The organism is Kitasatospora sp. NPDC001225 (assembly GCF_053597855.1).
This window is the reverse complement of record NZ_JBSFJC010000038.1, coordinates 1-54,358: the sequence shown is the minus strand read 5'-3', so window position 1 is coordinate 54,358 and position 54,358 is coordinate 1. Positions and strand designations below refer to the sequence as shown.

Annotated in this window: 55 protein-coding genes, 1 tRNA gene and 1 pseudogene (1 of these 57 cut by a window edge); 31 read left to right on the top strand and 26 right to left on the bottom strand. The window is 74.3% G+C overall.

The features are described 5' to 3' along the window. The 3 genes from ACWDCZ_RS15995 to ACWDCZ_RS15985 all read right to left on the bottom strand — a co-directional run. Positions 1 to 1,273, bottom strand: partial view of a hypothetical protein gene (locus ACWDCZ_RS15995; RefSeq protein WP_234348701.1) — the 5' portion only. Its footprint begins 89 nt before the window's first position; only the first 1,273 of its 1,362 coding nucleotides appear in the window; its start codon is at positions 1,271 to 1,273; the stop codon falls past the left edge of the window. Positions 1,274 to 1,566: 293 nt separating this feature from the next. Next, positions 1,567 to 2,553, bottom strand: coding sequence for a glutamate ABC transporter substrate-binding protein (locus ACWDCZ_RS15990; protein ID WP_449816189.1), 987 nt, complete (start codon positions 2,551 to 2,553; stop codon positions 1,567 to 1,569). Between the two features lie 22 nt (positions 2,554 to 2,575). Continuing rightward, positions 2,576 to 4,117 carry a hypothetical protein gene (locus tag ACWDCZ_RS15985; protein WP_449816188.1) on the bottom strand — a complete coding sequence of 514 codons (1,542 nt, stop codon included), beginning with the start codon at positions 4,115 to 4,117 and terminating at the stop codon, positions 2,576 to 2,578. A gap of 378 nt (positions 4,118 to 4,495) precedes the next feature. Between ACWDCZ_RS15985 and ACWDCZ_RS15980 the strand changes: the two genes are divergently transcribed. Further along, positions 4,496 to 5,071, top strand: a complete 576-nt coding sequence (locus tag ACWDCZ_RS15980) for a nucleosidase (protein ID WP_049649370.1) — start codon at positions 4,496 to 4,498, stop codon at positions 5,069 to 5,071. A 106-nt stretch (positions 5,072 to 5,177) separates the two neighbouring features. On the opposite strand, the gene ACWDCZ_RS15975 is transcribed toward ACWDCZ_RS15980, so the two are convergent. Continuing rightward, complete coding sequence (locus tag ACWDCZ_RS15975; protein WP_388046108.1) at positions 5,178 to 6,110, bottom strand: sigma-70 family RNA polymerase sigma factor; 933 nt, start codon at positions 6,108 to 6,110, stop codon at positions 5,178 to 5,180. 103 nt (positions 6,111 to 6,213) lie between these two features. Between ACWDCZ_RS15975 and ACWDCZ_RS15970 the strand changes: the two genes are divergently transcribed. Further along, the gene (locus tag ACWDCZ_RS15970; RefSeq protein ID WP_449816187.1) at positions 6,214 to 6,996 is read left to right on the top strand and encodes an SDR family oxidoreductase; all 783 of its coding nucleotides are present in this window, start codon (positions 6,214 to 6,216) and stop codon (positions 6,994 to 6,996) included. 242 nt (positions 6,997 to 7,238) lie between these two features. Here the strand turns inward: ACWDCZ_RS15970 and ACWDCZ_RS15965 are convergent, their stop codons facing one another. Beyond that, complete coding sequence (locus ACWDCZ_RS15965; protein WP_338016376.1) at positions 7,239 to 7,889, bottom strand: cysteine hydrolase family protein; 651 nt, start codon at positions 7,887 to 7,889, stop codon at positions 7,239 to 7,241. Positions 7,890 to 7,904: 15 nt separating this feature from the next. On the opposite strand from ACWDCZ_RS15965, the gene ACWDCZ_RS15960 reads away from it, so the two are divergent. Next, positions 7,905 to 8,867, top strand: a complete 963-nt coding sequence (locus ACWDCZ_RS15960) for a GlxA family transcriptional regulator (RefSeq protein ID WP_449816186.1) — start codon at positions 7,905 to 7,907, stop codon at positions 8,865 to 8,867. Positions 8,868 to 8,896: 29 nt separating this feature from the next. On the opposite strand, the gene ACWDCZ_RS15955 is transcribed toward ACWDCZ_RS15960, so the two are convergent. Continuing rightward, on the bottom strand, positions 8,897 to 10,105 hold the full coding sequence (locus ACWDCZ_RS15955) for an MFS transporter (RefSeq protein ID WP_449816185.1): 1,209 nt from the start codon (positions 10,103 to 10,105) through the stop codon (positions 8,897 to 8,899). Positions 10,106 to 10,267: 162 nt separating this feature from the next. On the opposite strand from ACWDCZ_RS15955, the gene ACWDCZ_RS15950 reads away from it, so the two are divergent. Beyond that, a complete protein-coding gene (locus tag ACWDCZ_RS15950) occupies positions 10,268 to 11,119 on the top strand; it encodes a helix-turn-helix domain-containing protein (protein WP_449816184.1) in 852 nt (283 codons plus the stop codon). 243 nt (positions 11,120 to 11,362) lie between these two features. Here the strand turns inward: ACWDCZ_RS15950 and ACWDCZ_RS15945 are convergent, their stop codons facing one another. From ACWDCZ_RS15945 to ACWDCZ_RS15935, 3 genes are all read right to left on the bottom strand, one after another. Further along, a complete protein-coding gene (locus tag ACWDCZ_RS15945; RefSeq protein WP_449816183.1) occupies positions 11,363 to 12,913 on the bottom strand; it encodes an AMP-binding protein in 1,551 nt (516 codons plus the stop codon). Positions 12,914 to 13,085: 172 nt separating this feature from the next. Then, on the bottom strand, positions 13,086 to 13,613 hold the full coding sequence (locus ACWDCZ_RS15940) for a hypothetical protein (RefSeq protein WP_159028323.1): 528 nt from the start codon (positions 13,611 to 13,613) through the stop codon (positions 13,086 to 13,088). 304 nt (positions 13,614 to 13,917) lie between these two features. Continuing rightward, entirely contained in the window at positions 13,918 to 14,667 is a 750-nt protein-coding gene (locus tag ACWDCZ_RS15935) for an SDR family oxidoreductase (protein WP_074005568.1), read from the bottom strand. A 118-nt stretch (positions 14,668 to 14,785) separates the two neighbouring features. On the opposite strand from ACWDCZ_RS15935, the gene ACWDCZ_RS15930 reads away from it, so the two are divergent. After that, the gene (locus tag ACWDCZ_RS15930; RefSeq protein ID WP_449816182.1) at positions 14,786 to 16,171 is read left to right on the top strand and encodes an aspartate aminotransferase family protein; all 1,386 of its coding nucleotides are present in this window, start codon (positions 14,786 to 14,788) and stop codon (positions 16,169 to 16,171) included. Between the two features lie 175 nt (positions 16,172 to 16,346). Next, positions 16,347 to 17,051, top strand: coding sequence for an alpha/beta fold hydrolase (locus tag ACWDCZ_RS15925; protein WP_449816181.1), 705 nt, complete (start codon positions 16,347 to 16,349; stop codon positions 17,049 to 17,051). A 60-nt stretch (positions 17,052 to 17,111) separates the two neighbouring features. On the opposite strand, the gene ACWDCZ_RS15920 is transcribed toward ACWDCZ_RS15925, so the two are convergent. Continuing rightward, positions 17,112 to 18,311, bottom strand: coding sequence for a pentapeptide repeat-containing protein (locus ACWDCZ_RS15920; RefSeq protein ID WP_387974840.1), 1,200 nt, complete (start codon positions 18,309 to 18,311; stop codon positions 17,112 to 17,114). Positions 18,312 to 18,526: 215 nt separating this feature from the next. Between ACWDCZ_RS15920 and ACWDCZ_RS15915 the strand changes: the two genes are divergently transcribed. Beyond that, positions 18,527 to 18,706: a hypothetical protein gene (locus ACWDCZ_RS15915; protein WP_449816180.1), complete on the top strand. Its 180-nt coding sequence runs from the start codon at positions 18,527 to 18,529 to the stop codon at positions 18,704 to 18,706. 12 nt (positions 18,707 to 18,718) lie between these two features. Here the strand turns inward: ACWDCZ_RS15915 and ACWDCZ_RS15910 are convergent, their stop codons facing one another. From ACWDCZ_RS15910 to ACWDCZ_RS15895, 4 genes are all read right to left on the bottom strand, one after another. Further along, positions 18,719 to 19,921: an alpha/beta hydrolase family protein gene (locus tag ACWDCZ_RS15910; RefSeq protein ID WP_449816179.1), complete on the bottom strand. Its 1,203-nt coding sequence runs from the start codon at positions 19,919 to 19,921 to the stop codon at positions 18,719 to 18,721. A 105-nt stretch (positions 19,922 to 20,026) separates the two neighbouring features. Further along, positions 20,027 to 21,058 (bottom strand): S66 peptidase family protein, encoded by a 1,032-nt coding sequence (locus tag ACWDCZ_RS15905; protein WP_449816178.1) that lies wholly within the window; start codon positions 21,056 to 21,058, stop codon positions 20,027 to 20,029. A 59-nt stretch (positions 21,059 to 21,117) separates the two neighbouring features. Then, a complete protein-coding gene (locus ACWDCZ_RS15900; RefSeq protein WP_449816177.1) occupies positions 21,118 to 22,449 on the bottom strand; it encodes a tetratricopeptide repeat protein in 1,332 nt (443 codons plus the stop codon). Between the two features lie 157 nt (positions 22,450 to 22,606). Further along, complete coding sequence (locus ACWDCZ_RS15895) at positions 22,607 to 23,224, bottom strand: TetR-like C-terminal domain-containing protein (RefSeq protein WP_375873187.1); 618 nt, start codon at positions 23,222 to 23,224, stop codon at positions 22,607 to 22,609. A 68-nt stretch (positions 23,225 to 23,292) separates the two neighbouring features. Here ACWDCZ_RS15895 and ACWDCZ_RS15890 point away from each other — a divergent pair, with 68 nt between their 5' ends. Both ACWDCZ_RS15890 and ACWDCZ_RS15885 read left to right on the top strand, forming a co-directional pair. After that, on the top strand, positions 23,293 to 24,651 hold the full coding sequence (locus ACWDCZ_RS15890) for an alpha/beta hydrolase (protein WP_449816176.1): 1,359 nt from the start codon (positions 23,293 to 23,295) through the stop codon (positions 24,649 to 24,651). Positions 24,652 to 24,958: 307 nt separating this feature from the next. Next, complete coding sequence (locus ACWDCZ_RS15885; protein ID WP_449816175.1) at positions 24,959 to 25,525, top strand: LysM peptidoglycan-binding domain-containing protein; 567 nt, start codon at positions 24,959 to 24,961, stop codon at positions 25,523 to 25,525. A 117-nt stretch (positions 25,526 to 25,642) separates the two neighbouring features. On the opposite strand, the gene ACWDCZ_RS15880 is transcribed toward ACWDCZ_RS15885, so the two are convergent. Together ACWDCZ_RS15880 and ACWDCZ_RS15875 are read right to left on the bottom strand one after the other, a co-directional pair. Then, positions 25,643 to 26,194, bottom strand: coding sequence for a hypothetical protein (locus ACWDCZ_RS15880; protein WP_449816174.1), 552 nt, complete (start codon positions 26,192 to 26,194; stop codon positions 25,643 to 25,645). A gap of 14 nt (positions 26,195 to 26,208) precedes the next feature. Further along, positions 26,209 to 26,637 (bottom strand): ATP-binding protein, encoded by a 429-nt coding sequence (locus ACWDCZ_RS15875; RefSeq protein WP_449816173.1) that lies wholly within the window; start codon positions 26,635 to 26,637, stop codon positions 26,209 to 26,211. Positions 26,638 to 26,798: 161 nt separating this feature from the next. Here ACWDCZ_RS15875 and ACWDCZ_RS15870 point away from each other — a divergent pair, with 161 nt between their 5' ends. The 3 genes from ACWDCZ_RS15870 to ACWDCZ_RS15860 are packed head-to-tail and all read left to right on the top strand — an operon-like array spanning position 26,799 to position 28,121. Continuing rightward, positions 26,799 to 27,746 (top strand): helix-turn-helix domain-containing protein, encoded by a 948-nt coding sequence (locus ACWDCZ_RS15870; RefSeq protein WP_449816172.1) that lies wholly within the window; start codon positions 26,799 to 26,801, stop codon positions 27,744 to 27,746. After that, positions 27,703 to 27,840 carry a DUF397 domain-containing protein gene (locus tag ACWDCZ_RS15865; protein ID WP_449816193.1) on the top strand — a complete coding sequence of 46 codons (138 nt, stop codon included), beginning with the start codon at positions 27,703 to 27,705 and terminating at the stop codon, positions 27,838 to 27,840. Before ACWDCZ_RS15870 ends, ACWDCZ_RS15865 begins: the two co-directional genes overlap by 44 nt. 20 nt (positions 27,841 to 27,860) lie before the next feature. Next, entirely contained in the window at positions 27,861 to 28,121 is a 261-nt protein-coding gene (locus ACWDCZ_RS15860) for a DUF397 domain-containing protein (RefSeq protein ID WP_449816171.1), read from the top strand. A 74-nt stretch (positions 28,122 to 28,195) separates the two neighbouring features. On the opposite strand, the gene ACWDCZ_RS15855 is transcribed toward ACWDCZ_RS15860, so the two are convergent. After that, on the bottom strand, positions 28,196 to 28,789 hold the full coding sequence (locus tag ACWDCZ_RS15855; RefSeq protein ID WP_449816170.1) for a CGNR zinc finger domain-containing protein: 594 nt from the start codon (positions 28,787 to 28,789) through the stop codon (positions 28,196 to 28,198). Between the two features lie 97 nt (positions 28,790 to 28,886). Here ACWDCZ_RS15855 and ACWDCZ_RS15850 point away from each other — a divergent pair, with 97 nt between their 5' ends. The 8 genes from ACWDCZ_RS15850 to ACWDCZ_RS15815 all read left to right on the top strand — a co-directional run bounded on the left by ACWDCZ_RS15850 (position 28,887) and on the right by ACWDCZ_RS15815 (position 34,107). Further along, positions 28,887 to 29,954, top strand: a complete 1,068-nt coding sequence (locus ACWDCZ_RS15850) for an alcohol dehydrogenase catalytic domain-containing protein (RefSeq protein WP_380739181.1) — start codon at positions 28,887 to 28,889, stop codon at positions 29,952 to 29,954. 24 nt (positions 29,955 to 29,978) lie between these two features. Further along, complete coding sequence (locus ACWDCZ_RS15845; RefSeq protein ID WP_449816169.1) at positions 29,979 to 30,980, top strand: alpha/beta hydrolase; 1,002 nt, start codon at positions 29,979 to 29,981, stop codon at positions 30,978 to 30,980. Between the two features lie 303 nt (positions 30,981 to 31,283). Beyond that, positions 31,284 to 31,481, top strand: coding sequence for a hypothetical protein (locus ACWDCZ_RS15840; protein WP_049649391.1), 198 nt, complete (start codon positions 31,284 to 31,286; stop codon positions 31,479 to 31,481). 9 nt (positions 31,482 to 31,490) lie between these two features. Continuing rightward, a complete protein-coding gene (locus ACWDCZ_RS15835; protein ID WP_049649392.1) occupies positions 31,491 to 31,895 on the top strand; it encodes a type II toxin-antitoxin system VapC family toxin in 405 nt (134 codons plus the stop codon). Positions 31,896 to 31,968: 73 nt separating this feature from the next. Then, positions 31,969 to 32,052: transfer RNA gene (locus ACWDCZ_RS15830), tRNA-Leu, on the top strand. 247 nt (positions 32,053 to 32,299) lie between these two features. Beyond that, complete coding sequence (locus ACWDCZ_RS15825; RefSeq protein ID WP_159028326.1) at positions 32,300 to 32,830, top strand: hypothetical protein; 531 nt, start codon at positions 32,300 to 32,302, stop codon at positions 32,828 to 32,830. A 276-nt stretch (positions 32,831 to 33,106) separates the two neighbouring features. Continuing rightward, the gene (locus ACWDCZ_RS15820; RefSeq protein ID WP_117489846.1) at positions 33,107 to 33,496 is read left to right on the top strand and encodes a peptidoglycan-binding domain-containing protein; all 390 of its coding nucleotides are present in this window, start codon (positions 33,107 to 33,109) and stop codon (positions 33,494 to 33,496) included. A gap of 254 nt (positions 33,497 to 33,750) precedes the next feature. After that, on the top strand, positions 33,751 to 34,107 hold the full coding sequence (locus ACWDCZ_RS15815; RefSeq protein WP_449816168.1) for a peptidase inhibitor family I36 protein: 357 nt from the start codon (positions 33,751 to 33,753) through the stop codon (positions 34,105 to 34,107). A 16-nt stretch (positions 34,108 to 34,123) separates the two neighbouring features. Here ACWDCZ_RS15815 and ACWDCZ_RS15810 read toward each other — a convergent pair whose 3' ends face one another. The 5 genes from ACWDCZ_RS15810 to ACWDCZ_RS15790 all read right to left on the bottom strand — a co-directional run bounded on the left by ACWDCZ_RS15810 (position 34,124) and on the right by ACWDCZ_RS15790 (position 37,220). Continuing rightward, a complete protein-coding gene (locus ACWDCZ_RS15810; protein WP_449816167.1) occupies positions 34,124 to 34,513 on the bottom strand; it encodes a hypothetical protein in 390 nt (129 codons plus the stop codon). Positions 34,514 to 34,643: 130 nt separating this feature from the next. After that, positions 34,644 to 35,105, bottom strand: coding sequence for a hypothetical protein (locus tag ACWDCZ_RS15805; RefSeq protein ID WP_387974875.1), 462 nt, complete (start codon positions 35,103 to 35,105; stop codon positions 34,644 to 34,646). Positions 35,106 to 35,238: 133 nt separating this feature from the next. Further along, positions 35,239 to 36,195 carry a hypothetical protein gene (locus tag ACWDCZ_RS15800; protein ID WP_449816166.1) on the bottom strand — a complete coding sequence of 319 codons (957 nt, stop codon included), beginning with the start codon at positions 36,193 to 36,195 and terminating at the stop codon, positions 35,239 to 35,241. 133 nt (positions 36,196 to 36,328) lie between these two features. Beyond that, a complete protein-coding gene (locus ACWDCZ_RS15795; protein WP_049649399.1) occupies positions 36,329 to 36,598 on the bottom strand; it encodes a hypothetical protein in 270 nt (89 codons plus the stop codon). Between the two features lie 349 nt (positions 36,599 to 36,947). After that, positions 36,948 to 37,220 (bottom strand): hypothetical protein, encoded by a 273-nt coding sequence (locus tag ACWDCZ_RS15790; RefSeq protein ID WP_449816165.1) that lies wholly within the window; start codon positions 37,218 to 37,220, stop codon positions 36,948 to 36,950. Here ACWDCZ_RS15790 and ACWDCZ_RS15785 point away from each other — a divergent pair. Further along, positions 37,147 to 37,938 (top strand): annotated as a pseudogene (locus ACWDCZ_RS15785) (helix-turn-helix transcriptional regulator); the annotation flags it as partial. The gene ACWDCZ_RS15790 and the pseudogene ACWDCZ_RS15785 overlap by 74 nt on opposite strands. An 84-nt stretch (positions 37,939 to 38,022) precedes the next feature. Here ACWDCZ_RS15785 and ACWDCZ_RS15780 read toward each other — a convergent pair. From ACWDCZ_RS15780 to ACWDCZ_RS15770, 3 genes are all read right to left on the bottom strand, one after another. Beyond that, positions 38,023 to 39,240, bottom strand: a complete 1,218-nt coding sequence (locus ACWDCZ_RS15780) for a hypothetical protein (protein ID WP_449816164.1) — start codon at positions 39,238 to 39,240, stop codon at positions 38,023 to 38,025. A gap of 43 nt (positions 39,241 to 39,283) precedes the next feature. Next, a complete protein-coding gene (locus tag ACWDCZ_RS15775; RefSeq protein ID WP_449816163.1) occupies positions 39,284 to 40,510 on the bottom strand; it encodes a hypothetical protein in 1,227 nt (408 codons plus the stop codon). A gap of 278 nt (positions 40,511 to 40,788) precedes the next feature. Further along, complete coding sequence (locus ACWDCZ_RS15770; protein ID WP_449816162.1) at positions 40,789 to 41,121, bottom strand: hypothetical protein; 333 nt, start codon at positions 41,119 to 41,121, stop codon at positions 40,789 to 40,791. Positions 41,122 to 41,441: 320 nt separating this feature from the next. Here ACWDCZ_RS15770 and ACWDCZ_RS15765 point away from each other — a divergent pair, with 320 nt between their 5' ends. Together ACWDCZ_RS15765 and ACWDCZ_RS15760 are read left to right on the top strand one after the other, a co-directional pair. Next, complete coding sequence (locus tag ACWDCZ_RS15765) at positions 41,442 to 42,656, top strand: histidine kinase (protein ID WP_449816161.1); 1,215 nt, start codon at positions 41,442 to 41,444, stop codon at positions 42,654 to 42,656. A gap of 47 nt (positions 42,657 to 42,703) precedes the next feature. Beyond that, positions 42,704 to 43,411, top strand: coding sequence for a response regulator transcription factor (locus tag ACWDCZ_RS15760; RefSeq protein ID WP_049649405.1), 708 nt, complete (start codon positions 42,704 to 42,706; stop codon positions 43,409 to 43,411). A gap of 118 nt (positions 43,412 to 43,529) precedes the next feature. Here the strand turns inward: ACWDCZ_RS15760 and ACWDCZ_RS15755 are convergent, their stop codons facing one another. Then, positions 43,530 to 44,942 carry an amidase gene (locus ACWDCZ_RS15755; protein ID WP_449816160.1) on the bottom strand — a complete coding sequence of 471 codons (1,413 nt, stop codon included), beginning with the start codon at positions 44,940 to 44,942 and terminating at the stop codon, positions 43,530 to 43,532. A 134-nt stretch (positions 44,943 to 45,076) separates the two neighbouring features. On the opposite strand from ACWDCZ_RS15755, the gene ACWDCZ_RS15750 reads away from it, so the two are divergent. From ACWDCZ_RS15750 to ACWDCZ_RS15715, 8 genes are all read left to right on the top strand, one after another. Beyond that, the gene (locus ACWDCZ_RS15750; RefSeq protein ID WP_449816159.1) at positions 45,077 to 45,739 is read left to right on the top strand and encodes a TetR/AcrR family transcriptional regulator; all 663 of its coding nucleotides are present in this window, start codon (positions 45,077 to 45,079) and stop codon (positions 45,737 to 45,739) included. A 160-nt stretch (positions 45,740 to 45,899) separates the two neighbouring features. After that, positions 45,900 to 47,147, top strand: a complete 1,248-nt coding sequence (gene aroA, locus ACWDCZ_RS15745; protein WP_049656576.1) for a 3-phosphoshikimate 1-carboxyvinyltransferase — start codon at positions 45,900 to 45,902, stop codon at positions 47,145 to 47,147. Between the two features lie 102 nt (positions 47,148 to 47,249). Then, the gene (locus ACWDCZ_RS15740) at positions 47,250 to 48,275 is read left to right on the top strand and encodes an RNA ligase family protein (protein WP_449816158.1); all 1,026 of its coding nucleotides are present in this window, start codon (positions 47,250 to 47,252) and stop codon (positions 48,273 to 48,275) included. A gap of 167 nt (positions 48,276 to 48,442) precedes the next feature. Then, positions 48,443 to 48,820: a YciI family protein gene (locus ACWDCZ_RS15735; RefSeq protein WP_449816157.1), complete on the top strand. Its 378-nt coding sequence runs from the start codon at positions 48,443 to 48,445 to the stop codon at positions 48,818 to 48,820. After that, the gene (locus tag ACWDCZ_RS15730; protein ID WP_449816156.1) at positions 48,817 to 50,094 is read left to right on the top strand and encodes an RNA polymerase sigma factor; all 1,278 of its coding nucleotides are present in this window, start codon (positions 48,817 to 48,819) and stop codon (positions 50,092 to 50,094) included. Before ACWDCZ_RS15735 ends, ACWDCZ_RS15730 begins: the two co-directional genes overlap by 4 nt. A gap of 155 nt (positions 50,095 to 50,249) precedes the next feature. Next, positions 50,250 to 51,299, top strand: a complete 1,050-nt coding sequence (locus ACWDCZ_RS15725; protein ID WP_380778252.1) for an alpha/beta hydrolase — start codon at positions 50,250 to 50,252, stop codon at positions 51,297 to 51,299. Positions 51,300 to 51,609: 310 nt separating this feature from the next. Further along, positions 51,610 to 52,521, top strand: a complete 912-nt coding sequence (locus ACWDCZ_RS15720; protein ID WP_049656586.1) for an AurF N-oxygenase family protein — start codon at positions 51,610 to 51,612, stop codon at positions 52,519 to 52,521. A gap of 58 nt (positions 52,522 to 52,579) precedes the next feature. Further along, positions 52,580 to 54,265: a 4Fe-4S binding protein gene (locus ACWDCZ_RS15715; protein ID WP_449816155.1), complete on the top strand. Its 1,686-nt coding sequence runs from the start codon at positions 52,580 to 52,582 to the stop codon at positions 54,263 to 54,265. Positions 54,266 to 54,358: the final 93 nt, after the last annotated feature.

Sequence of the window (54,358 nt, the reverse complement as noted above, 5' to 3'; positions counted from 1 at the left end):
GCTGGAACCGGGCCACCGCGGCGGCCGCCGCCCGCAGGTCGCAGGGCGCGCTCCACAGCAGCCAGCGCGCCTTCTCGTACCGTTCGATCACTTCCGGGTCCTCGGAGACCCGCAGCCGGGCCGCCATCGCCTTGTAGGCGTCCAGCCGGCCGCGCAGCTCGGCCCGGACGGCCAGCGGCTGGGTCACCTCGGTGAGCGACTGCCGGGCCCGGCCCAGCTCCTTGGCGGCGGCGTCCTCCAGCGTGTCCAGCAGCGGCGCCAGCCGGCCCCACTGCCCGGCCTGGCGCAGGTCCAGGGCCGCGACGATCCGTTCGCGCAGCGCCGAGGCCGGTCCGGGCACCGCCGGGACGTCGCTGGACGCTATCTTCGCCAGCACCTCGCCGCGCGCCCGGCGGGCCTCGGCCAGGGTGGCGTCGGCCCGCTGGAGGAGGTCGCCGACGCCCTGGAGGCGCTCCTCGGCCTCGTCGCGCAGCCGCAGCAGGTCCTCCAGCTCCAGCCGGACGCCGTCCAGCGCCCGCCCGGCCCGGTCGAACCGCTCGGTGTCGACCACCCCGGCCGGGCCGGCGAAGGCCGAGCCCTCCGGGACGGTGCCGCGCTGGGCGGGCACCCGGGCCGGGCGCCACAGCGCCAGCGGGTCCCCGTGCACCTCGGCGCGCAGCCCGGTGAGGTCCTGCTCGATCCCGGCCAGGTCGTCGCCCAGCGGGTGGCTCCCGGTGCGCACGCCGAGCGAGGCGGCGAGGGTGCGCACCCGCTGGAGCTCGGCCAGCAGCAGGTCGATCCGGGCGGGCAGCGCCGACCAGACGGCGTCGGCGGCGCTGACCACCTCCAGCACGGTGGCGTACCAGGAGTTCATCCGGACCATCAGCGCGTCCAGGCTGATCCGCTCGACCAGCCTGGCCGGCGCGCCGAGCACCTGCGGGCCGTCCGGCACCACCCCGCCGGGGACGGTCACCGCGTCGCCGGTCAGCAGTTCGCTCAGCTCGGCCAGTTCGGGCGCGCCGGGCTTGGCCTTGCGGGCCCGGACGGCGCGCGCCGAGGCCAGCGCCTCGGAGTAGCGGTCGAACAGCGCCCAGAGCAGGGGCAGGCCCTTGCCGGCGACGGACCAGCGCTCCAGGGTGCGTCCGGACAGCTCGGCGCCGTCCAGCAGCCGCAGGCCCGAGTGGTCCTGGAGGGCGAGCAGCGCCGACTCGACCGCGTCCCGCTCCGCGCCGAGGCGGGCGAGCGCGCGGTCGACCTCCTCCCGGTTCAGTACCGGGCCAGCCGATGCCGCCACCGCGGTGTCCTTCCTTCCTCGCGTGCGATCCCGACGTGCCTGACGTTCCTGACGTGCCTGACGTGCTGGACGTACCGGACGTGCGGTCCCACGACAACCCCCGTGTCCACCACCGGTCTCCCCGTGGTGATCGTCCCGAACCCTAGCCGGTGGCCGTTCGGGCGGAGCGGGCGCGGGGCGTCAAGGCACCGTCAACGCCCCGCTGACGGCCCGCGCGCTACCTCCCCCGCGCCGTCCCCCGCGTCGCCCCCGGACCGGCCCGGGGCGGACCCCGGGGCGGCCCCGACGCCGGCTCAGCGGGTGCCCGGCCAGTAGCGGTCGGCCTCGTTGAGCATGTACGGCTTGAGCCAGTGCTCGTACGAACGGGCCCAGTCGCCGCGCGCGTAGTAGTCGGCCAGGACCTGGTTGACGCGGGCGGTCAGGTCGGTGCTGTCCTTCAGCATGGCGACGCCGACCACCTCCGGCTGGGCCTCGCCGTCCACGATCCGCACGGTCTGGTCCTGCGCGGCCTGACCGGCCGCCAGGCCGTTGTCGGTCATGGTCGCGTCGACCTTGCCGAGCTGCATCAGGACCAGGCAGTCCAGCTGGTTCTCCACCGTGACGACCTGCCGGGCGGTCTTCTTCTCCGTGACCACGGTCAGCGCGGTGGAGCCGGCGGCGGCGCAGACCCGCTGGTCCTTGACGGCGTCGTCGATGTTCTTCGCCGGCGAGGCCGTCGGCACCAGGACGCGCTGGGTGATGTTGAAGTACGGCTTGGAGAAGGCGACGTCCTCCATCCGCTTGCAGTTGATCGTCATGGTGCGGACGATCAGGTCGACCCGGCCCTTCTTGATGGCGTCGATCCGGTCGGCCGTGGCCACCGGCTTGAGCACCACCTTCTCCGGGTCGCCCATGACGGCCGCGCCGATCGCCCGGGCGAGGTCGATGTCGAAGCCCTCGATCTGGCCGGTGTTCGGGTTGCGGGCGCCCCAGCGGTAGCTGTTCTGGTCCACGCCGATCACCAGGCTGCGCCTGGCCTTGATGGCCTTCACGGCCGGGCCGTCGTCGGTGCTCGGCGGCACGCTCTTCGTGACGTCGCAGCCGTCGGCCTGCTCCTGCTGGTCCTGCTGGTCCTGCTTCGCCCGGTGCACGGCCGCCGGCGCGGCGCCGACCGGGCCGCCCCCGGCGAGCACGGCCGCGCCGGCCGCCAGCAGGGCCACCGCGACGGCGGGCCTGGTCCTCCTCCCGGAACCGCCGGAACCACTGGAACCTCTGAAGCTCCTGAAACCCCTGGTGCGCATCGGTCGCTCTCCCCCTTGCCCGTTACCGGTACTCGGCCAGTCGCCGGCCCAGGCCGCGCAGCGCGGCGGCCGCGGCCACCAGGCCGAGCAGCGCGGCGGCGACGGCGGCGGTGCGCAGGTCCCCGCCGGTGCCCTCGGCGGCCTGCTTGAAGCGGTCCTGCTCGATGTCGGCGGCCTGGGCGAGCGCCTTGTCGGTGGCGTTGAAGGAGGCGTCGGCGGTGGCCGCGTCGCCCTTGGCCGTCACGGTGGCCTCCAGTGCGCCCTGGTAGTCGGCCTCGAACACCTCCCGCTTCCGGGCCTCGTCGTGCCGTTTGCGCCACTCGTCGAACTGCTTGGCGGCCTCCCGGACGCCCGGCTGGGCGGCCGAGGGGGCCAGGCGGAGGGCCTCCGGCAGCGAGCCGGCGGACCGGTCCGCCGGGACGTCCGTGGTGCCGGCGAGGTCTCCGACGGCCTTCGTCCACTGGTCGGCGTACTTGGTGGTCGAGCCGCGGGCGACGAAGTGGAGGTTCTCCGCCAGCCGGGCGGTCAGCACGTCCGCCCGGGCGGTGTTGAGCGCCTTCAGCGGGGCCGCGCCCTCGTGGACGCTCCGCTTGAGCGCCGCGCTGGTGGTCAGACCGGTGACGGCCAGCCACAGCCCGCCGGCCAGGACGGCGGCGGTGGCGCCCAGCAGCCCGATGTTGAACACCCGGTTGGTGCGGCGGAACAGCGTGAGCTGCACCCAGGCCAGCGCGGCCAGGGTGACCAGCGCCAGGCCGTACGCCGCCCACGGCACCGCCTTGGCCTCGGCGTAGTCGTCGGCCAGCTCCTGGTTCTCGGCCGCGGCCAGTTCGGCGGCGGCCGGCAGCAGCACGGTCTGCATCTGCTCGGAGGCGTACCGCAGGTAGGCGCCGCCGAGCGGGATGCCCTGCCGGTTGTCGGCCCGCGCGGTCTCCACCAGGCCGGCGTAGGCGGGGAGTTGCTGGTTCAGCCGGGAGAGCGAGCCCTGGGCGGGCGAGGTCGCGGTGGTCCGGGCGGCGGCCTGGGCGATCAGCTTGGCGGCGGTGGCGATGTCCTGCTCGTAGCGGGTGCGGACCGCGTCGGGCTCGGCGCCGGCCAGCAGGAAGCCGCTCGCCGCGGTGGTGGCGGCGTCGGCCAGGCTGCGGTGGATCTCGGCGGCGTCCCGGCTGAGCGGCTGGCTGTACGAGACCACCCGGTCGGCGGCCTGCGCCCTGGTCTCCAGCTGCCAGGCGGTGAGCCCGCCGAAGGTGACGGTGAGCACCGCGAGCACCACGCCGGCCAGTCGCAGCCGCCCTGGGGGCGTGCGAGTGGCCTGTGCGAGCCGGGCGCGCACGCCGGTGGCGACGGCCGCCGGAGGGCGCTTCTCGGGCGCCCCACCGGGTCTGGCCGCCGGGGGCGCCCCGCCGGACTTCGCGAGCGGGGCCGATCCGGGGACGGCCGGTGCCCCCGGTGCGGCCGCCGCCACCGGCACGGCCGTCGCCACCGCGGCGCCCGGCGCCCCCGGCAGCTGGTTCGGCCGTGCCGGGAACGCGGCGCCGGACGCGCCGTTGCCTACTGGTGTTGCCACCCGCCTCATCCTCCCCTGGGGCCGGGCCCGTCCCCGGGGCCCGACCGATGGCAGCAGTATGGCCGTGACTCCCCCCGACCACACCTGACTTGCGCCGATCTTGAGCATGTCGTGCACGTCCCCCGGACGGCCCGTGGCACCGGCGCGGCCGGTGCCGTCGGCGCCGTCGGTGCGGCCCGTACGGTCCGTACGGTCCGTACGGCCCGTACGGTTCGTGCCGCTCCCGCCGGTCGTCTCCTGCCGGTCGTCCCGAGAGGTGGCGAACCGTCCGACGCGGGCCGCACCCTACGCGGTTCCCCCGGCCGGGCGGAGCGCGGGGGTCCGGTTGCGGGCGGGCTTTCCCGGGTGCGGCGACCCCTCGCTCCGTACGATGGAGGTATGCGCCTGCTTGGAACGATCTCGCCCGACCGTCCGCTGCTCGTCGTCGCCGTGCGCGAGGAGGCCGCCCACCTGGACGACCGCCTGCCCGTGCTGCTCACCGGGATAGGGAAGGTCAACGCCGCCGTCGCGCTGGCCACCGTCCTCGCGCAGGGCGAGAAGCCGTCCGAGGTGATCAACCTCGGTACGGCCGGCGCGCTGCGCCCCGGCTGGGAGGGCACCCACCACGTGGTCCAGGTGATCCAGCACGACCTCGACACCGCCGCCCTGCACGCGCTCACCGGGCGTGAGTACGGGGCCCCGCTGGTGATCGGCAAGGGCGACGGCCCGGTGCTGGCCACCGGCGACCTCTTCGTCTCCGACACGGACGCCCGCGACCGGCTCGCCGAGCACGCCGACCTGGTGGACATGGAGGGCTACGCCGTCGCCACCGTCGCCCACCGCGCCGGGCTGCCGGTGCGGCTGGTCAAGCACGTCAGCGACCAGGCCGGGGACGGTGCGGAGCACAGCTGGAAGGAGGCGGTGGACGACTGCGCCCGGAAGCTGGCCGACTGGGTGGTCGCGCAGGGCTGGTGACGTCCTCTCAGGGGCTGGTCAGGGTGGCGCGGTGACCGGGGGGACGCAGGGCCGACCGGGCTTGACCGGGGAGGGCGCGGCCGCCCTCCCCGCCCCGCCTCCCGGGTCAGCCGTTCCGGAAGTCGGTGAGGTCCAGGCCCGCCAGCCGCTCCGGGTCGGTGAGCACGTCGATCGCGACGATCGCGCCGTCCACCACGGTGAACGCCATGACCGACAGCGGCCGGCCGTTGTCGCCGATGACCACCGCGCCCGCGGTGCCGTTGACCAGCGCCGGGCGGGCGAACGGGGACAGCGTGCCCCACAGGACGGCCTGGCCGGCCACCGTGCCGGCGCCCGAGAGCACCACGGTGTGCCGGGCCAGCAGCGCGCCGCCGTCCGAGCGCAGCACCACGTCCGGGTCGAGCACGGCGAGCAGCGCGTCCAGGTCGCCGTTGCGGGCGGCGGCGAAGAACGCGTCCACGGCCGCCCGCTGCCGGCCGAGGTCCGGGTCGGGCGCGGGCGCCTGCCCCTGCACCTTGCGGCGGGCCCGGCTGGCCAGCTGGCGGGTGGCGGCGGCGGTCTTCTCGATCAGCGGGGCGATCTCCTCGAACGGCACCGCGAACAGGTCGTGCAGCACGAAGGCGACCCGCTCGGCCGGTGACAGCGACTCCATCACCACCATCAGCGCCAGCCCGACCGAGTCCGCGAGCATCACCTCCTGCTCCGGGTCCACCACGCCCTCGCGCCGCAGCAGCGGGTCCGGGATGCGCGGCGGGCCCGGCTCGCCGCCCGGCCCGGCGGGCTCCAGCGGCTCCTCGCGGCGCTGGGCGCGGGTGCGCAGCAGGTTCAGGCAGACCCGGGAGACCACCGTGGTCAGCCAGCCGCCGAGGTTGTCCACCCCGGCGGTGTCGGTGCGGTCGTAGCGGAGCCAGGCCTCCTGGAGGGCGTCCTCGGCCTCGCTGATCGAGCCGAGCATCCGGTACGCGACCGCGCGCAGGTGCGGGCGGTGCTCCTCGAAGAGCGCGGTCCGGGCGGATTCCCCGTCCACCTTCTCGTCCACGTGTCACATTCCTTCGTCGCCGGGGGTCAGGGCAGCAGGAGTCACCCAACAACGGCCGCGGCGGGGAGATCAACTCCCCTCCCGGGACGAATCGGAGACGGTCATGACGAAGAACACGGTGCTGGTCACCGGAGGTACCGGGACCCTGGGCCGGCAGGTGGTCCCGCTGCTGCGCGCGGCCGGCCTGCCGGTGCGGGTGCTCAGCCGGCGGGAGCGCCCGGACGCCGGTGGCGTCGCGTACGTGCGCGGCGACCTGCTCGGCGACCCGGCGACGGCGGCCGCCCGGCTGGACGAGGCGCTGGCGGGCGTGGGCACCGTGCTGCACCTCGCGGGCGGCCCCAAGGGCGACGACGTCGCCACCCGGCTGCTGGTCGCCGCCGCCCGGCGGGCCGGGGTGCGGCACCTGGTGTACATCTCGGTGATCGGCGCGGACCGGCTGCCGCTCGGCTACTTCCGGGCCAAGCACGCCGCCGAGCGGGCGGTGGCCGAATCGGGCCTGCCGTACACGGTCCTGCGGGCCGCGCAGTTCCACGACCTGGCGTTCACGGTGGCGGAGAAGACGGCCCGGCTGCCGCTCGTCCCGGCCCCCGGCGGGGTCCGCTGGCAGCCCGTGGACGTACGGGAAGTCGCCGCCCGGCTGGTGGAGTTGGCGCTGGGCGAGCCGGCCGGGGCGGTGCCCGACCTGGCCGGTCCGACGGTGTACGCGATGGAGGAGCTGACCCGCGGCTACCTCGCGGCGCGCGGCCGCAGCCGCCGGCGGCTGCCGCTCCGGGTGCCGGGCAAGGTCGGGCGGGCGTACCGGGCGGGGGAGAACCTGGCCCCGGCGGGCGCCGACCACGGGCGGCGGACCTGGGAGGAGTACCTGGCGGAGCGGCTGGCGGCCTGACGGCCGTCGGTGGCGGCCCGCTGTCGGTGACGGTCCGTAGGCTGGCCGCCGTGCCCCTCCTCGACGCCGTCCGCGCCGACTCCGCCGCCGCGCTCGGGCTCAGCGGCCCCCCGGCCGCCGCGCTCGGGCCCGACGTCCCCCGGCCTTCGGGGCCCTGGCGCGGCTGCGGGAGCTCGCGCTGGGCCCCGGGGCGTCGTACGTGCTGCTCAATGCCGAGGAGGGCGACGCCTACGAGCCGCTGTTCAGGCCCGGGCGGCTCCGGTGACGTCCTCGGTGGTCACCACCTTGGCGAAGCGCATCGCGTGCAGGGTGGCGGCCGTGGCGCGGGCGAGGTCGGCGGCCGGGATGGTGGTGCCGTCCGGGCCGGCCATGTCGAAGGAGTGCATGGCGTCGGTGGGGAAGATCGCGTCGTAGCCGAGGTTGCCGGCCATCCGGGCGGTGGTCTCGCAGCACACGTTGGTGATGATCCCGGTGACCACCACCTGCCGGGCGCCGCGCTCCTGCAGCCAGGCGTGCAGGTCGGGGGTGCCGTAGAAGGCGCTGTTGACGGTCTTGGTGACGTGCAGCGCCGGGGTGAGCCCGGCGACGAAGTCCTTCAGGTCGTGCCCCGGGGTGCCCCCGGCCAGCGGCGTGCCCGGGCCGTCGTGCTGCACGGTGACGATCGGGCGGTCGGTGTCCTGCCAGGCGGTGATCAGCTCGGCCATCCGCTGCTCGGCCTGCGGGTTGTCGCGGGGGCCGAAGGCGGGGGCCTCGAAGCCCTTCTGGACGTCGATGAGCAGCAGGACGGCGTCGGGGTCGAGGGCGAGGGGGGCGTCGAAGGCGTCGAGGTTCGTCATGCCGTCCATGGTGGTCGGCGGGGCCGGGGAGGCGTGATGGGCGGAGATGCCGACCATCGATAGATTCCTGCCATGCGTACGGTGGGTTGCCTGATCTTCGACGGTGTCCGGGCCTTCGACTACGCCGTGATCGGCGAGGTGTGGGCGAACCGGGCCATCCGGCCCGGCCAGCCCCTCTTCGACCTGCGGGTCTGCGGGCCGGAGGGCGCCCGGGTGCGGCTGGGCGGCGGGCTGGAGCGGCTCCCCGACCACGCCCTGGGCGCGCTCACCGACTGCGACCTGGTGGTGGTGCCGGGCGTCGAGGACCCGGGGGCCCGGCACGCCCCGGAGGTCCTGGGCGCCCTGCGGGCCGTCGCCGCGGCGGGCGTCCCGATCGCCTCGCTCTGCGCGGGCGCCTTCGTCCTCGCCGAGGCCGGCCTGCTGGACGGCCGCGAGGCCACCACCCACTGGGCGCTCGCCCCCGAACTCGCCCGCCGCTTCCCGGCGGTGACGGTCCGGCCCGAGGTGCTCTTCACCGGCGGCGACGGCCTGTGGACCTCGGCCGGCGTCGCGGCGGGCATCGACCTCTGCCTGCACCTCGTCCGCACCGCCCACGGCCAGCGGGCCGCCGCCACCATCGCCCGCGCCATGGTCACCGCGCCCTTCCGGGCGGGCGGCCAGAACCAGTTCCTGCCCTCCCCGGTCCCGGACGCCGCCGTCGGCGACGACCCGCTGGCCCGCCTCCGCGCCGAGGTCCTGGCCTCCCTCGACACCCCCTGGACGGTGCGCCGGATGGCCGCCGCCGCCCTGATGTCCGAACGCACCTTCGCCCGTCGTTTCACCGCCACCACCGGCACCACCCCGATGCGCTGGCTCCTCGACCAGCGCGTCCTCACCGCCCAGCGCCTCCTGGAGGAGACCGACCTGCCCGTCGACACCGTCGCCACCCACTGCGGCTTCGCCTCCGCGGTCTCCCTGCGGCCGGTCTTCGTGGACCGGGTCGGCGTCGCCCCCCGCGAGTACCGTCGGGCCTTCCGCGGCCGCGAGGACGGCTGAGCGGTTCGGACCGGCTGAACCGGTGGACGTCATCCGGGAGTTGATGGAGCGGCGGTGGCGGGGCGGCGGGGGCCGGTTGCTGCGGAGAGGGCGAAGACCAGCAGGCCGAGGGCCGTCATGGCGGCGCCGGCGAGGTTGGTGAGGGGGAGGGCGGTGCCGGGGTGGGGGCCGCCGTGTTCGATGACGGCGGCGCCGAGCAGGGAGCCGAGGGTGATGCCCACGCCGAAGGCGGCGGTGTTGGCGGTGCCGACCAGGGCGGAGTCGCGGCCCGCGACCCGCAGGACGTAGGCCTGGGTCGGGGTGAGCAGGCCGAAGCCGCAGAAGCCGAGCAGGAAGAGGGTGGCCACGGCCGCGCCCTTGTGGTGGACGGTGGCGGTGAAGAGGGCGAGCGTGAGGGCGAGGGCCGCGAACAGGGCCGCCGTCGTCGGGACGAGGGCGCGGTCGGCGGCCCGGCCGGCCAGCCAGTTGCCCGCGACCAGCCCGGCGCCGTAGACGGCCAGCAGCCAGACCACGTCGCCCGTTCCGAAGCCGGTGACGGCGGTCAGCATCGGCTGGACGAAGGTGAAGGAGGCGAACAGCCCGCCGAAGCCGACGGCCGTCGCGGCGAGGGCCAGCCAGAGGCGGAGGCCTGCGAAGACGGCCAGTTCGGCGCGGAGCGAGGGCGCGGCGGAGGCGGGGGCGTCGGTGGGGGCGGTGTCCGTGCGGGGGAGGAGCCGCAGCAGGCCGAGCAGTCCCGCCGCGCCGAACACGGCGACCAGCACGAACGCCCCGCGCCAGCCCCAGGCCTGCCCGGCCAGGGTGCCGATCGGCAGGCCGAGCACGTTGGCCAGGCTCAGCCCGGTGAACACCAGGGCGATCGCGGCTCCCCGCCGGGCCGTCGGGACGAGCCGGGAGGCCACGACGGAGGCGACGCCGAAGAAGGCGGTGTGGGTGCACCCGGTGAGGAAGCGGGTGGCCAGGAGCAGGCCGAAGGTCGGTGCGAGGGCCGAGGCGAGGTTGCCCGCCGTGAACAGCAGCATCAGCAGGACGAGCAGGCGCCGGCGGGGCATCCGCAGGGTGAGCAGGGCGAGCGCCGGACCGCAGGCCTGGCCGACGGCGTAGGCGGTGGTGACCAGCCCGGCGCGGGCGACGGTGACGTCGAAGTCGGTGGCGAGGGCGGTCAGCAGGCCGTTCGTGACGAACTCGGTGGTGCCGACGGCGAAGGCGCTGACGGCGAGCGCGAGCAGGGCGGGGGGCATGGCGGTGGAGGGTCCTTGGCTGGGGCGGGGCCGGGGCGCGGCCGGACGGGGCCATGCTCCGGCGCCCCGCGCGCCCCCGGCCAGCCACCTGTCGTTCCTACTCCTCGGAGGGTCACCCACGGCGCTGGCCTGCGGAAACCTTCCGCCGTAGCCTCGGTGGGCATGGGAGCCAACAGCGAGCTGGGCGAGTTCCTGCGCCTGTGCCGCGCCGCCGTCACCCCGGCCGAGCTGGGCCTGCGCGTGCCGGCCGAGCACCGGAGGGTGGCCGGGCTGCGCCGGGAGGAGCTGGCCGGGCTGGCGGGCATCAGCGTCGCCTACTACACCCGGCTGGAGCAGGGGCGCAGCACCAACGCCTCGGACCAGGTGCTCGACGCGATCGCCCGCGTCCTGCGCCTGGACGCCACCCAGCGCACCCACCTGGGCGACCTCGCCCGCCGCCCGCCCCGGGCCGTACGGAGCCGCCCTCCGGTCGAGCAGCCGGACCCGCGCTCGGTGCACCTCCTCGCCTCGCTGGACCAGGTGCCCGCCCTGCTGCTCGGCCGCCGCAACGACGTGCTCGCCTGGAACCGGCTCGGCCACGCGCTGCTCGCCGGACACCTCCCGTACGGGGCGCCGGACGATCCGGCCACCCGGCCGTCGATGAGCCGGCTGCTGTTCCTGGACCCGCGCACCCGCGCGCTCGAACGGGACTGGGAGCACTACGCCCGCACCCACGTCGGCTACCTGCGGCTGGTCGCCGGGCGGTACGGGGAGGACCGCGAGCTGGCCCGGCTGATCGGCGAACTCAGCATGAAGAGCCCGGAGTTCGCCGCCTGGTGGGCGGGCGGGAACGTGCGGGAGTGCACCTTCGGCAGCAGGACGCTGGACCATCCGGCGGTCGGGCCGCTGGAGGTGACGTACCAGGTGTGGCTCCAACCCGACCGGCCGGACCACCGGTTGGAGGTCTACACCCCCGGCCCGGACCCGGCCGCCGCCGCGGCGCTCGACGCGCTGGCGCGGTCGCGGCAGCCGTAGCGGGGGAGAAGGGGAGAAGCCGACGGGGTGGCGGCCCTCAGCGCCGCCACCCCGTTGGCTTCTCGGCACGGGGCCCGTGGCGTGTTGAGCCAAACCCCACCTTGGGGTGAAGCCGGGTGGGGATTCCCGTGGGGACCGGTGCCGGTTCGGTGTGCGGCCGCCACTCCGGCCGCGCACCCCGGCCGCCACCTGGTGGCCGCGCACGGCGCGGTCCGGCGGGTGCGGTCCGGCGGGTGCGGGCCTTCAGGCCGTGGCGGCCGCGCGCAGCCGCTTCTTGTCCGGCTTGCCGACGGGCGTCAGCGGGATCTCGTCGACGAGGTGCAGCACCTCGGGGGCGAAGATCCGCCCCTTGCGCTCGGTGACGAACGCGCGGAGGGTGTCCAGGTCGGGCCGCTGCCCCGGGGCGGGGACGACGGCGACGTGGACGTGCTCCGCCTCCTGGTCGTCGCGGACGCCGAAGACGGCGCAGCGGGCGACCGCCGGGTGGGTGAGCAGGAGGTCCTCCACCTCGGAGGGGTAGACGTGGCCGCCGACCACGATGATCAGGTCCTTGACCCGGTCGGAGAGGTAGAGGTAGCCGTCCTCGTCGAAGTAGCCGACGTCCCCGGTGTTCAGCCAGCCGTCCCGGAGCACCGCGGCGGTGAGGTCGGGCCGCTTCCAGTACCCGGCCATGACGGCGTCGGAGCGCAGGTGGATCCCGCCCTGTTCGCCGGTCGGCAGGTCGGTGCCGTCGTCGGAGCGGATCGCCACCTCGACGCCCGGGACGGGGCGGCCGACCGGGACCTGGCCGCCGGGGCCGATCCGGTCGTGCTCCTGCGGGGTGAGGAAGGAGATCAGCTGGGCCTCCGACATCCCGTAGAGGCCCACCAGGACCGGCCCGAAGACCTTGAGCGCCTCGCGGATCCGGGTCGGTGAGGCGGCGCTGCCCCCGTAGGAGAGGTACCGCAGGCTGGACAGGTCGGTGCGGCCGATCGCCGGGTGGTCGAGCAGCTGGTGGAGCAGCGGCGGCAGCACCCAGAGGTCGGTGATGTGCTCGCGCTCGATGGCGGCCAGGACCGCGCCGGGCTCGAAGGAGCGCTGGAGGACCACCGTGCCGCCGTGCTGGAGGGTCAGGTCGGCGAAGATGCCGGCCAGGTGGGCGAGCGGGGTGGCGGCGAGGAGGCGGGGCGCGCCGGCGGCGGGGTCGCTGCCGATCGGGGCGTCGAAGATGTGGCGGTACGGCCCGTGCAGGCTGAGGATGCCCTTGGGGATGCCGGTGGTGCCGCCGGTGTGGCGGATGCTGAGGTCGTCCTCCGGCCCGACCCGGACGTCCGGGGGTTCGGCGGGGCGGTGGGCGGAGGCGGCGATGACGTCCTCGCCGAGGGCGGCGGGGTCGCCGCCGGGTCCGGGGCCGAGGGTGAGGACGGTCGGCACGTCGATCAGCGGGAGCAACTCGGCGGCCTCGGCGTACCGTTCGGCGTCCACGAGCAGCACGGTGGTGTCGACGCTCGCCGTGATCTCGGCCAGGACCGGGGTGCTCATGCCGTCGTACAGGTTCACCACCCGGGCGCCGGCGAGGCCCGCCGCGTACCGGGCACTCAGGGCCTCGGGGGTGTTGCCGGTCAGCAGGGTCACGGTGGTGCCGCGGGCGGCGCCCCGGGCGATCAGCTCGTGGGCGAGGCGGTAGCCGGCGGCGGCGAATTCGCCGGCGGTGATCTCGGCGCCGTCGGCGGTGACGACGGCCTGCCGGTCGGGATCGGCGGCGAGGGTCTGGAGGATCAGAGCGGGACCGCTGACGAACTCCGCGTCGGGCATGGCTACTTCTTCCTTGTAGTTTGCAACCATGTCCACAGGCTAACCCCAACCTCCGCCCCTGGTCCGGGAACTGCCGAGGAGGGCCGAATGTGATCGTCCGTCACCCGGACAGGGGAATGATCGCGGGCGCGCGCCTGTTTCGGGGCGCACACCCGCTGAGGGGCCCGCGTGGTCAGAACGCCGCCGGGGGCCGGAGGGCGAGGTCGGTGGCGGTGGCCCAGTGCTCGGTCGCGGCGGTGACGATCGCGTAGCCGGGCTGGGAGGGGAGCCGGGAGATCAGGGCGCTGCGGCAGCCGTGGCTGCGGTGGACCTCGACGGGGACGGGGACGCCGTGGAGCCGGACCTCGCCGGGGGTGGGCGGGCCGTCCGGCGGGGCGAGGTGGATGCGGGGGTCGAGGCGGTCCGAATTCGCCAGGAAGGTGGAGAGTTGGGACCGTGGGGTGGTGAGGGAGCCCACCCGGTGGCCGGACGGGACGGGGCGCGAGGTCTGGACGACGGCGACGAGTTCGCCGTCCAGGTGGTAGTTGAGGTCGAGGTGGCAGAGGTAGCCGTCGGAGGACAGCCGCCCCAGCAGGAAGCGCCACCCGCGCGGGGCGTCGCGGAGCACGGCGATCTGCTCGCCCCACTCCTCGGCGGTCTCGCGGTGCGTCGGTATGCGGATGCCGTGCGGGCGGGTGTCGCGGAACAAGGGCTCCCCCAACGGGCTGGTGGTGACCGGGCGTCGGCACGATGATCGCGCCGCGAGGGGCACCGCGGGAGGGGGAGACGACTTTTCGGCCGTTCGCCGCGTCGGCGGATTGCTTCGGGCCGGGGTGGGACAGAAGCTTCGGGGCGTCGGCTTCGGCGGCGTCGCGGGGACATCCGGGCAACGGCCCGGTGAACCGCGGTCGACGCTGGTCGAACGGCAGCGGCAACCGGACGGGGGACGGAACATGGGTCAGGGCGGTGTCGCGACGTTCCGTGCGGGGGCGGCGCGGCGCCCGGTCGGCCTGGGAAGACGGGCGCTAGCCGCGGCCCACGTACGGCATGGCGCTGGGCATGACCAGGACGGACTGGATGTTCACCCCGAGCGGCAGTCCGGCCATGGTCCGCACCATGTCGACCACGTGCCGCACGTCCATGGTCGGTTCGACCCGCCGTGAGCCGTCGGCCTGGAGGACGGCCGGCTGGGGGTGGTCGGGCGGGGTCACGTTCCCGATGTCGATCTGGCCGCAGGAGATGTCGTGGCGGCGGCCGTCCAGGGACAGCGAGCGGGTCAGCCCAGCCACCGCGTGCTTGGCGGCGGTGAAGGCGGCGGAGTCCGGGCGGGGCGTCTGTGCGGAAGGCGCGCCGTTGTTGATGATCCGTCCGCCGCGCGGGGTCTGACGCTTCATGATCCGGAAGGCCGCGCGCGAGCAGAGGAAGGTGCCGGTGGCGATGGAGTCCATCACGCGGTGCCAGTCCTCGACGGCCACGTCCTCGGTCGGGGTGTACGGCATGACGTCGGCGGCGTTGTTGAACAGGAGGTCCAGCCGTCCGAACCGTTCCTCGACGAACTCGAACAGGCCGTCCACGGCCACCGGGTCGGTGATGTCGGCGGGGAAGGGGACGGCGCGGTCGCGGTCGGCGGGGGCGGCGAGCCCGGCCGTCTCCGCGAGCGGCTCCTTGCGGCGGCCGACCAGGACCACCGTCCAGCCGTCCGCCAGCAGGCCCAGCGCGCTCGCCCGCCCGATGCCGCGCCCCGCCCCGGTGACGACCGCCGTCCGCTCCGCCATGCCCCACGTCCCCTCTGCTCCGCTCTGCTCTGCTCGCGATGCCGTCCGGCAGGAACCCGTCCCGACGAAGGGCACCCCGAGCGTGCCCGGACAACCCTCGACCAAACAGGAGTCGCACATGAATGGCCGTAACCCGGCGGCGCAGTCGAACGGCCGCAGCCCGGCGCACGTGGATATCCCCGACCCGGTACCGGGCCGGACCGACGGCAGCCGGCAGTGGTTCGAGCGGGCCAAGGAGTCGCTGGCGGGCGGCGTCAGCTCCTCCGCCCGGCTGACCTCGACCGGCCCGGACCCCTACCCGCTCTACCTGGTGGGCGGTTCGGGCGCGCGGGTCCGGGACGTCGACGGCAACACGTACGTGGACTACCTCGCCGGCTACGGGAGCGCGGTGCTGGGCCACGCCGACCGGCAGCTCGCCGAGGCGCTCGGCGCCGTCCTGGGCGCCGGCACGATGTTCGGCACCTGCAACACGGTGGAGGTCGAACTCGCCGAGCTGATCAGGGAGATGGTGCCCTGCGCGGAGCTGGTCCGGTTCGCCAACTCGGGCAGCGAGGCGGTGCAGGGGGCGGTGCGGGCCGCCCGCGGGTACACCGGGCGGTCCAAGGTCCTCAAGTTCGAGGGCCACTACCACGGTTGGTCGGACACCCTGGCCGTCTCCAACCGGCCCGACCCCGCCGAGGCCGGGCCGTACGGCGCGCCGCGCTCCGTGCCCCACTCGGCCGGCATCCCGGCCGGTGTCGTCGGCGACGTCGTGGTCTGCCCGTGGAACGACCCCGGGGCGCTGCGCGCGGTCCTGGACGCCCACCGGGGCGAACTCGCCGCCGTCGTCTGCGAACCGATCGTCGCCAACAACGCCTGCACCATGCCCGCGCCGGGATACCTGGCGCTGCTGCGGGAGGAGTGCACGGCGCGCGGCATCGTGCTGGTCTTCGACGAGGTCTGCACCGGCTTCCGCACCGGCCCCGGCGGCGCCCAGGCGCTGTTCGGGGTCGTGCCGGACCTCGCCGTCTACGCCAAGGCGCTCGGCGGGGGCCTGCCGATCGCGGCCTTCGCGGGGCGGCGCGAGGTGATGGAGCCGGTGGCCGAGGGACGGGTGAAGCACGGCGGCACGTACAACGCCTCGCCGCTGTCCGCGACGGCCTCGCTGGTGACGCTGCGCAGGCTGAACCGGCCGGACACCGTGAAGCACATCGAGGAGAGCGGCCGACGGATCATGGAGGCCGTCCGGCGGGCCGCCCGGGACCGGGGCGTCCCCTGCGCGGTCCAGGGGGTGGGGGCGATGTTCCAGGTGGTGTTCACCGCCGACGGCGAGCCGACCCGGCACTACCGGGACCTGCTCCGCAGCGACCAGGCCCGCCACCACGCGTTCCGCCACGAGCTGCTCCGCCGGGGGATCCACGTCAACGCGTACGGGATGGCCTGCTGGTTCGTCTCGGCCGCCGTGACGGAGGACGACCTGGACGAGACCTGCGAGGCCGTGGAGGGCGCGTTCCGCACCCTGTGAGCCGGCGCTGTTGTGCGCGGGAAGTCGGCGGGGCCGACTTCCCGCGCGCGGCCGGGCGGAGGCGGGCAGGTCCACCGGTGACTGTCGGAGGCGGGTCGTACACTCGCGCGCGGCAAGGGAGTTCCGGCATACCGGAGTTGACCGGAGTTGACCGGCGTACGAGGGGGACTGTTCCATGGCGACGTTCGTGCTGATCCACGGCGCGGCTGCCGATTCCTGGTGCTGGGAGTCGCTGGCGACCGAGCTCCGGGGGCGGGGCCACGAGGTGGTCGCGCCGGACCTGCCGTGCGAGGACGACACGGCCGGGCTGGCCGAGTACGCGGACGCGGTGGTGGCGGCGGTGTCGTCGTCGGCTTCCGGCCGGGTCGGCCCGCTCGTGGTCGTCGCGCACTCCTTCGGCGGCTTCACCGGTCCACTGGTGTGCGCGCGACTGCCGGTGGACCTGCTGGTCATGCTCCAGGCCCAGGTGCCGGCGCCGGGGGAGACGCCGGGTGCGTGGTGGGAGAACACCGGCTATCCGGAGGCCCGCCGCGAGTCCGACCGCGGCAGGGGCGTGGCAGAGGGCGCGGAGGAGGACGAGCGCGCCCTCTTCCTGCACGACACCCCGCCCGCCCTGGCGGAGGAACTCCTCACCGAGCACGGGCGACGCCAGTCGGCCACGCCGTTCGGGACACCGTGGCCCCTGGAGGCCTGGCCGCAGGTGCCGACCAGGTTCCTGCTGGCCACCGGCGACCGCTTCTTCCCGCCCGCCTTCCTGCGCCGGCTCGTCCACGACCGGCTCGGCCTCCGGCCGGACGAGATGCCGGGCGACCACCTCCCGATGCTCGGCCACCCGGAAGAACTGGCCGAGCGCCTGGAGGCGTACCTGGCGGCGCTGTAGTCGGCCCGCATCGCGCGGAAGGTCGGCGGCGCGTGAACGCCGTCAGTCGGGGGCGTTCGGTCAGTCGGGGTTCTGTACGACCTTGATGGACTGCAGCTGGGCCGGCGTCAGTTGGGCCTCGGTGAGGCCGCGCTTGGTGAAGCGCGCGCGGGAGAGGTCGGCGCCGACGAAGGAACAGCCGCTCAGCACCGCGCCGGTGAGGTCCGCGCTGGCGAGCTTGGCGTGGTCGAAGTGGCAGTTCGTCAGGACGGCCCACTTGAAGCTGGTCTCGCTCAGGTCGGCGTGGCGGAAGTCGGCGCCCGAGGCCTTGCACCCCCGCAGCCTGGCCTGGGGGGCCGAGGCGCCCACCAGCTCCGTTCCCGTGAGGACGGCGCCGGACAGGTTCGCGTCCGGGATCCTGGTGTCCACCATGGTCGTGCCGGAGAGATCGCACCGGGTGAGGTCGGCCGAGGTGAGATCGGCGGAGTCCAGGTCGACACCGGTGAGGGTCGCCTCCACGAGTCGGGCGTCTCCCAGCTGCGCGTACTCCAGGGAACTGCCCGACAACAGGCTCGAACTCAGGTTGGCCCGCCACAACCGGGCCCCGTCCCAGACCAGGTTCCGGAGATCGAGCCGCGAAAGGTTGAAGTGGCCGCCGGAATACCGCTCGGGCAGACGGCCCAGGATCAGCACCGCCACCTGGACGTCCTCGGCCGGATCCGGCTCCGGGCTGGTGGAACCCCCGAGTGGGCGGGCCTCCCGGAGGAAGTCGCGCAGCATCGACGGCCAGGACGGCTCGGTGGCCTCCTGGTCCTGCGGCGGGGTGCGCCAGGCGAGCCGTTCCAGGCGGTAGAGGGCGGCGATGCGGCGCTCCGGGTCGGTGGACCGGAGCTCCTCCCGTAGCGCCGCATCCGTGGTGCCCGCCTTGGGGGGTGGCGCCGGAGCGTCCCGGTCCGCGTCGTCGGCGGCCAGCCAGAGCCGGTGGAAGCGTTCGACCTCGTCCTCCGGGTCCGGCTTCTGCCGCCCGACGGCGGTGCCGGCCAGGTACCGGACCATGGACTCCACCCGTGCCCAGGCGGGTACGGCCACGCCGTGCAGCAGTTGGCTCGCGGTGTCGTGGCTCACCGTCGTCGGCAGCTCGTCGCGCTGCTTGATGCCGAGGGAGATCTCGCGGAGGCTGGGCTTGCCCGCGCCCCGGTACAGCCCGTGCAGCGCTTCGACCAGGTCCCTGCGTGGCCCGGGCGGGAGCTTCTCACTGGTCGGAACGACGATTCCCGCCAAGGCCGCGCTACCCCTCGATGGACTGTCAGATTTCGTCCGTAACTGTCGGTCCATCATGAAGTGGCGGGGCGGTTCTGTCAGTTGAACACGGGTTCCTGGCGGCAGGCCTCCGGTTTCATCCGGTCTCATCGACCGGGCGCGGTGCTGCCTCCGTCCGCCGCCAGGGTTGATCCAGGCCGTGAGAGGCGGCCGTCCAAGGGATGAGGAGGAGCGCGATGTTCGAGCACGGTCGGCCCGGTGGGGCGGGACGGAGTGGCGAGGTGGCCGGACGGAGCCGTCGGTGGCGGGTCGTCCGGCGCACCGTCGCCCTGTACTTCGTCCGGGGCATGGCCACGGCGGCGGGCGGTGCCACCGTGACCGGCCTGCTCGCCTGGCTGGTCGCCCAGCGGGGCTAGTCCGGCGCCGCCCTAGCGCTGGAAGACCACTTCCGGATTGTCCGGCGAGGGGCCGTCCAGCAGCGGACCGTCGATCCCCTTCAGCGTCCGGTCGAAGAACGCCGTCACGTACTCGCGGGTGATCTCCACCCCGCGTGCCGGGGAGAGGGGCGGCGCTGGGAACCCGGCCTGCTCGTGCAGCAGGTCCAGGTCGCTGAAGCTGAAGTGGTCGGCGCCGGCGACCGTCAGCCACTTCTTGTAGCCGCCGAGGGCGTCCCAGGCCTGCCCCCACGTGGTGTCGCCGCCACCGGCCGGGTGGTTGTCGGGCGTACCCAGCATGAGGAACGGCCGGTTGATCTGGCCGGGCGTCGGGACCGGCTTGAAGGCGCCGTCCATGTTCACGCCGGCCCGTACGCGCGGGTCGGCGACCATCGCGGCGGAGGCCGCCGCTCCGCCGATGGAGTGTCCGGCCATGCCGATCTCGTGCTTGTCGATGAGGTGTGCCAGGCGCCACGCGGTATTGCCGTGCGTCAACTGGTCGATCAGGAAGGACACGTCCCGCGCGCGGTTGGTGGGGATGGAGTCGATCCGCGACGGGTCGCCGCAGATCGCGCACGGCGTCGTCTGGCCGTTCGCCAGCGTCTCGCCGCTGTCCTCGTAGGTGTCGCCGACGAGCGCGACGACGTAGCCGTGACTGGCGAGGTCGGTCGCGAGCGCGGTGAGCGTGACGCGCGGGTCCTCGTACGCGGGTGAGAGGACCACCAGCGGATACTTGCCGGGCTGCGGCCGCGCGCCGTCGAAGGCGTGCGTGGTGACGCCGGCGATGGTCTGTGGGGTGATGCCGGAGCTCGCCGGCAGGTTCTGCCGCTGGACGATTCCGGTTGCCTCGCCGAGGGACATGTAAGGGGCCGGGGTCCCGGTCCCGGGGACGGCCGGGTAGACCATCGTGACGGCCAGTTGGCGGGGGCCGGATGACGGCACCCACGGGTCGAGGCGGCTCGTGTCGGTGAGGTGGATGACGTCCTCGCCGGCGGCGTAGGGGCCGGTCGGCGCGGGGAGCGCGCCCTGGAAGGTCCGCGCGGGTGCGGCGGCCGCGGCCGGTGCGGTGTCGAACGCGCGCGTGGCCACCGGTGCGGCCGACGGTCCGGCCGTGGCGGCGAACCCGGCGCCGGTTCCGGTGGCGAGGGCGGCGAGCGTCAGCACCGCGACTGCGCTGATACGGCGATTGCGTTTCATGGGACAGACGCTAGGGTCCCGAGGCTCCGTGTCGGATCAACCCGTCGAGGTAACCGTCCTGTTGTCGTTCGTAGCCCCCACGGGGTACCGGGTCATACGCCGGGGCTACGTCGTGCGGCGCGGGGCTCCCTTGGTCGGCTCGTGGGGCCCCACCGCCGGTTCGAGCAGAGCGAGCGTCCGCTGCCGCGCGTCGAGGCCGACGCGGACGCCGACCGGCATCGGCAGGTTCGGGCCGGCGTGCCCGAGGTCGACGTTGCCCAGGACCGGGATGTCACGGTCCCCGAGGACGTCGAGGACGATCTCGCGCAGGGTCGGGGACGCGCCGGGTTCGAGGCCGTCGATCTCGCGCGGGACGCCCACGACCATGCCGGCGATCCGGTCGAGGATGCCGCTGTGCCGCATCACGTGCAGGTAGCTCCACACGTACGAGGCCAGGCCGCCCATCTCCTCCCAGAACAGCACCGCACCGTCGAACCGTTCGAGCGGCAGCGCGAAGGGCGTCGCCTGCGCCAGCACGATCCGGTTGATCAACCCGCCGATCAGCGGCCCTTCGACACGGCCGGGACGCCAGCACTCCCATGACGGGCTCGCGGGCAGTGCGCCGATCGCCTCGGTGCCGGTCAGCAACCTGGCGTAGAGCGCCTCGAGTTCAGCCTGGCGCGCCGCGGGCGCGGACCGCCAGTGTCCGCCGAAGCCGGGGACGGCCATGTCGGCGTGGAACCCGACCAGGCCCGTGCGCGAGTGGAGCACCAGGTGCAGCAGGGAGATGTCGCTGTAGCCGAGGATCGGCTTGGGGTCGGCCCTGATCGCCTCGACGTCGATCAGGTCGAGGTAGCCGAGCGCCGTCTGACCGCCGTCACTGGCGACGATCGCGCGCACCTCGGGATCGCGCAGGAGGGCGTTGAGCTCCCCGGCGATCTCCGCCGGGGTGGCCGCGCTCCACCAGTGGCGGCGGCCCGCTTCGAGGAGCGGAGCCCGGCGCACGCGGAATCCCATCCGCTCCAGCACGGCCACCGTCCGCTGGACGTTGGGCTCGTACGCGGGCGGCAGCGGACCGGACAGCGCGGCGATGACGACGAGGTCTCCGGGCGCCAGGGCACGCGGTCGAAGCAGTCGAGGCGGTGCGGAACCAGTCATGGCGCCAGTGTCGCCGCCGCCGTCGGCGGGGTCACCCGACTTTCGCCGGAAGGGTTCTGTCACCACCCCCGCCGTTCGGCGGCCGCGCGTTCCTCGGCGATGGTGGGGATGGCGGCGAGGGCCTCGGCGGGGCGGCCGTTCCGGAGCAGCATGTCGGCCAGGTCGAGGGTGGCCCGGTAGTGGGTGGACGCGCGGAGGAGCGCGACGGCCTCCTCCAGTCGGCCGTCCAGCTCCAGCAGCCGTGCCAGCGAGGTGTCCCACGCGCCGGGCTGCCGTTCGTTGAGGGCGGTGGCCTCCGCGATGCCCTGCGGGCAGCGGCCGGCCTCGCCGAGCAGCCGGAGCCGCAGCTGGAGGACGTCGTCCGGGTGCCCTTCGGCGTACGGGCCGGTGAGCCCTTCCACGAGTTCGAGCGCGCGGTCGGGGCGGCCGTCGTCGACGAGCAGGTCCAGTGTCCGGTGGAGGAGGTTCCCGCAGTCGTAGTAGTCGAAGGTGGGCCGGCCGGTCTCGACGGCTTCGTCGATCCTGCCCTGGCGGACGAGGAGGTCCATCAGCGCCGCGCGGTCGTTCGAGAGGTCGTGGGCCTCGATGCGTTCGCGCAGCAGGGTCTCGGCCTCGGGTGCGCGCCCCGCGTCCTCCAGTGCCTTCGCGTACGCGTCGAAGGCGGCGTAGGGCTGGTCGGCGGCGAGGGATGCCAGCTCCTCGATCAGGCCCTGCCGGGCGAGGAGTTCCGCGTGGTACTCGGGGAAGTTGACGGGGTGGTGCCGGCCGGCGGCCGCTTCGGTGCGCAGGGTCTGGACGGCCTCGTCGGTTCGCCCGGCGCGTTCCAGGACCCGGGCGGTCAGGAGCAGCACCTGCCACCGCTCCAGCGAGTCCGTGGGCTCGGTCCCCGCGCGCTCCGCGGCCTGGGCGAGCACGTCGAGGACCTGGTCGTCCGCTCCCTGGCCCTCGGTCGCCTCGACCAGGCACGACAGCGGCCAGGACGCCCCGAGGTGGGGCGTGAGCACCTCGATGGCCTCGTCGATCCGCCCGGCCTTCGCCGACAACTCGGCGTAGCGCACGCACACGTGGGCGTCGTCCAGCTCGGCCGCGTCCGGGCGCACCATCGCGAGGGCCTCGTCGGCCTCGCCCTGCCGGATCATGACCTCGGCGGTGGCCCACTCGGCGGCCCGCCAGCCGATGTCCGTGAACGGGTCCAGGAGTGCCAGCGCCCGATCGAACTCCCCGGCCGTGCCCAGCTCCAGTGCCGCCGCCTTCGCGCAGTTCCAGTCCCCGCGCTCCTGCGCCGCCCGGGCGAGCAGCTCCACCTGGCCCAGGTCGAGGAGGGTCTGCGCCATGCGCGGGTGGACGCCGCCGAGGTTGTGCGCTTGCCAGGAGAGGTCGTCGATGTTCACGCGGGGAGCGTACGAACCGCTACTGACAGCGGCCCTGGGCTCGCCCCTGCCCAGGGGCGGACCAGGGCCGGACCGTACGGGCAAGCCCTCGGCGTCCACCGCCCGCGTGCACGAGAAGTCGGCCGGTCCGACTTCTCGCGCGCGCGGGGCGGGCCCGTCAGGGGGTGGGTTCGGCTTCGCGGAGTCCGCGGAACACCGCGGGGGTCGTCCAGCCGCGCAGTGCGGCGTGGATCGTCGACTTGAACGCGGCCCGCGCGGTGGGGGCGTCGAGGGCTCCGGCGAGTTCGAGGGTGACGAGCCCGTGCAGGGTCACCCAGAGCGAGAGGGCGATCGAGGGTGCCGGGCCGTCGAGGACGGACTCCGCGACGGCCCGGTCGATCGCGGCGGTGAGCGGTCGGACGGGGTCACTGGTGCCGACCGTGTCCGACGGTTTGAAGGACTGCACCCCGCCGAACAGCACCGTGTACAGGTGGCGGTGTTCGAGCCCCCAGTGCCGGTAGGCCGTGGCGAGGGCGTAGATGTCGGCGAGGGGGTCCGCGGAGGTGGGTACGTCCGCGACGGCGCGGAACAGGCCGGCGACGGCCTGGTCGCGGACGGCCGAGATCAGTCCGTCCTTGCCGCCGAAGAGGGAGTACACCGCCGTCGTCGAGGTCCCGGCGGCCGCGGCGACGGCCCGGACGGTGACGGTCTCCTGCGGGCGGGTGGCGAGCCATTCGGTCGCGCATGCCACGAGGCGCTCTCCGACGGTCTCGTCGTTCGTCTTCGGCCTTCCCATGACGGGGAGCCTACCGCCTTTGATAACGTCGTTTTGAAACAGCGTTACGAAACAAGGAGGGCTCCACCTTGTCCCCGTTCGCCCTGCCCGCGACCCTCTTACGCCGCGCGGCCCGTTCGCTGTCGGCCCTGGCCGCCGTCGTGGCGTCGGTCCTCGCCTTCCTCGCCCTGGTCGTCCTCACGGACGGCGCGGGCTCGGGGCTCGCCGCCTGGCTGCCGGTCCTCGCGGCCGGGACCGCCCTCGCACGGTGCCGGAGCCGGAGCCGGAGCCGGAGCCGAGGCCGCGCCCGGGCGGCCCGGCTCGTGCCGTTCCTGCCGGTGGTCGTCGCGGCGGCGCTGGCGGCGCCGGTCTGCGTCCCGACCGTGCCCACGGCCCGGCAGTACCCGCCGGACCTGCCGTTCGTGGCCACGGAGCACTGGAGCCTGGACACCGGCAGCAGCGTCGCGGTGTACCACTACCCGCCCGCCGGGCCCGGCCCCCGGCACCCCGTCCCGCTCGTGTACCTCAACGGCGGTCCGGTGCGCGGCATTTCGCTGCTCGACCACCGGTTCCTGCAACTCCTGGCGGGGCAGGGCTACGACGTCTACGCCTACGAGCAGCCCGGTGGCGGACGCAGCGGCCTGCTCCCCATGGACCAGTACACGGCCGACCGGTCGGTCCGCGACCTCGGCGCCTTCGTCGACCGCCTGGGCGCGGGCGCGGTCGACGTCCTCGGGTTCTCGTCGGGCGCGGTCGTGCTCACCCGGGCCCTGGCCGACCCCGGAACCGCCGCGCGCGTGCACCGGGCGGTCATCGCCGAACCCGGCCCGATGGACGGCCCCACCGCGCGGATCGCCGGGCACCGGGGCCGCGAATCCGCGCGCGGCCTCGCCCTGGACCCGACCGGGCCGCGGTCGACGCACGTCCCCCGCTACGCGGTGGCGTTCGGCCTGCTGCGACTCGGACTCCTCAGCCCCGGCACCGGGCTGATCGGACAGGCCGAGGGCGACAACGCCTTCACCGCCGCCGACCTGGGCGGCGACACCGCATCCGCCTACTGCGCGCGCGACGCGCACCGCATCCCCGCCGAGGACAGCGCGCGGAACTTCTCCTTCAGCCCCGCCGCCAGCCTCCGCGTCCAGCGGACGGTCAGGGACTCGGCGTCCATCGCACCGCAGTTGGGGCGGTCCGGGACCCCCGCGATGCTGATGATCGCCGAGTGCTCCTCGCAGGTCCGCCAATGGGCGACCGCCGTCCTCGCCGCCGACCCCGCGATCCAGCGCACCCAGTTCATGCCGGGGGTCGGGCACCACATGTGGAACGGCCTCGACGGCAACAACGACCGGGCCGCGGCCGTGATCGGCGCGTTCCTCCAGGACCAGCCGGCGCCCCTGCCGAACTCCCCGACCCGCGAGGGGATTCCGGCCTTCCTGCGCGACCACGAGTGAAGGCCCGGCAGCCGCGTACGGGGTGGACCGCCGGCGGCCGGGCCGGGGGAGACCGTGCCGCACAGGAAGTCGGCGGGGCCGACTTCTCGTGCGGGGCGGGGTGATCGGGGGGCAGTCGCGGGCGGCCGCAGGGGCGCGGCCGCCGTGCCGGGGATGTCACCCGATGCGGTGAATTGTGTGCAAACCCCGATGGCACCTAGAGTCCAAGGACTGGTGTTCGTGCGCCGGCGGCGGTGAGGCTGCCTCTCTCTGACGTGCCGCTAGCCGGGCGCGAAGACGCCAAGTCCCTTATCCGAAAGGAATATCCATGAGTGACACTCTGTACGCTGGCAATGAACTCGGTCTCGGCCAGTCCCTGACCGGCGGTGCCTACACGCTGACCCTCCAGGGGGACGGGAACCTGGTGCTCTCCGAGCCGGGCGCCGTCGTGTGGGCGACCGAGACCCAGAACCAGGGCGTCGAGCGGGCCGTGCTCCAGGATGACGGCAACTTCGTGCTCTACAAGGGCGACGGTGCGGCGTGGTCCACCGGGACCGACGGCCAGGATGTCGACCGCCTGGTCGTGCAGGCCGACCGCAACGTGGTGCTGTACGCCCGGGACGGCGGGGCGCGGTGGGCGACGGACACCAACACCGATTTCCCCCTCGCCGCCGAGGCCCCGGTCTCGGCCCCGGCTCCGGTCGCGGAGCCGGAGCCGGTCCCGACCCCGGAGCCCGTCGCGGTGCAGACCTACACCGTCGAGCCCGGGGACTCCCTGTGGGCCGTGGCCGAGCGCTTCTACGGTGACGGCAGCCGCTACCTGGAGATCGCCCAGGCCAACGGCATCGACGACCCGGACCTGGTGAACGTCGGTCAGGTGCTGACGATTCCGTAATCGTGCGGTCCGGGCGCCCGCGTCCGGGCACCTCGCCCTGATCACCGGATCGTCGATCCGGTGTGCCGGTGACCGGTTCGTGGGAAGTCGGCCCCGCCGACTTCCCACGCAGGGCGTTCAGGTGCGGGCTGCCTGGGTGCGGCAGTGGGAGAGGGCGTACTTGATGCGGCTGTCGGGGCCGGGGGCGGCGGTGAGGAGTTCGCCGGCGGTGACGAGCGTGGCCCAGTACAGGGCGGGGTCGCCGGTGCGGGGCATGGGGTGGGCGGCGGCCAGGGAGAGGTAGGCCGTGGTGAGGTTGCCGGTGGTGAACCAGCGCTGGAGGCCGTGACGGTGGCCGGGGCGGAGGCTGCCGTGGGCGTCGATGGCGGCCAGGAAGTGTTCGACGACGGTGAGTTCGGTGTCGGTGAGCGACTTGGGGACGTCGAAGACACCGAGGGCTTCGAGGAGTTCACCGGTGTCGTTCTCGGAGTCCGGGCGGGGGTTCGAGAGCAGGGCGTCGTAGCACTCGGCCAGGCGGCGGGTGGTCTCGGCGAGGGGGATGTCGAGGGCGAGGCAGACGGCGCGCGCGACGGGCAGGGGCGGGTGGCCCAGGCGGGCGATCAGGGCGAAGGCCGCGGCCGGGGTGGCGCCACGGGAGAGGGCGTGCCGGGCCAGGGTCGTGAGGTGCATGGGGGTTCGGGCTTTCAGGCGAGGGCGGTGGCGGGCGCGGGGGCGACGAGGACCCAGACGAACTTGCCGATGCCGTCGGGACGGGAGGTGCAGCCCCAGCGCTCGGCGAGCTTGTTGACGAGGAACAGGCCGCGCCCGTGCTCGTCGCAGGCGGTGGGGGTGTGGAGGGACGGCAGGCCGCTGCCGGCGTCGTGGACCTCCAGCCGCAGGCGGGAGTTGATCAGGGCGATGCGGATCTCGATGTGGCGGTCGTCCGGCGCGTCGGAATGCTGGACGGCATTGGCGAACAGTTCGCCGAGGAGCAGCTCGGCGGTGTCCGCGTAGCGGTCGCCGGAGGGCAGCCCGGAGAGGTACGCGCGGAGCAGGTAGCGCGCCAGGGGCGTGGATTCGGCGCGGGAGTCGAGGTGCGCGACGAACGCGCGGGGCCTGCGGGACGAGAGCATGGGGGAGCACCTCACGGGGGCGGAGGGGGGCGTGCGACAGGAGCGCACGGTTCACGCTGCGCATGCAGATGACTGCGTTCCGGTAACAATGATCGGCCTGTGGGGATACCGTGGTCCCCAAATCCGCGTGTTGGGCACGCGCAGCACAGCTGGGGGCAGTCATGGCACAGAGGAAGACCGGGCACGGACCGACGGCGAGCTCCGCCATCATGTTCGGCGAGGAGATCCGCCACGCGCGCGCGGCGATGGGCTACCGCCAGGAGGACCTGGGCAGGAAGATGCACCTCGACCGCACGGTGATCTCGCGGATGGAGGGCGGACGGCGGAAGCCGTCGCTCGAGGAGCTCGCGCAGCTCGGGGAGTTGCTGAACGCCACCGAACTGCTCACGCGGTTGTACGGCTGGGTGGACTGGAGCGCCGCGATCGAGCACCCGGACTGGTTCCAGGAGCACGTGGACCGGGAGGCTATCGCGGTTGGGGTGCGCGCATATCAGGACAGCATGATTTACGGCCCGCTGCAGTGCAGGCAGTACGCGCAGGCGCTCTTCGCTCATGGAGTTGCGGCTGGAAACTCGGAGGAGATTGAGGAGCTGACCAGGGCTCGGCTCAGTCGGCGGGACCGCTTCCTCGAACCCGATGGGCCGCTGCTGCTTGTCATTCTCGACGAGAGCGCTATTCGAACGGTCGTAGGTGGGCCGAGTGTGATGAGAAAGCAGATGGAGCACCTGCTGGAAATGGCCCAGCTCCCGAACATCATCATTCAGGTGGCGCCGTTCTCGTGCCGTCGGGTCGTCTTCAACACAGCCATGGTGTTGCTGGAGCTGCCGGATGGGCAGCGCTCGGTGTACTCGGAGAGCCTTGATCAGGGGCATATGAGCGATGCTCCTGACATCGTGGCCAAGCATCAGCGTCGCTATGATCAGCTCCGCGCCGAGTGTCTGTCGGAGAGTGACTCGCTTCGGCTGATCGCCGAGGCGCTGGAGGGTTTCAAAGATGATGAGCAACGAGCTCGCCGTGATCGCCTGGCGGAAGAGCAGCTACAGCGGCGACAACGGCGGCAACTGCATCGAGGTAGCCCCCGGATTCCCCGGCCTCGTTCCGGTGCGTGACTCCAAGGACCCGCAGGGCCCGGCCCTCGTTTTCCCGGCCTCGGCCTGGGAAGCCTTCGTAGCGGCCGTCCGTACGGGCGACTTCCCGGAGTAGAACTCCCCAAGGAGCTGGCTGTGTTGATCTGGCGGAAGAGCAGCTACAGCGGGGACAACGGCGGCGACTGCATCGAGGTGGCGCTGCCGGTCTGGCAGAAGAGCAGTTACAGCCACAACGACGGCGGCGACTGCATCGAGGTGGCCCTCGGCTTCCTGCCCGGCGCCGTCCCGGTGCGTGACTCGAAGGACCCCGGCGGCCCCTCCCTCCTCTTCCCCGACTCCTCCTGGAACGCCTTCGTCGCGGCGGTCCGCGCCGGCGAGTTGCCGATCGAGGGCTGAGTCACCCCTCCACATCCCTCCCTCGGGGCGGGGCGCCAACCGGCGCCCCGCCCCGAGGCGTTCCCCGCCCCTGACTACTTCGCCTTCGCCCGGTAGGCGCGCTTCTTCGCGAGTGCGCCGCAGGTCTTCATCGAGCACCAGCGCCGCGCGCCCGCCCTCGACGTGTCCACGAACGGCGTTCCGCAGTCGGGGTTTCCGCAGATGCGCACGCGCGTCCGCTGCTCGTCGGACGCGCAGAGCGCGATCAGGTCCCGCGCGACCATCGACAGCACGGCCGCGATCCCGTCTCCGTCCCACCGCACGGATGCCCCGTCCGCAGCGAGCACCGGTACCGAAGTCGCCTCGGCCGCAGCGCCGTTGACCACCGCGACGTCCTCGGGCGCGGGCGGCGCCCCCTCCGCCAGTGCGACGCCCGTCCGCTGGATCGCCTCGCGCAGCCGCCTCGCTCCCTCCAGCTCGGCCTCGTCGCACCTCGGCGCCACCGTCGTGCAGCCGCTCTCCACGCTCCACCGGCTCAGGTCCTCCGGTTCGGCGAGCCGCTCGACGTGCAGCTCCTTGCCGCGGTCGGCGAGCGTGCCGGCGAAGGCGAAGCACAGCCGTGCGTCGTCGAACCGGAAGTCGGTCTTGGCGCGCTGGCGCCCTTCTCGTCGGCCGTCCTCGTTACTCATGTCCACCACTCTAAGCGGTTGACACGCGGCGAAGCGGGCGCATAGCTTCAAGGTCCACCACTTGAACCGGTGGACTTTCCCTGAGGAGGTCGCGTCCATGCGCGCCGCAGTCATCGAAGAACTCCACCAGCCCCTCGTCATCCGTGACGTGCCCGACCCCGTCTGCCCGCCCGACGGCGCCATCGTGCGGGTCGGCGCCAACGGGATCTGCCGCACCGACTGGGCCCTGTGGGCCGGGGACTTCTGGACGGGAGGGCCGCAGGTCAAGCCCCCGTTCGTCCTCGGCCACGAGTTCGCCGGCACCGTCGTGGAGGTCGGCCGGGACGTTCGGGACTGGCGGGACGGCGACCGGGTCATCTTCCCGATGAACCCCGGCGAGGGCTCCTGCGAGATGTGCCGCAGCGGCAACCAGCACGTGTGCGAGCACGTGGACTCGCTCGTCCCCGGCGTCTCCTACTGGGGTGCCTTCGCCGAGTACGTCATGGTCCGCTTCGCCGACGTCAACCTCGTCCGGGTGCCGGAGGCCGTCGGATTCGTCGATGTCGCCGCCCTCGCCTGCCGCTACATGACCGCCTTCCACGGCGTCGTCGACCAGGCCCGCGTGCGTGGCGGGGAGTGGGTCGCCGTGTACGGGGCCGGCGGCGGCATGGGCCTGTCCACGGTGGAGATCGCGGCCGCCACCGGCGCCAACGTCATCGCCGTCGACATCTCCGAGGAGAAGCTGGACGCCGCCCGCGCCCTGGGCGCCGTCCACACCGTCAACGCCGCCACCGACGACCCGGCCGAGGCGGTCAGGACCCTCACCCGGGGCGGCGCCCACGTGTCCGTCGACGCCGTCGGCATCGCCGAGGCCTGCCGCAACTCCGTCCTCTCCCTGCGCACGCGCGGCCGCCACCTCCAACTCGGCCACACCACCGGTGCGGAGAAGGGCGACGTCGGGCTACCGATCGACGTGATGATGGTCAAGGAACTGGAGTTCCTGGGCGCCTTCGGCATGCAGGGCCAGCGCTTCGGCACCATGCTCAACATGATCGAGGCCGGCCGCCTCAACCCCGGCCGCATCGTCACCCGCACCGTCGGCCTCCACGAGGCGAGTGGCGTGCTGGAGTCCCTGGAGACGTACGGGCCGACCGGCGTCGTCGTCATCGACGAGTTCCGGGCCTGAGCACCGGTGGAAGGAAGCACGACCATGCCCGTTCCCCGCCTGCTGGTCGACCCGGAACTGCGCCGGGCCCTCGACGCCGTCCCGATGACCCCCAACGGCGCGTTCGACCTGACCGACATCCCCGCGACCCGCGAGACCCTCCGCGCCTTCGCCGCGGCCGTCGCCGACTCCACCCCCGACGACCCGTCGGTCACCGTGACCGAACACCGCGCGACCCGGGCCGACGGCCCGGACGTACCGATCCGCCTGCTGCGGCCCACCACCGCCGGGCCCGGCCCGCTGCCGGTCCTGCTCTGGTTCCACGGCGGCGGGCAGGTGCTCGGCTTCGCCGCCCAGGACGACCCCTGGCTCAAGCGGCTCAGCACACGGCTCGGCTGCGCCGTCGCCGCCGTCGACTACCGGCTCGCCCCGGAGACCCCCGCCCCCGGTGCCGCCGAGGACGGGCACACCGCCCACCGGTGGCTCCTCCACGAGGCGCGGGCACTCGGCCTGGACGCCACCCGGATCGGCATCGGCGGCCAGAGCGGCGGCGGGGGAGTCGCGGCGGCCACCGCCCTGCTGGTCCGCGACCACGGCGGCCCCACGCCGCTGTTCCAGGCGCTGATGTACCCCATGCTCGACGACCGGAACCGGACCGCGTCCAGCCACGAGATCACCGACCTCGGCATCTGGGACCGCGCCACCAACCTCCTCGCCTGGCGGGCGATCCTGGGCGACCGCGCCGGAACCGACCAGGTCAGCCCGTACGCCGCCCCCGCCCGCGCGGCCGACCTCGGCGGACTGCCGCCCACCTTCGTCGCCGTCGGCGAACTCGACTCCTTCCGCGACGAGGACCTCGACTACGCCATGCGCCTGCGCGCCCACGGCGTCCCCGTCGAACTCCACCTCTACCCCGGCGCGTACCACGCCTTCGACCTGTTCGCCCCCGAGTCACAACTCGCCGAGAGCTTCGAGCAGGCCTGGCTCGGCTACCTCGCCCGTCACTTCCGCACCCCCGCGCCCCAGCACCCCCGGCCCCCGGCGTAGGCCCGGTCTCCCGCCGTCTGCCCGGAGGTGGTCGGAAGTGCCCCTCCGGATGGTCTATACCCGCATCGTCAGCCTCCACGAGGCGGGCGACGTGCTGGAGTCCCTGGAGACGTACGGTCCGACCGGTGCCGTCGTCATCGACGAGTTCCAGGCCTGAGCGGCCGCGGACGGAGACACCGCCATGGCCGCTCCCCGCCTGCGGAGCCCAGGGGCGGCGGACGGGTAGCGAAGGCATCACCCGGTGTGATCGGGCTCTATCATGGCTTTCGTAAGCCCTAGCCGATCACTTGCGGGAGGCCACTCATGAGCGCCTCGGAAGTTGAACGCCCGATCTACCCGCCCGCGCGCCCCCGAGTCACGGTCGAGGAACTGCTGGCAGCCAAGAACACGCAGCCCATACGGTCCCTCGATGAGCTCCAGGCCGACACTTTCGAGTCGGACGAAGAGCTCGACGAGTTCCTGGCGTTCGTCCGCGCCGAACGCCAGCGGAACGTGGCCTGAGGGAGCAAGGTGCAGCCTGTCATTCTTGACACCGACGTCGCGTCCCTGACGCACAAGCGCAGGTTGGCGGATCCGCTGGCCAGTCGCCTGGTGGGCCGTCGACCGGTGATCACGTTCGTCACTTTCGGGGAACTGGCGAAGTGGAGTGAGGTTCGCGACTGGGGAGGGAGGCGTCGGCAGGAGCTCGCGGACTGGATCTCCGGCATCCCGGTTCTCCCCGGCGACGAAGCGGTGGCCGCGACCTGGGGCAGGCTCTCGGCGGCCGGCCTGAAGGCCGGTCTTCCGCGTCCCGTCAACGACATGTGGATCGCGGCCTGCTGTCTCACCTACGACCTTCCGCTGGCGACGCTGAACCTGAAGGACTACGCGTACTTCCAGAAGGAGCACGGCCTCCGAATCCTGGGAGCGGAGTAGCCCCCGGCCGTCTGCCCGGAGGTGGTCGGAGGTACCCCTCCGGATGGTCTATAGTTTTCCTCATCACCCAGATGCGCGGGTGGCGGAATAGGCAGACGCGCTGGATTCAGGTTCCAGTGCCCGAAAGGGCGTGGGGGTTCAACTCCCCCCTCGCGCACAGCGAACGGCCGGTTGATCTTCGGATCAACCGGCCGCTTTGTTTTGTCGTGACCTTTTGCCGTGACCGTTTTGTCGTGACCGCCGAGGGCCCCGCGCGAATCCGTGCGGGGCTCTCGGCCGTTCGGGTCCGGGCGGACGGGTGTCGGCTGTTCGGCTGTTCGGCGCACGGGGATTGCGGCGGTCAAGGCGGGCGAACAGGGTTGATCCCAAGGGCACTTCGCCAACGAACGAAGGATTCTGGGAGCATGAAGCACACAAGGATGCTCAGACGCGTGGCCGTCTCGGCCGCCGTCATGGCCACCGCCGGCTCGCTCGCGCTGGCCGCGCCCGTACAGGCGCAGACGCGGGCCGCGGGCCAGTGCGGCGGCAACGTCGCCGACTACACCTACCCGGCGCGGGCGTACGTCTTCGACGACGTGATCAGCACGTGGCTCGGCATCTCGTCCGTCCAGTTCAACGACGACATGACCTTGACCGTCGCCCCGAACGCCGCCTCCGCCACCGTCTCCGGCGCCTGGGAACTGCACGACCCGAACGGGCCGAACCCGGCCAAGATCGGGCTGGTGACCTTCTACACCACCGTCTCGCCGGCCGTCGACGGCGACGGCGTGGCCAGCATCTACTGGTACGTCGGCTACCCGAACTGCAACCCCACCGCCGCCGACCCGGCCAAGAAGCTCTTCCAGATCTACGGCGACGTCCAGAAGCAGCCGGTCTACGAGGACGGCACCAAGGGCCCGCTGAGCAAGATCAACGGCTATCAGGCCGACCGCTGACCCCTCCTCCCCGCCGCCGTCCCCGGCTCCCGCACCGTCGCGGGGCCGGGGACGGCGGTGTGTCGGAGCGTGCCGGCTCCGCACGGTCCCGGGCAGAGACCGTCCCCGCAGGGCAGACCGGCGGGCCGGGGGCAAGGGTTTCGACCAGGGGCGAATTCCTGGCTCCGGCGCGCCGATCGGAGCATCGTCGTCACCAGCGAAGCCACGCCGGCCCCGCGGCGGACGACGATCCGCGAGGGGCCGGCGCCAGCCGGAACTCAAGGAGAGGCACTGATCATGCGCATCAACACCTGGACCCGCCGCGCCGCCGCCCTGGCCGTGGGCGCGACCGCCGTCGTCGCCCTGACCGCCGGTTCCGCCAGCGCCGCGAGCACCCTCGCGAAGGGCAGCTCCGGCTCGGCCGTCGGCTGCCTCCAGCAGGGCCTCAACTACGTGGACAGCGCCGGTCTCCAGGTCGACAACGACTTCGGCGGCCTCACCTACAACGCCGTCGTGCACTACCAGAGCGGCCACAGCCTGAGCCCGGACGGCGTCGTCGGCCCGGCCACCGGCGGCTCCATCAAGAACGCGGTCAGCCGGGCCTACAACGCCTCGAACCACGGCGGCGACCACTCCCCGGAGCTCGGCGCCTGGCTGGTCAACTGCAGCGGCCAGCTCCCGGGCTGACGCGGGCCGCGACGGGCCGGGTGCACCCGGCCCGGTGAGTGACTGACGAGGGGCTCGGCGGCCTGGCCGTCGAGCCCCTTCGCGTGCCCTTCCCCATGGTCGGATGACGGATTCGCCACCACGCCGCCCGGTGTGTGTACTTACGACTTTCCCCGGCGCCGTTTACCCCTCCCCTCCGGGGTGGGATCCCCCTCCCGAACGGCGATACCGCCGATCACCGGTGCATCGGAAGGGAGTTGGCGTTGGAGTGGTCCGTGCCGAGACGGGCGGCCGTCTCGCTGACCGCCGCCGCCATCGCGAGCGCGGCCGTGATCCCGGCGGCGGGCGCGCCGTCCGTGCCCCGGCAACTCGCCCGGCCCCGGGGCCGTACGGTGTGCGCGTTCACCGAACTCGACTTCCACGGCCTGCTGGTGCACATCCGGCAGCCGCGGCTGCTGATCGAGCCGCCCGTCGAGAGCGTGGTCAACACCAGCCACGTCGCCTGGTGCTTCTACGAGTCGCCCGCGTACGGCGGCCTCGCCGTCACCCTCGAACCGGGCCGCGGGGCCGCCAGCTTCCCGTACCCGGTGCAGTCCGCGCGGCCGGTGGGGGAGGGCGGCTCCAGCGACTGATGCCGACACCGTGGGGTCAGGTGCAGAGCTTGTCCTCCGGGCCGGCCTCGCTGACGATCACGTTCCTGTTCAGGTCCACGTCGTAGGTCCAGTACGCGGTCCACAGGCCGGTGCCGCTCTGGAGCTCGGAGTCGAAGGAGTGCCGGACGGCCGTGCCGTCCTCGGACGTGACGTAGCGGAAGGCGACGCGGTTCGCGGTGGAGCCCGGGTCGGGCCTGCCGCGGGTGAGGGTGACGAAGTCGGTCCAGTCGTAGGTGGCGCCGTCCCAGCCGAAGTGGATCCGGCCGTTCTCGCACCTCAGCGGGCGCACCTCGGGGCCGCTGCGGACATGGGCCGTCCGGTCCGAGGGGGCCGCCGACGCCGCACTCGCGCAGGTTCCCGCAAGCGCGCACACGGCGGCTGCCACGACCCAGGGGTTCCTCATTGCCTCGCCTTCCTTCCTGTGGTGGTCGAATGCCGTGGCCGGCCGGTCCTCCCGGCCCGCCACGGGTGACGGCCGGTCGACCCGACGGTCGACCGGCCGGTGCCGAGAGGGCTCAGCTGCAGAACTTGCTGGTCGGGCCTTCCTCGCTGACGATCACGTACGTCTCCGAGTCCGCGTCGCGGGTCCAGTACGCGGCCCACAGGCCGGTGCCGCTCTGGTACTCGGAGTCGAACGAGTGCCGGACGGTGCCGGCGGAGGAGACGAAGGCGTAGGCGAGGCGGTTCCTGCTGGTGTCGGCCGGGTCGGGCTTCGTGGTGTAGAGGCCGACGAAGTCGGACGAGGTGCGGGGGGCGCCGTCCCAGCCGTAGAAGATGTGGCCGTTCTCGCAGGTCAGCGGGCGCAGTTCGGGGTCGCCGGGGACGACGCCCCGGCCGCCCGAGGGGGCGGGCGGGACGTGGGCCGCGACGGGCCTCGGGCCGGTGTCCGCGGGCTGGGCGACCGCTGCCGACGCCGTGCCCGCGAAAGCGCCCGCAAGCGCGCAGACGGCGGCTGTTGCGACCCGGAGGTTCTTCATGTCCTCGCTTCTCCCTTGTTCGCGGGACCGCCCTCCGATCCCGGTCTGCCTGCGTACCAATCGGAGGCCCCGGGGCAGACCGTGTGACCGGGATTTGGTTCGAATGGCGGCCGTCCCGTACCGGCCGTTCCGGCTACCGGCCCTCAGCGCGACGGTCGCGGCGGAGGACCGCAAAGACCGCCGCGCCCGCGACGGCCGCGAGCGCGAGCAGCACGGCCACGGTCGCCGCGTCGGGGGCGGTGACCGGCTGGGCGCGCAGCGCCTGCCAGAGGAGGACGAGCACCAGGCCCAGGTAGGCCGACCCGGCGATCCCCATCAGCGCGACCCGGTGGTGCTCGGACAACCCGCGCGGCCGGGTGGCGAGGAGGAAGCCGATCAGCGGCAGCACTTGGAGCGCGTGGAGGCCGAGGAAGTGGGGGATCCGCAGGTCGCCGCCGAGGGTGCTCCAGTCGGTGACGGGCATTCCCGGGCCGCCGTCGGCGAGCCCGACGGTGTGCGCGCCGACGACGGGCAGGCCGTGGCCCCGCCTGGCGGCCGCGCGCTGCGGGGAGGTGGGCAGCGTCATCAGGAACGCGACGGCCATGCCGAGGGCGCTCACGGCGATGCCCAGCCGCAGCCCCCACGCGAACACCGGCGGTCGCACCCGCTGGCGCAGCAGCAGCACGACGACCACCAGGGCCACCGCCCAGGTGGCGACGATGAAGGCGGCCATCGTCATCCACACCGCCGTCGCCGCCGGGGTGGCGAAGTTGAAGTGGCTGGTCGTGCCGGCCGCCGCCGCGGCGGCGATCAGGGCCATCTCGACGACCAGCGACACGGCCGTCACCCGGGAGACCACCCGGACGAGGCGGTCGTGGCCGCGGACGAAGGTGAGCAGCCAGAGCAGGGTGAGGGTGTAGAGGGCGATCGAGAGCGCGAAGCGGGCCGGTTTCGCCCAGGCGGGCTGCCCGGTGATCGACCGGGGATCGGCGAGCAGGCCGACCAGGGCGACGGCCAGCATCAGGGCCATCAGGGCGGCCGTCCCGGCCAGCGGCCGGTTCGCCGCCCATGCCCGCCGCGCCAGTTCCGAGGGCCTGGGGGCCCGGGTCATGGGGTTCCTCTCCGGGTGGGGCCACGGGAACGGCCGGTCGACCTCGTGGTCGACCGGCCGTTTCGTCATTCCGGGATCCGGTTCAGCGGGGGCCCTGTCCCGGGGCCCCGTACGTCCGGTGGTGCGGGGTCCGTCAGCCGTTCACCAGGGTGGCGCCCGAGCCGGTGAACCCACCGGTGACGCCCTCGTCGTCGGACCAGATCCCGAAGTCGGCGTGCGAGACGCCCTCGGGGCTGACCGAGGACTCGGCGCCCGCGACACCGGCGCCGTCCGGGCCGGCGGTGAAGAAGCCCTGGCCCCAGGCCGCGTCGACGCCCCCATGGGCCGAGGCCAGGCCGGCGGCGCCGATCACGAGCGGGACGGTGAGGGCGCTGACGGCCAGGACGCGCTTGAGAACACGCATGGTGGTTTCCTCCGTGGGATTCGAGGTCATGAGCGGCGGCGCCGATCGGCCCGCCGGAACCAGCGAGACACGCACCGCCAGCCCCCGCAAGCGAGGCCGCCATCCGAACAGGCCTAACGGTTCGTCAGACGCGCCGCGCCGACCTGCGGAAATGGCCGATCGGGCGATCATCTGCCGAGGTCGTTCGAGCGGAGCAGCCCTGCGGGCCTGTGGCATGGGGTTCCGCTCCGGGCGGGCCCATGGGAACGGCCGGTCGACCTTCGTGGTCGACCGGCCGTTCCCTCGATCCGGGATCCGGTTCAGCGGTGTCTCCGCTCCGGGGGGCGTCCGTCCGGTGGTGCGGGGATCGTCAGCCCTGCTGCCAGGTGGCGCCCGAGCCGGTGAACGCGCCGGAGACGCCGGTGTCGTCGGACCAGATCCAGAAGTCGGTGTGCTGGAGGCCGTCGGAGTTGACGGTGGAGTTCGTATCCGCGACGCCGGCGCCGTTCTGGTTGACGACGAACTGACCTTTGCCGAAGTTCGCGTCCAGGCCCTCCTGGGCCGAGGCGATGCCGGCGGCGCCGATCGGCCCGCCGGAACCAGCGGGACACGTGCCGCCGCCCCGCGCAAGCGGGGTCGCCATCCGAACGGTGCCCACGGTGCGTCAGGCGCGCCGCGCCGACCTGCGGAAACGGCCGCTCGGGCGGTCGATCGCCGAGGTCGTCCGGGCGGAGCAGGCGGTGCGTCAGGAGACGCGGCGGCCGGCCGATCCGAGGGCCGACCGGCCGCCGGGCGCACGCGGCCGTGGATTGCGGTTGGCCCCGTTGGCGGACGAGTCCGACCCCGTCCTGGTCACCCGGGTCGGCACCGGCGCCCTCTACCTCGACCGCCTCGGCGCGGTGTCCTCCCGGCACGCCATGCTGCTGGAGGCGTCGGCCGCCCTCTGCGCCGAGGACGACCGGGACGCCCTGCGCCGCTTCGCCCTCGCACTGGACACCCCCGGAGCCGACCGGTGGCGCTTCGACCACGCCCGGGTCCGGCTCGCCCACGGCGAACGGCTCCGCCGGGCCCGGGCGACGGTCCGGTCCAGGGCCCAACTCGCCGCTGCCCTGGAGGTGTTCGAGGAGCCGGACGCCCGGCCGTGGGCCGAGCGGGCGCGGAACGAACTGCGGGCGACGGGCGCGAGCAGGCCGCGGGCGGACGCCTCGAACACCCACGGCCTGAGCGCCCACAAGCTGGAGACCGCCCGCCTCGCCGCCTCCGGACTCACCAACAAGCAGATCGCCGAACGGCTGCTCCTCTCGCACCGGACCGTCGGCGCGCACCGGTACCAGATCTACGAGCGGCTCGGCATCACCTCCCGCACCATGCTGCGCGACGCCCTCGGGCCCGCGCCGGAGCAGGGCGGAGAACGGCCGGTCCGAGAGGGGACCGGCCGTTCCGCGTCAGGGCTTCCAGACGACAGGGTGGGACGCGACCGGCTGGCCGGCCGCGTTCAGCTCGACGGCGTGACCGGCGACCAGTCCGGCGTCGTTGATGTACCTGGCCTCGGCGTACGGGCCGAGCGGGGACGGCGGGAGCGTGACGGTCGTCCCGTCGGGCTGCCACAGCAGGGCGGTGCTGCGGGTCCAGTCCGGGCCCTGGGCGCTGCCGACGGCGGTACCCGCGCTGTTGACCGCCATGGCCTCGCTCTGCCGGCCCGCCGGGCCGCCGAGCAGGGTCTGGCTGCCGTCCGGGTTCCAGCGGGCGGCGAACGTGGAGTGCGCCGCGTCGAACGTGGCCCCGACGACGGTGCCCGCGCTGTTGACGGCCCGTGTCCGGCCGTAGCCGGCGTCGCGGACGGTGCCGTCGGCCGTCCAGACCAGCACCCGGTCGAACTCCGTGCCGCCGGCCCGCCGCCCGTGGCCGAGCACCACGCCGTCGTCGGTCATCCGGTCCACCCGGGCGCCGTCGACGCCCGGCGGGAGCGGGAGCGCGGTCACCGCGTCGGCCGGGCTCCAGAGCACAGGGGTCTCCTGGTAGCCGCCGTCGGCGAGGCGCCGTACGGAACTGCCGGCGACGAAGCCCGCGTTGGTGACGGAGGCGGTCGAGCCCATGGTGTCGCCGGGCAGCAGCGGCAGGTCGACCCGGGTGCCGTCGGCCCGCCACTTCAAGGGCTTGGGCTGGTAGACCTCGTCGTACGAGCCGCCCACCACGACACCGGCGTCGTTGACCGCTCCCGCGCCGCCGCCGCGGACTCCGGCCGGCAGCTCCAGCGCGGTCGGGGTGCCGTCCGGGGCCCAGCGGACCGGGTGGTTGTCGCTCATCGACACGAAGGAGGCCCCGACCACGGTGCCCGTGTCGTTGTACCCGCTCGGGCGGCTGGACAGGTCGCCGGGTAGCGGCGCCAGGACGGTGTAGCCGAGGTGGTCGGGGCTCCAGCGGAGGGCGCGCGGACCGGACTGGCCGGGGGTCTTCGCGAAGTACTCGCCGACGACGGCGCCGTCGCGGCTCAGGCCCCACACCGTGCTGTAGGCGGTGTCCGGCGGGGTCGGCAGGAACTGCGGGGAGGCCAGGTAGTGGGCGGGAGCGGCAGCCGCCGCGGGTATCGGGCCGAGGAGCAGGGCGGCGGCCGTCGCGGCGGCGGCAAGGGCGGCCGTACGAGAAGTGCGTGAACCGGTCATGCGAGAACTCCTGTCTCGTCGGGGCGATTTCGGGTCGTGGCCATCAGGGCTTCCAGACCATCGCGCGCGGGAGCGACTGCGCGTCCGGCAGGGTGGCGTGCCCGACGATCACCCCGGACTCGTTGACGAGGGAGGCCGAGGCGTACGGGCTGAGCGGGGACGGCGGGAGCGTGACGGCCGTCCCGTCGTGCTTCCACAGCAGTGCCGTGCCGTGGTACCAGTCCGAACTCGTCGCGGTGCCGACGGCGGTGCCCGCGCTGTTGATCGCGTTCGCCGTGGTCTGCCGGCCCGCCGGGCCGTCGAGCAGGGTCCGGGTGCCGTCCGGCCGCCAGTACGCGGCCTGCAGGGGGCGGGCGGCGCCGAAGGCCGCCCCGACGACGGTGCCGGTGTCGGTGATCGAGCTCGGCCGGCCCTCGCCGATGTCCCGGACGGTGCCGTCCGCCGCCCAGACCACCAGCCGGTCGAGCTCGGTGCCCCCCTCGCGCCGTCCGCTGCCGAGGATCACGCCGGAGTTGGTGATCCGGCGGGCCCCGACCACGTCGATCCCCGGTGGGGGCGGCAGTTCGGTCACGGTGCCCGACGGGCTCCAGACCACCGCGCGCTTCCGGGGCTCGCCGCTGAGACGTCGTTCGGACCAGCCGATGACGAAGCCCGCGTCGTTGACGGCCGTGGTCGCACCGGTGTCGTCGCCGTCCAGCAGCGGCAGGGCGACCCTGGTGCCGTCGGCCCGCCACTTCACGGGCAGGGGGCGGAACACCGCGTCGTACGAATCGCCTATCACGACACCGGTGTTGTTGATCCCGTTCGCGCCGCCGCCGCGGGCTCCGGTCGGCAGTTCCAGGGCGGTCGGGGTGCCGTCGAGGGCCCAGCGGACCGGGTGGTTGTCGGTCAGCGTCGCGAAGGAGACCCCGACCGCGGTGCCGGCCTCGTTCATGGCGCCCGGGCGGGTACCGGTCTCGCCGGGCAGCGGCTCCAGGGTGGTGAGGCCGAGGTTGCCGGTGTTCCAGCGGAGGGCGCGCGGGGCGAACCGGCCGGGGATGTCCAGGTAGCACTCGCCGAGGACGTCGCCCGCGTTGTTCAGGCTGTACGCGGTGCTGAGCGGGGCGGCGTTGGCGGGCAGCGGTAGGAGGTGGGGGGTCGGGAGCAGGTGTGGGGTCGGGGGCGGTGCGCCCGGGTCGGCCGTTGCGGCGGGTACCGGGCCGAGGAGCAGGGCGACGGCCGTCGCGGCGGCGGCGAGGGCGGCCGTGCGCGGGGTGGATGAACCAGCCATCCGGAAACTCCTGTCTCTTCAATGACCTTGTGGATCAAGCGAATTGACGTTCCGTCGGAGTCAGGCTGGTCGGGTGCCCGGTCCGGTGGCCAAGTCTCGGCCACCGTCCGTTCGTTGGCAGGCCGATCACCGAAACGGCCGGAATCCGCACCCCCGGATCCGCATCGGGCAGGTCGGGAGGGGTGCGGATCCGGGGCGGCGGCCGATTTCCCGTGGTTCGGCCGAGCGGGGCGGTGGGGGTGCCGGGGCGGGCGTCGTTCCGCCTCCGCCCGGCTGCGTCAGCCGGGTGCGATCGCCGGGCCGCCGCTGCCGGTGGTGCCCTCGGTGGTGCCCTCGACGGCGTCCCGGCCGCCGCTCCAGCCGCTTCCGGAGCCGCCGCCGCCGGAGCCGCCGCCGGAACCCTGGACGTACACCGTGAAGGAGGTCAGGCCGGGGGGCAGTTCCCAGGCCCCACCGGCCCGGACGGACACCCGGTAGGCCTGCGGGCCGCCGTCCCGCTGGGTGGGTGCGGCCGGGGCGGTCGTCGTGGTGCCGGTCGTGACGGCCAGCGCTGTGGCAGTGGAGGCGGTCGCCAACAAGCCTTGTCGGAAGAGTTTTTGATTGATCGTCATCCTTGCGATGGTCTGATCTCCGGCGGCCCCGGCGGTGGCTTCGACCCCGAATCACGCGAACGAGTGGTCGCGTTCCGGCCGAGTTCGACGCGGGCCCTCGTCGGTGAAGGTCGGCGGCCCTCGGACGGGCGGCCCTCGGACGGGCGGCGTGGGACCGCGCCCGGGGCCCCGCCGCGGGGAGCCGCGTCGCGCTCGGCGGAGTCGGCGGAGTCGGCGGAGCCGGCGGGTGGCGGACGGCGCGGGGGCACGGCGCGGACCTGCGGAGATCCTCCCTCGATCGGGGGAGGGCGAGGGTGCGAAGGCCGGTGATACTGGCGGACATGATCAAGGGACTGAAGCCGCTGCTGCGCGGGTCGACGTATACGGGTGTGCTGTTCGCGGTGGTCGGGGCAGTGGCCGCGCTGCCGGTGGCGATGGTGGCGCTCGGGGTGCCGCTGGGCTTGTCGGGCCGGCCGGACTCGGTCTGGGTGGCGCTGCCCCTGTGGGCGGTGCTGCTCGGGCTGTGCGGGCTGCCCCGGGTGGTGCGCCGGGTGCTGGCGGCGGGGGCGCGCAGGACGCTGGGCGTCGCGGTGCCCGCCCCGGTGAAGGGGGCCGCCGCGGCGGAGTGGTGGCGGACGCCGGCGTTCGTGGTGGCGTACGTGGCGCTGGGCTGGACGGTGCTGATCGGCGGCAGCACGCTGCTGGTGACGGCCGTGGCGCTGCCCGGGCGCTGGGCGGAGGGCACGGCGAGGGTCAGCCTCCTCGGCTGGGCCACGGACGTGACGGGCGTCTGGGCCTGGATCGTGGGAGTGCTCGCCCTGGTGCTCGCGGCGGCGCTGTTCGTGGCCGTGTCGGGCGCGCTGCGGTGGCTGGCGCCCCGGCTGCTCGGGCCCTCGCCGGCCGAGCGGCTCGCGATGGCCGCGGAGCGGGAGCGGCTGCTGGCCGAACGCAACCGGCTGGCCCACGAACTGCACGACTCCATCGGGCACACCCTGACCGCCGCCACCATCCAGGCCGCCGTCGCGGGCGAGGTGCTGGCCGACGACCCGGTCGCGGCGCGGGCCGCCATGCGCAGCATCGAGGAGTCGACCCGGGCCGCGCTGGAGGACCTCGACTACGTGCTCGGCGCGCTGCGCGAGGAGCAGTCCGGCACCGCCCCGACCCGCACCCTCACCGACCTGCCCGAACTGATCGACCGGCTCCGGCACGCGGGCGCCGTCGTGGCGCCGCGCACCACCGGGGACCTGGCGCAGGTGCAGGGCACGCTCTCCCGGGCCGCGTACCGGATCGTCCAGGAGGGGCTGACCAACGCGCTGCGGCACGGCTCGGGCGGGACGATCGAGCTGCGGGTGGCGGCGGGGGCGGACGAGCTGGAGCTGAGCGTGGTCAACGGGGTGGCGGACGGGACCGGGGCGGGCGGCTTCCCGACCTCCGGGCACGGCCTGCCCGGGCTGGCCGAGCGGGTGCGGCTGCTGCACGGCGAGTTCGAGGCCGGTCCGTACGGCGAGGGGCAGTGGCGGCTGGCGGTTCGGCTGCCGATGCGGTGGTCGGCGTGAGCGGGAGCGGTGGTCGCGGCTCCGGGGGGAGCGGGGCCGACGGGAGCGTGAGCGGGGCCGGTGAGGACAGGGCGGCCGACCCCGCCGCGGGGGCGGCGCCCGACGTCACCCTCCTGATCGCCGACGACGACCCCGTCACCCGCAGCGGCCTGAGCACCCTGCTGGGCGCCCAACAGGGCATCACGGTGGTCGGGCGGGCCGCCGACGGCGTCGAAGTGGTCCAGCAGGTACGGATGTTGCGGCCGGACGTGGTGCTGATGGACGTGCGGATGCCGCGTCGCAACGGGATCGAGGCGACCCGCGAACTGCTGAAGGACGCCGACCCGCCCAAGGTCGTGGTGATCACCACCTTCGAGAACGACGGCTACGTCACCGCCGCGCTGAGCGCCGGCGCCAGCGGCTTCGTGCTGAAGCGGCGGCCCGTCCCGCAGATCGCCGAGGCGGTGCGGGTGGTGGCCGCCGGGGAGGCGGTGCTGTTCCCCGCCGCGCTGCGCCGGATGGTCGCGGCCCGGCCGCTGGAGTCGGCCGAGGCGCTGCCCAGGGCGGCGCTGACCGGGCGGGAGGAGGGGGTGCTGCGGCTGATGGCGACCGGGCTCTCCAACCCGGAGATCGCGCAGGCCCTCGCGGTGAGCCAGGAGACGGTGAAGACGCACGTCGGGAACGTGCTGGGCAAGCTCGGCGCACAGAACCGGACCCATGCGGTGGTGATCGCGTACGAGAGCGGGCTGGTGGTGCCGGGGCTGCCCGGCGCCTGAGCGGCGGTGCGGCCACGGTGATGTGGCCACGGCGGGAGCAGCCCCGGCGGTCGGTGCGGCCTGCGGCCTGCGGCCTGCGGCCTGCGGTGTGCGGGTGTGCGGGCGTGCGGCCTGCGGCTTACGGCCTCGGGTCGATCGGGGCGAGGGTGCCGAGGCGGTCCTCGACGGCCTGGGCGGCGGCCAGGCAGAGGTCCTCCCGGAAGGCCCGGCCGACGAGCTGCACACCGGTGGGGAGGCCGTCCGCGGCGAGACCGGTCGGGACGGCGACGGACGGGACGCCGACGAAGCTGGTCACCGAGCAGAGCCGCATGGCCGAGGCGACCCGGTCCCGGCCCGCCTGGTCCCGCGACTCCAGGCCCGGTTCGACCGGCGGCTCGGTGAACACCGGGCCCAGCAGCAGCGGGTACGCGTGCAGGAACTCCGCCCAGGAGCGGCGGATGTTCATCCAGGTGCCCAGCAGCCGGATCAGGCCCGGGCCGTCCACGGGCGGGGAGCTGCGCATCGTCAGCTCGATGAAGCGGTCGCCGCCCTCGCCCAGCAGCTGCCGGACGGCGGGCCAGTTCGGCGCGAACTCGGTGCCGGTCAGGCGGTGGTAGGTGTCGAGCGCCTCGTCCAGCCGCGGGACGTCGGGGATCTCCTGGACGTCGTACCCGGCGTCCCGCAGCGCGTCGGCGGCGGTCTCGACGGCGCGGCGGACGGTGGGGTGGACGCCGTGGCCGCCCGGGTCGGCGACGACGGCGACCCGGACGGGGGCGGCGAGCGGCTCGCCGTACAGCGGGACGGGCACGGCGCGCGGGTCGCGCGGGTCGGTGCCCGCCAGCGTCTCGTAGGCGAGCCGCAGGTCGGCGACCGTACGGGCCAACGGGCCGTCGGTGACCAGGACCTGGGAGGCCGGGCCGGGGTCGTCCGGGCCGATCAGGCGCTGGTCGGCGGGGAAGCGGCCGGTGGTCGGATCGAGGGCGGCGACCCCGCAGAAGGAGGCGGGGATGCGGACCGAGCCGCCGGAGTCGTTGCCGAGCCCGAGCGGGGCCATCCCGGCGGCGACGGCCACGCCGTCCCCGCCGCTGGTGCCGCCCGGGGTGCGGCGCCGGTCCCAGGGGTTGTAGGTGTCGCCGTACAGCTCGCTGCGGGTGTGCATCCCGGCGAGGATCAGGGTCGGCAGGTTGCTGTGGCCGATCGGGATCGCCCCGGCCGCGCGCAGCCGGGCCACCGGGACGGCGTCGTCGGTGGCGACGTGGTCGCGGAAGCGTGGGGTGCCGAAGGTGGTGGCCACGCCGGCGATCGGGGTGCACTCCTTCACGGTGAACGGCACGCCCGCGAGCGGCCCGAGGGGCTCGCCGGCGGCCCGGCGGCGGTCGGTGTCCCGCGCGGCCGCGCGGGCCCGGTCGGCGAGGAGCTGGGTGACGGCGTTCAGACGGGGGTTGACCTCGTCGATCCGGGCCAGGTGGCTGTCCACCACCTCCAGGGCCGACACCTCGCCGCCGCGCACGGCGGCGGCGAGTTCGGTGGCGGGCTTGCTCCACAGGGACATGGGGGCGCTCCTCGGCGGGTCGTCGGGCTCGTTCCGATGCGGTCGCATCGGAACGGAACGAACCCTAGCCCGGAACCGATACGCTTGCATCGGAATATCGAATATCGGAGAACACGGCGGCGAGGAGGACGGGCATGCCGAAACAGGTGGACCACGAGGGCCGGCGCCGGCGGATCGCCGAGGCCGTCTGCCTGCTGGTGGACGAGCACGGGCTGGAGGGCGTCACCCTGCGGGACGTCGCCACCCGGGCGGAGGTCTCGATGGGGGCCGTCCAGCGCTGCTTCCGCACCAAGGAGGAGATGCTGCTGGCCGCGCTCGCGCACGTCGGCGAGCGGGTCACCGCGCGGGTGCGGAACCGGCTCACGGCCGGCCCGGCGCAGTCGGCGGCCACCGAACTCGGGCTTGTGGCGGGCGAGGTGGCGCTGCTGCGCGAGGAACACCGGGCCGAGGCCAGGATCTGGCTCGCCTTCGTCGCCGGGGCCGCCGTCAACCCGGCGCTGGCGGCCACCCTGCGGAGCAGCTACGCGGCGCTGGAGGGGCTGGTGGTGCGGCTGGTCGCGGAGGCGGCGGGCGGGGGATCGGCGCTGGGCGGGGCGGCGGCGGGCGGGCCGGCGGCCGGGGGATCGGCGCTGGGCGGGGCGGCCGCCGACGGGGCGGTGGACGCGCGGACCGAGGCCCGTACGCTGCTCGCCCTCGCCGACGGGCTCACCGCGCACGTACTGGTCGGGCACCGGACGGTGGCGGAGGCGGAGGAGGTCCTGCACACGCACCTGGCCGGGCTCTGGGCGCGCTGCTGAAACGGCCCCTCGGCACGCGGCTGAAGTCGTCGCCCACTGTTGTCGCCCCCGTCACCGTCCAGTCCGTGGATGGTCGGCCACGGCGGTGGCCGGGTCGGGCAGGATCGGGCCCGACGTCACCGGAGACACCTGTCGGACACTCGAGTTGGGAGAGCCTGCCGTGACTGCTGTGGAGATCCCCGGGTCCAAGTCCATCACCGCCCGGGCGCTGTTCCTGGCCGCCGCCGCCGAGGGCGTGACCACCCTGCGCCGGCCGCTGTCCTCGGACGACACCGAGGGCTTCGCGCAGGGGCTGGACACCCTCGGGTACCGGATCGAGCGGACGGCCGCGGCGTGGCGGGTGGAGGGCCGCCCGGCCGGTCCCGCCGTCCCGGAGGCCGAGGTGTACTGCCGCGACGGCGCCACCACCGCGCGCTTCCTGCCCACCCTCGCCGCCGCCGGCCACGGCACGTACCGCTTCGACGCCTCCGCCCAGATGCGCCGCCGCCCGGTCGCCCCGCTCACCCGGGCGCTGCGCGACCTGGGCGTGGACCTGCGGCACGAGGAGGCCGAGGGGCACCACCCGCTGACGGTCCTCGCCGACGGCGTCCGCGGCGGTGAACTCACCCTGGACGCCGGGCAGTCCTCGCAGTACCTGACCGCGCTGCTGCTGCTCGGCCCGCTCACCCGGGACGGCCTGCGGATCACCGTCACCCGGCTGGTCTCCGCGCCGTACATCGGCATCACCCTGGCGATGATGCGCGACTTCGGGGTCGAGGTGAAGCGGGAACGGACGCCCGCGGGCGAGCTGTTCGAGGTGCCCCCCGGCGGCTACCGGGCCGCCGACTACCCGATCGAGCCGGACGCCTCCACCGCCAGCTACTTCTTCGCCGCCGCGGCCCTGGCCGGCCGGGAGGTCACCGTCCCCGGCCTCGGCCGGGACGCGCTCCAGGGCGACCTGCGCTTCGTCGACGTGCTGCGGCGGATGGGCGCCCGGGTGGACGTCGGCGCCGACCGCACCACGGTGGCCGGCGAGGGCCCGCTCGGCGGGATCACCGTCAACATGCGGGACATCTCCGACACCATGCCCACCCTCGCGGCCATCGCCCCGTTCGCCACCGGGCCGGTGCGGATCGAGGACGTCCACAACACCCGGGTCAAGGAGTGCGACCGCCTGGAGGCCTGCGCCGACAACCTGCGCGCGATGGGCGTCACCGTGGCCACCGGGGACGACTGGATCGAGATCCGGCCCGGCACGCCCCGCCCGGCCGAGGTCACCACCCACTCCGACCACCGGATCGTCATGTCCTTCGCCGTCACCTCGCTGCGCACCCCCGGCATCACCTTCGACGACCCGGGCTGCGTGCGGAAGACCTTCCCGGGGTTCCACGAGGCCTTCGCGGCGCTGCGCGCGGAGTGGGGGGTCTGACCCGCGCCGCTCCGACCCGGGTCGTCGCTCCGACCCGGGTCGTCGTCCGGGCCGGGAAATCCCGGTTGCCAGGCGGCGGCCCCGGCGGCGAGGATTCCGTTCGTGTCCGAGACGGTGTTCGAGACGGTGTCCGACGGGCCCGGGCTGCGGCCCTACCCCAAGATCCCCGCCCGGGGCCGCTCCGGCGGGCCCGGCAGCCGCGAGTGGACCGCGGCCGAGAAGGTGCACGGGGCACACTTCGCCGTGGTCTGCGAAGGCGGCTCCGTCCGGGCCGCGAAACGGCGTGAACTGCTGGACGACGAAGGGCTGGACGGCTTCTTCGGGGTGAGCCGGATCTGGCCCGAACTCTCCGTCGCGGCCGCCCGGTTCGCCGCCGCGGTGCGCGAACCGTGGGGCGCCGCCGCCGTGGTGACGGTCTACGGCGAACTGGCCGGCGGCCGCTACCCGCACCCCGGGGTGCCCGCCGTCCCCGGCGTCGACCCGGTCCAGACCGGCGTCTGGTACGCCCCCGGCCTGCGCTGGCTGCCCTTCGACGCCACCGTCGAGACACCCGAGGGCCGCTGGTGGATCGCCGACCGGACCCTGCGCACGGCCGCGCGGGCCGCCGGACTCGCCTGCGTCCCCCTGCTCGGCCACGGCCCGCTGAACACCCTGCACGACCTGCCGGTCCGCTACCCCAGCCGGGTGCCCGCCCTGCTCGGCCTGCCCGAGCTGCCGGACAACCTCGCCGAGGGGTACGTCCTCAAACCGGCCGGCGAATGGCACGAGTCCGCCACCGCCCGTCCGCTCGTGAAGGTGAAGCAGCGGGCCTTCGCCGAGGACGACCGCTACGACGGCGCCCGCCCCTACCTCCCCCCGCCGGAGGGCGCGGCCGGCGTCCCCGCCTGGCTCCTCGTCCAGGCCTCGGCCCTGCTCACCCCCACCCGCGCCGCCGCCGCCGTCAGCAAGCTCGGCCCCCGCACGCCCGCGCAGGCCGTGGCCGCGGAGATCGCGGCGGACGTGGCCGAGGAACTCGCCGACGCCGTGGGAGGGTTGGACCCAACCGTCCTGGCCGCCCTGCGCCAGGCCCTCGAACCGGGGGCCCGGGCCCTCACGTCCTTCGACGCGGAGGACCGGCACAACTCCTGAGTGCCGAGTGGCCGGCGGCTGCCGTACCTTGATCGTTCGTGGGGGTCAGGGGCGCGAGAAGGATTCCTCGGGAAAGTCGTCGGCCGATGTAGAGGCCGGGTTCCGCCGCTCCGACTGAGAGGTGACGGCGCGCCGACGGGGCGCGTGAGACGGAGGGGACACCCGGAATGAAGTACGTCGCGATGATCTACGGCAACCAGGCCAAGTGGGACTCCTTCCCGGCCGAGGCGTGGCCGGAGGCGATCGCCAGGCAGGAGGCGTTCAACGCACGGTACCGGGAGAGCGGGGAGCTGATCGGCGCGTACGGGCTGGCGGACGCGGCGGCGGCGCAGCTGGTGCGGCGGGCGGAGGGGGTGCCGGTGGTCACCGACGGGCCGTACCTGGAGACCAAGGAGTACGTGGCCAGCTTCTACCTGCTGGACTGCGAGAGCCTGGAGCGGGCCCAGCAGATCGCGGCGGACATGCCGTTCGCGGACGTGGAGCCGGTGGAGCTGTGGCCGGTCCTGCACGAGTCCGTGGCGGGCGACCTCCCCGTGTGCGAGTGAGCGGAACGACCGGTGCCGTCGAGGGCCTGCTGCGCGAACTGGCGCCGCAGGTCCTCGGCGTGCTGGTGCGGCGGCACGGCGGGGCGTTCGACGCGTGCGAGGACGCGGTGCAGGAGGCGCTGCTGGCCGCCGCGACGCAGTGGCCGGAGGGCGGGGTGCCGGCCAACCCGAGGGGCTGGCTGGTGACGGTCGCGGACCGGCGGCTGGTGGACCGGGTGCGCAGCGATTCGGCGCGCCGCCGCCGGGAGGAGGCGCTGGCGCTGGCCACGCCGCAGTCGGCGCTGCTGGCCCCCGCGGCCGACGCGCCCGACCCGGCGGCGGACGACTCGCTCGCGCTGCTGTTCCTCTGCTGCCACCCGGCGCTGTCCGTGCCGAGCCGGATCGCGCTGACCCTGCGCGCGGTCGGCGGCCTGACCACCGCGCAGATCGCGGCCGCGTTCCTGGTGCCCGAGGCGACGATGGCGCAGCGGATCAGCCGGGCGAAGCAGACGCTGAGGAGCGCGGGCGGGGGACTGTCCCTCGGCGGGGGAGAGTCCCTCCCGGAGGGCGGGCCGGGGCGGCTGGGCGAGGTCCGGCACGTGCTGTACCTGGTCTTCAACGAGGGCTACACGGCGAGCGGCGGCGAGGAGCTGACCGCGCCGCGGCTGTCCGAGGAGGCGATCCGGCTGACCCGGCTGCTGCGGCGGCTCACCCCCGGGGACGCCGAGACGGCGGGGCTGCTCGCGCTGATGCTGCTGACCGACGCCCGCCGGCCGGCCCGTACCGGGGCGCACGGCGCGGTGGTGCCGCTGGACGAGCAGGACCGCGGCCGGTGGGACCGTGAACTGCTGGGCGAGGGGCTGGAGTTGATCGCCTCGGTGCTGCCGCGCGGGCACGCCGGGCCGTACCAGGTGCAGGCCGCGATCGCCGCGGTGCACGGGGAGGCGGCGACGGCGCGGGAGACCGACTGGCCGCAGGTCCTGGCGCTGTACGACCTGCTGCTGCGCCTCGACCCGAACCCGGTGGTCGCGCTCAACCGGGCGGTCGCGGTCGCGATGGTGCACGGGCCGGAGGCCGGGCTGGCACTGGTGGCGGAGCTGGCCGGGGACCGGCGCCTGGCCCGGCACCACCGGCTGCTCGCCGTCCGGGCGCACCTGCTCGACCGGCTCGGCACCGACCCGGCGGCCGCCGCCCGCGCCTACCGGGAGGCGGCGGCCCGGACGGCGAGCGCCCCGGAGCGGCGCCATCTGGCCTCCCGGGCACGGCGGTTGGAGGGGGCCTCGAGCACGGGGTGAGCGGGCGGGCGGCAGGGTCGAGGGCGGGGTCGAGGGCGGGTTCAGACGGCGTCCAGGGGGCTTCCGCGTCCGCCGGGAGGGGCCCATCATGGGCTCCCGGCCCCGGCAGAACCGCCCCGACACCGTTCCAGGGCCGCCGTCAGGAGGCAGAAGAGATGACGATCCCACCGCCCGTTCGGATCCAGGCCGCCGTCGTCCGCGCCGCGTACGCGCTGCCCGAGGGCCTGCGGCGGGCCGTCGCGGGCAAGCCGGTGGTCCTCGACGGGCAGACGCTCGCGCTGGACGCGCAGTTGATACTCAAGCTCCAACGGCTGTCCGGGGCGTCCCTGGTGATGTCGGGCGGGGTCGGGCCGTCGCGCGCCGCGATGGAGCACGCGCGGCACCTGGTGGGCGGGCCGCGCAACCGTACGGTGGCCGCGCGGAGCGTCGGCATCCCGCAGGAGCACGGCGAACTGGCCGCGACGCTGTACACCCCGGAGGGGCTGGCGGCCGGTTCCGGCCTGCTGGTCCTCCTGCACGGCGGGGGCTGGGTGGTCGGCAGCCGGGCCAGCCACGACCACGTCGCCCGCTTCCTCGCCCAGCGGGCGCGGGTGCGGGTGCTGTCGGTGGAGTACCGGCTGGCGCCCGAGCACGCGTTCCCGGCGGCGGCCGAGGACGCGCTGGCCGCGTTCGACTACGCCTACGCCAAGGCCGCCGACCTGGGCGCGGACCCGGAGCGGATCGCGGTCGGCGGGGACAGCGCGGGCGGCAACCTGGCCGCCGTCGCCGCCCAGCAGGCGGTCCGGCGGGGCGGCCCCGCGCCGGTGTTCCAGCTGCTGCTGTACCCGGCGACCGACGCCTCGACCCGGCGCCCCTCGCGCGCACTGTTCGCCGACGGGTTCTTCCTGACCAGCGCCGACATGGACTGGTTCGCCGACCGGTACGCGCCCGCGCCCGCCGACCGCACCGACCCGCGGCTGTCGCCGCTGCTCGCCGAGGACCTGACCGGCCTGCCGCCCGCGTACATCGGCACCGCGGGCTTCGACCCGCTGCGCGACGAGGGCGAGGCGTACGCGCGGGCGCTGGAGGAGGCCGGGGTCGCGGTGCGGCTGAGCCGGCAGTCGGACCTCATCCACGGGTACGCCAGCTACATCGGCATCGGCCACCGCTTCCGGGAGGCGACGGCCGAGGCGGCGGAGGCGCTGCGGCAGGCGATCGGCGGGTAGCGGCAGCGCGCCGGAGGGCTTGCGGCGAAGGGCGGGACCCCGGCAGCGGGCGGGTCCCGCCCTTCGCCGTGCCGTGAGACGGAAGGCGGGCCGGGGCCGGAGGCGAAAGGGGGGCGGGGCCGGAGGTGGAAGAGGGGCGTGACCGTGAGGCGGAAGGGGGCGTGCCCGGAGGCGGAAGGGGGGCGTGAGCCGTACGGTCACGCGCCGGATCGCTGTCGCGCAGGGGGTTCTCGGCGACCGGCTCTTATTGTACTGTCCGTCTAATAAGCGGGTGAGCGGGAACCCGCGGAACAGGCACCTGGAGGCAGCCATGGCTCTCACCTGGCAGACGGGGCACGGCCACACCACGGCCGACGACGACGTCTCGAAGCGGCTGCTGGAGTCGGCCGCCACCCTCTCCTACGACCCCTCGACCGAGATCGACTGGGACGCCCCCCTCCCGGACGACCACTACGGCCTCAACCCGGAGTGGAGCACCCTCTACGGCACCCGGCTGTGGGACGAGATGACCGAGCGCCAGCGGGTCACGCTCACCCGGCACGAGGTCTGCTCGATCATGAACACCGGCATCTGGTTCGAGATGATCCTCCAGCAGATGGTGCTGCGCGACCAGTACCTCAAGAACCCCGCCACCGCCGAGTTCCAGTTCGCGCTCACCGAGATCGCCGACGAGTGCCGCCACTCGATCATGTTCGCCCGCGCCTGCGCCAAGATGGGTGTCCCCGCCTACCGCCCGAACAAGGTGATCGCCCAGGCCGGGCGCGCCTTCAAGGCGCTCGCCAAGGGCGAACTCGCCTACGGCGGCATCCTGGTGGCCGAAGAGGTGCTCGACGTCATGCAGCGCGACTGGATGCGCGGCGAGAAGGTGCTAGAGATCGTCCGCGGCACGTCCCGGATCCACGTGGTCGAGGAGTCCCGGCACATGAAGTTCGCCCGGCAGGAGATCCGCGAGCGGATGCGCCACGCGAGCCCGGCCCGCCGGCGCGCCTCGGCCACCGGTATCGCCGTGGGCGCGTACGTCATCGTCACCAGCATGGTGCACCCGGGCGTGTACAAGGCCGCCGGGCTCGACGTGCAGCGGGCGCTCGCCGAGGTGAGGGCCAGCGAGCACCGCAAGGCGATGATGCGCACCAGCTCCCGGCACCTGATGGCCTTCCTCGCCGAGACCGGCCTGCTCACCAGCCGCTCGGCGGCCGTCTACCGCCGGGTGCACATGCTCTGACGGACCGTCACCATCGAGCCGCCCCATCCCCCACGCGCAGCGAGGACCCACCCCGGCCATGGCCTACGCGATCACCCAGACCTGCTGCAACGACGCCTCGTGCGTGTCCGTCTGCCCGGTCAACTGCATCCACCCGACCCCGGACGAACCGGAGTTCGGCACCACCGACACGCTCTACATCGACCCGCGGGCGTGCATCGACTGCGGCGCCTGCGCGGACGCCTGCCCGGTGGACGCGGTGTTCCCGGTCGACCGGCTGCGCGGACCCGACACCGTGTTCGGCGACCTCAACCGCGACTGGTTCCGCGACCACCCCAACGACCACGCCTGGGGCGCGCCCAGCTTCCCGCGCAGCCTGCCGGCCGAGGTCGGCGCGCTGCGGATAGCCGTCGTCGGCACCGGCCCGTCCGCCGGGTACACCGCGCAGGAACTGCTGCGCGGCACCAGCGCCGAGATCACCATGATCGACCGGCTGCCGGTCACCGGCGGCCTGCTGCGCCACGGCGTCGCGCCCGACCACCAGTCCACCAAGCGGATCGCGGAGAGCTTCGCGAGCGTCTTCCACGACCCCCGGCTGCGGATGCACCTCAACGTGGAGATCGGCACGGACCTCACCCACCAGGAGCTCGCCGCCCACCACCACGCGGTGGTGTACGCGGTCGGCGCGGCCGCCGACCGCCGGCTCGGCATACCCGGCGAGGACCTGCCGGGCAGCCTGCCCGCCACCGCCTTCGTCGGCTGGTACAACGCCGAACCCACCGTGCCCGCCGACGCGGTGGAGCTGTCGGCGGAGCGCGTGGTGGTGGTCGGCAACGGCAACGTCGCGGTGGACGTCGCCCGCATCCTGCTCACCGACCCCGACCGGCTCGCCGCCACCGACATCGCCGACCACGCCCTGGCCGCGCTGCGCCGCAGCCGGGTCCGGGAGGTCGTGCTGCTCGCCCGGCGCGGCCCCGGGCAGGCGGCGTGGAGCAGGGCGGAGTTCCTGGCGCTGCGGCGGCTGCCGGGCGTCGAGGTGGTGGTGGCGGACCACCCGGAGGTGCGGGCGGCGATCGAGGCGGCGGAGGCGGAGGCGGAGGCGGAAGCGGGGTCGGGTACGGCGTCGGGGGCGGCGCTGCTCGCCGGGCTGCCGCTGGTGCCGCACGACGGTGACGCGGCGCCCGGGCCGGGGCGGCGGATCGTACTGCGGTTCCTGTCGGCGCCGGTCGAGCTGTCCGGGGAGGGGCGGGTCGAGGCGCTGACCGTCGAACGGACCGCCCCGGCGGCGGACGGCCGGGTCGAGGGCACCGGGGTGCGGGACGTGCTGCGGGCCGGGCTGGTGGTGCGCTCCATCGGGCACCGGGGCGTCCCGCTGCCCGGGCTGCCGTTCGACGAGCGGACCGGGACGGTCGCGCACCGGGCGGGGCGGGTCGTCGACCCGTCGACCGGACGGCCGCTGCCGGGGACGTACGTGGTGGGCTGGGCCAAGCGCGGGCCGTCCGGCGGGATCGGCGCCAACCGGGCCTGCGCCCGGGAGACGGTGGGCGCGCTGCTGGACGACGCGACCGCCCGCGCGCTGCCCGTCCCGGAGGCGGGGCGCGGCGACTTCGAACGGCTGGTGCGCAAGCGGCGGCCGGACGCGGTCGGGCTGCGGGAGCTGCGGGCGGTGGACCGCGCGGAACGCGAGCGGGGCGAGGCCGAGGGGCGGCCCCGGGTGAAGCTCGCCACCGTCGCGGAGCTGCTGGCGGCGGGACTGCGGCGGTAGGGCCCGTCTTCGAACTCGCGTCTGCGGGGCGGCGCACAGGACGTGCGCAGGAAGTCGGGTGGGCCGACTTCCTGCGCACCAGGGTCGGCAAGC

Coding starts and splice junctions, on each gene's coding strand:
- ACWDCZ_RS15855 (WP_449816170.1), bottom strand. CDS start 28,789: ATGAGTAACGAGGACGGCCGACGAGAAGGGCGCCAGCGCGCCAAGACC.
- ACWDCZ_RS15820 (WP_117489846.1), top strand. CDS start 33,107: ATGCGCATCAACACCTGGACCCGCCGCGCCGCCGCCCTGGCCGTGGGC.
- ACWDCZ_RS15945 (WP_449816183.1), bottom strand. CDS start 12,913: ATGCCCGACGCGGAGTTCGTCAGCGGTCCCGCTCTGATCCTCCAGACC.
- ACWDCZ_RS15980 (WP_049649370.1), top strand. CDS start 4,496: ATGCGCCTGCTTGGAACGATCTCGCCCGACCGTCCGCTGCTCGTCGTC.
- ACWDCZ_RS15990 (WP_449816189.1), bottom strand. CDS start 2,553: ATGCGCACCAGGGGTTTCAGGAGCTTCAGAGGTTCCAGTGGTTCCGGC.
- ACWDCZ_RS15720 (WP_049656586.1), top strand. CDS start 51,610: ATGGCTCTCACCTGGCAGACGGGGCACGGCCACACCACGGCCGACGAC.
- ACWDCZ_RS15775 (WP_449816163.1), bottom strand. CDS start 40,510: ATGGCTGGTTCATCCACCCCGCGCACGGCCGCCCTCGCCGCCGCCGCG.
- ACWDCZ_RS15805 (WP_387974875.1), bottom strand. CDS start 35,105: ATGAAGAACCTCCGGGTCGCAACAGCCGCCGTCTGCGCGCTTGCGGGC.
- ACWDCZ_RS15840 (WP_049649391.1), top strand. CDS start 31,284: ATGAGCGCCTCGGAAGTTGAACGCCCGATCTACCCGCCCGCGCGCCCC.
- ACWDCZ_RS15770 (WP_449816162.1), bottom strand. CDS start 41,121: ATGACGATCAATCAAAAACTCTTCCGACAAGGCTTGTTGGCGACCGCC.
- ACWDCZ_RS15910 (WP_449816179.1), bottom strand. CDS start 19,921: ATGAAACGCAATCGCCGTATCAGCGCAGTCGCGGTGCTGACGCTCGCC.
- ACWDCZ_RS15780 (WP_449816164.1), bottom strand. CDS start 39,240: ATGACCGGTTCACGCACTTCTCGTACGGCCGCCCTTGCCGCCGCCGCG.
- ACWDCZ_RS15755 (WP_449816160.1), bottom strand. CDS start 44,942: ATGTCCCTGTGGAGCAAGCCCGCCACCGAACTCGCCGCCGCCGTGCGC.
- ACWDCZ_RS15715 (WP_449816155.1), top strand. CDS start 52,580: ATGGCCTACGCGATCACCCAGACCTGCTGCAACGACGCCTCGTGCGTG.
- ACWDCZ_RS15895 (WP_375873187.1), bottom strand. CDS start 23,224: ATGGGAAGGCCGAAGACGAACGACGAGACCGTCGGAGAGCGCCTCGTG.
- ACWDCZ_RS15885 (WP_449816175.1), top strand. CDS start 24,959: ATGAGTGACACTCTGTACGCTGGCAATGAACTCGGTCTCGGCCAGTCC.
- ACWDCZ_RS15905 (WP_449816178.1), bottom strand. CDS start 21,058: ATGACTGGTTCCGCACCGCCTCGACTGCTTCGACCGCGTGCCCTGGCG.
- ACWDCZ_RS15750 (WP_449816159.1), top strand. CDS start 45,077: ATGCCGAAACAGGTGGACCACGAGGGCCGGCGCCGGCGGATCGCCGAG.
- ACWDCZ_RS15825 (WP_159028326.1), top strand. CDS start 32,300: ATGAAGCACACAAGGATGCTCAGACGCGTGGCCGTCTCGGCCGCCGTC.
- ACWDCZ_RS15950 (WP_449816184.1), top strand. CDS start 10,268: ATGGGAGCCAACAGCGAGCTGGGCGAGTTCCTGCGCCTGTGCCGCGCC.
- ACWDCZ_RS15955 (WP_449816185.1), bottom strand. CDS start 10,105: ATGCCCCCCGCCCTGCTCGCGCTCGCCGTCAGCGCCTTCGCCGTCGGC.
- ACWDCZ_RS15960 (WP_449816186.1), top strand. CDS start 7,905: ATGCGTACGGTGGGTTGCCTGATCTTCGACGGTGTCCGGGCCTTCGAC.
- ACWDCZ_RS15935 (WP_074005568.1), bottom strand. CDS start 14,667: ATGGCGGAGCGGACGGCGGTCGTCACCGGGGCGGGGCGCGGCATCGGG.
- ACWDCZ_RS15845 (WP_449816169.1), top strand. CDS start 29,979: ATGCCCGTTCCCCGCCTGCTGGTCGACCCGGAACTGCGCCGGGCCCTC.
- ACWDCZ_RS15970 (WP_449816187.1), top strand. CDS start 6,214: ATGACGAAGAACACGGTGCTGGTCACCGGAGGTACCGGGACCCTGGGC.
- ACWDCZ_RS15930 (WP_449816182.1), top strand. CDS start 14,786: ATGAATGGCCGTAACCCGGCGGCGCAGTCGAACGGCCGCAGCCCGGCG.
- ACWDCZ_RS15965 (WP_338016376.1), bottom strand. CDS start 7,889: ATGGTCGGCATCTCCGCCCATCACGCCTCCCCGGCCCCGCCGACCACC.
- ACWDCZ_RS15795 (WP_049649399.1), bottom strand. CDS start 36,598: ATGCGTGTTCTCAAGCGCGTCCTGGCCGTCAGCGCCCTCACCGTCCCG.
- ACWDCZ_RS15790 (WP_449816165.1), bottom strand. CDS start 37,220: ATGGCGACCCCGCTTGCGCGGGGCGGCGGCACGTGTCCCGCTGGTTCC.
- ACWDCZ_RS15925 (WP_449816181.1), top strand. CDS start 16,347: ATGGCGACGTTCGTGCTGATCCACGGCGCGGCTGCCGATTCCTGGTGC.
- ACWDCZ_RS15735 (WP_449816157.1), top strand. CDS start 48,443: ATGAAGTACGTCGCGATGATCTACGGCAACCAGGCCAAGTGGGACTCC.
- ACWDCZ_RS15850 (WP_380739181.1), top strand. CDS start 28,887: ATGCGCGCCGCAGTCATCGAAGAACTCCACCAGCCCCTCGTCATCCGT.
- ACWDCZ_RS15880 (WP_449816174.1), bottom strand. CDS start 26,194: ATGCACCTCACGACCCTGGCCCGGCACGCCCTCTCCCGTGGCGCCACC.
- ACWDCZ_RS15875 (WP_449816173.1), bottom strand. CDS start 26,637: ATGCTCTCGTCCCGCAGGCCCCGCGCGTTCGTCGCGCACCTCGACTCC.
- ACWDCZ_RS15870 (WP_449816172.1), top strand. CDS start 26,799: ATGGCACAGAGGAAGACCGGGCACGGACCGACGGCGAGCTCCGCCATC.
- ACWDCZ_RS15725 (WP_380778252.1), top strand. CDS start 50,250: ATGACGATCCCACCGCCCGTTCGGATCCAGGCCGCCGTCGTCCGCGCC.
- ACWDCZ_RS15765 (WP_449816161.1), top strand. CDS start 41,442: ATGATCAAGGGACTGAAGCCGCTGCTGCGCGGGTCGACGTATACGGGT.
- ACWDCZ_RS15915 (WP_449816180.1), top strand. CDS start 18,527: ATGTTCGAGCACGGTCGGCCCGGTGGGGCGGGACGGAGTGGCGAGGTG.
- ACWDCZ_RS15800 (WP_449816166.1), bottom strand. CDS start 36,195: ATGACCCGGGCCCCCAGGCCCTCGGAACTGGCGCGGCGGGCATGGGCG.